52 protein-coding genes and 1 tRNA gene (2 of these 53 only partly in view) are annotated in these 57,042 nt (G+C 72.5%); 19 read left to right on the top strand and 34 right to left on the bottom strand.

Annotation, left to right across the window (positions count from 1 at the left end):
- The 4 genes from ASF37_RS15580 to ASF37_RS15565 all read right to left on the bottom strand — a co-directional run.
- On the bottom strand, positions 1-387 hold the beginning of the coding sequence (locus ASF37_RS15580; RefSeq protein WP_156368226.1) for a CDP-glycerol glycerophosphotransferase family protein. It extends 2,880 nt beyond the left edge of the window; 387 of the gene's 3,267 nt are visible here — the first part of the coding sequence; its start codon is at positions 385-387; the stop codon falls past the left edge of the window.
- 14 nt (positions 388-401) lie between these two features.
- Entirely contained in the window at positions 402-1,832 is a 1,431-nt protein-coding gene (gene purB, locus ASF37_RS15575; RefSeq protein WP_055969466.1) for an adenylosuccinate lyase, read from the bottom strand.
- A 66-nt stretch (positions 1,833-1,898) separates the two neighbouring features.
- Entirely contained in the window at positions 1,899-3,158 is a 1,260-nt protein-coding gene (gene purD / locus ASF37_RS15570; RefSeq protein ID WP_056581580.1) for a phosphoribosylamine--glycine ligase, read from the bottom strand.
- Positions 3,155-4,450 carry an adenylosuccinate synthase gene (locus ASF37_RS15565; RefSeq protein WP_056552695.1) on the bottom strand — a complete coding sequence of 432 codons (1,296 nt, stop codon included), beginning with the start codon at positions 4,448-4,450 and terminating at the stop codon, positions 3,155-3,157. Before ASF37_RS15565 ends, purD begins: the two co-directional genes overlap by 4 nt.
- A 209-nt stretch (positions 4,451-4,659) precedes the next feature.
- Between ASF37_RS15565 and ASF37_RS15560 the strand changes: the two genes are divergently transcribed.
- Positions 4,660-5,574: a diacylglycerol kinase family protein gene (locus tag ASF37_RS15560; RefSeq protein ID WP_055969477.1), complete on the top strand. Its 915-nt coding sequence runs from the start codon at positions 4,660-4,662 to the stop codon at positions 5,572-5,574.
- A gap of 31 nt (positions 5,575-5,605) precedes the next feature.
- On the opposite strand, the gene ASF37_RS15555 is transcribed toward ASF37_RS15560, so the two are convergent.
- The 6 genes from ASF37_RS15555 to ASF37_RS15530 all read right to left on the bottom strand — a co-directional run bounded on the left by ASF37_RS15555 (position 5,606) and on the right by ASF37_RS15530 (position 11,040).
- The gene (locus ASF37_RS15555) at positions 5,606-6,010 is read right to left on the bottom strand and encodes a DUF3151 domain-containing protein (RefSeq protein WP_056581577.1); all 405 of its coding nucleotides are present in this window, start codon (positions 6,008-6,010) and stop codon (positions 5,606-5,608) included.
- 505 nt (positions 6,011-6,515) lie between these two features.
- Complete coding sequence (fbaA, locus tag ASF37_RS15550) at positions 6,516-7,535, bottom strand: class II fructose-bisphosphate aldolase (RefSeq protein ID WP_055969482.1); 1,020 nt, start codon at positions 7,533-7,535, stop codon at positions 6,516-6,518.
- A 51-nt stretch (positions 7,536-7,586) separates the two neighbouring features.
- A complete protein-coding gene (locus tag ASF37_RS15545; RefSeq protein WP_055969485.1) occupies positions 7,587-8,963 on the bottom strand; it encodes an FAD-dependent oxidoreductase in 1,377 nt (458 codons plus the stop codon).
- Between the two features lie 54 nt (positions 8,964-9,017).
- Positions 9,018-9,668, bottom strand: coding sequence for a TrmH family RNA methyltransferase (locus ASF37_RS15540; protein WP_056552999.1), 651 nt, complete (start codon positions 9,666-9,668; stop codon positions 9,018-9,020).
- An 8-nt stretch (positions 9,669-9,676) separates the two neighbouring features.
- Positions 9,677-10,318, bottom strand: coding sequence for an orotate phosphoribosyltransferase (pyrE, locus tag ASF37_RS15535; RefSeq protein ID WP_055969488.1), 642 nt, complete (start codon positions 10,316-10,318; stop codon positions 9,677-9,679).
- Between the two features lie 14 nt (positions 10,319-10,332).
- The gene (locus ASF37_RS15530) at positions 10,333-11,040 is read right to left on the bottom strand and encodes a class E sortase (protein WP_056581575.1); all 708 of its coding nucleotides are present in this window, start codon (positions 11,038-11,040) and stop codon (positions 10,333-10,335) included.
- A 244-nt stretch (positions 11,041-11,284) separates the two neighbouring features.
- Between ASF37_RS15530 and ASF37_RS15525 the strand changes: the two genes are divergently transcribed.
- The 3 genes from ASF37_RS15525 to ASF37_RS15515 all read left to right on the top strand — a co-directional run bounded on the left by ASF37_RS15525 (position 11,285) and on the right by ASF37_RS15515 (position 14,190).
- Positions 11,285-12,448 (top strand): pyridoxal phosphate-dependent aminotransferase, encoded by a 1,164-nt coding sequence (locus tag ASF37_RS15525; protein ID WP_056573076.1) that lies wholly within the window; start codon positions 11,285-11,287, stop codon positions 12,446-12,448.
- A gap of 126 nt (positions 12,449-12,574) precedes the next feature.
- The gene (locus ASF37_RS15520) at positions 12,575-13,768 is read left to right on the top strand and encodes a molybdopterin-dependent oxidoreductase (RefSeq protein ID WP_082495550.1); all 1,194 of its coding nucleotides are present in this window, start codon (positions 12,575-12,577) and stop codon (positions 13,766-13,768) included.
- Entirely contained in the window at positions 13,765-14,190 is a 426-nt protein-coding gene (locus ASF37_RS15515) for a hypothetical protein (protein ID WP_055969498.1), read from the top strand. Before ASF37_RS15520 ends, ASF37_RS15515 begins: the two co-directional genes overlap by 4 nt.
- Before the next feature lie 13 nt (positions 14,191-14,203).
- On the opposite strand, the gene ASF37_RS15510 is transcribed toward ASF37_RS15515, so the two are convergent.
- On the bottom strand, positions 14,204-14,689 hold the full coding sequence (locus ASF37_RS15510) for an Lrp/AsnC family transcriptional regulator (RefSeq protein ID WP_056581572.1): 486 nt from the start codon (positions 14,687-14,689) through the stop codon (positions 14,204-14,206).
- Positions 14,690-14,808: 119 nt separating this feature from the next.
- Between ASF37_RS15510 and hppD the strand changes: the two genes are divergently transcribed.
- The 8 genes from hppD to ASF37_RS15470 all read left to right on the top strand — a co-directional run bounded on the left by hppD (position 14,809) and on the right by ASF37_RS15470 (position 22,062).
- A complete protein-coding gene (hppD, locus tag ASF37_RS15505; RefSeq protein WP_056581569.1) occupies positions 14,809-16,041 on the top strand; it encodes a 4-hydroxyphenylpyruvate dioxygenase in 1,233 nt (410 codons plus the stop codon).
- Positions 16,041-17,216 carry a homogentisate 1,2-dioxygenase gene (locus ASF37_RS15500; protein WP_055969513.1) on the top strand — a complete coding sequence of 392 codons (1,176 nt, stop codon included), beginning with the start codon at positions 16,041-16,043 and terminating at the stop codon, positions 17,214-17,216. Before hppD ends, ASF37_RS15500 begins: the two co-directional genes overlap by 1 nt.
- A 20-nt stretch (positions 17,217-17,236) precedes the next feature.
- Complete coding sequence (locus tag ASF37_RS15495) at positions 17,237-17,986, top strand: hypothetical protein (protein WP_056581568.1); 750 nt, start codon at positions 17,237-17,239, stop codon at positions 17,984-17,986.
- Complete coding sequence (fahA, locus tag ASF37_RS15490) at positions 17,983-19,143, top strand: fumarylacetoacetase (protein WP_056581567.1); 1,161 nt, start codon at positions 17,983-17,985, stop codon at positions 19,141-19,143. The genes ASF37_RS15495 and fahA overlap by 4 nt, the downstream gene beginning before the upstream one ends.
- Positions 19,144-19,219: 76 nt before the next feature.
- Positions 19,220-20,128, top strand: a complete 909-nt coding sequence (locus ASF37_RS15485; RefSeq protein WP_056581565.1) for a hypothetical protein — start codon at positions 19,220-19,222, stop codon at positions 20,126-20,128.
- The gene (locus ASF37_RS15480) at positions 20,125-20,835 is read left to right on the top strand and encodes a PIG-L deacetylase family protein (RefSeq protein ID WP_056581561.1); all 711 of its coding nucleotides are present in this window, start codon (positions 20,125-20,127) and stop codon (positions 20,833-20,835) included. Before ASF37_RS15485 ends, ASF37_RS15480 begins: the two co-directional genes overlap by 4 nt.
- Positions 20,832-21,386: a bifunctional 2-polyprenyl-6-hydroxyphenol methylase/3-demethylubiquinol 3-O-methyltransferase UbiG gene (locus ASF37_RS15475; protein ID WP_056581560.1), complete on the top strand. Its 555-nt coding sequence runs from the start codon at positions 20,832-20,834 to the stop codon at positions 21,384-21,386. The genes ASF37_RS15480 and ASF37_RS15475 overlap by 4 nt, the downstream gene beginning before the upstream one ends.
- Entirely contained in the window at positions 21,379-22,062 is a 684-nt protein-coding gene (locus ASF37_RS15470; RefSeq protein WP_056581557.1) for a glycosyltransferase family 2 protein, read from the top strand. The genes ASF37_RS15475 and ASF37_RS15470 overlap by 8 nt, the downstream gene beginning before the upstream one ends.
- A gap of 766 nt (positions 22,063-22,828) precedes the next feature.
- Here the strand turns inward: ASF37_RS15470 and ASF37_RS15465 are convergent.
- Genes ASF37_RS15465 through ASF37_RS15435 form a run of 7 tightly spaced genes read right to left on the bottom strand, consistent with a single transcriptional unit; the run spans position 22,829 to position 25,822 of the window.
- Positions 22,829-23,410 (bottom strand): hypothetical protein, encoded by a 582-nt coding sequence (locus ASF37_RS15465; RefSeq protein WP_055969533.1) that lies wholly within the window; start codon positions 23,408-23,410, stop codon positions 22,829-22,831.
- Between the two features lie 5 nt (positions 23,411-23,415).
- Positions 23,416-24,054, bottom strand: a complete 639-nt coding sequence (locus ASF37_RS15460) for a DUF6286 domain-containing protein (protein ID WP_056581554.1) — start codon at positions 24,052-24,054, stop codon at positions 23,416-23,418.
- A 32-nt stretch (positions 24,055-24,086) separates the two neighbouring features.
- Entirely contained in the window at positions 24,087-24,473 is a 387-nt protein-coding gene (locus ASF37_RS15455) for an Asp23/Gls24 family envelope stress response protein (RefSeq protein ID WP_055969540.1), read from the bottom strand.
- A complete protein-coding gene (locus tag ASF37_RS15450) occupies positions 24,466-24,645 on the bottom strand; it encodes a hypothetical protein (RefSeq protein ID WP_055969542.1) in 180 nt (59 codons plus the stop codon). Before ASF37_RS15450 ends, ASF37_RS15455 begins: the two co-directional genes overlap by 8 nt.
- 54 nt (positions 24,646-24,699) lie before the next feature.
- Positions 24,700-25,026, bottom strand: coding sequence for a hypothetical protein (locus tag ASF37_RS15445; RefSeq protein ID WP_056581552.1), 327 nt, complete (start codon positions 25,024-25,026; stop codon positions 24,700-24,702).
- Entirely contained in the window at positions 25,023-25,379 is a 357-nt protein-coding gene (locus ASF37_RS15440; protein ID WP_200931247.1) for a hypothetical protein, read from the bottom strand. Before ASF37_RS15440 ends, ASF37_RS15445 begins: the two co-directional genes overlap by 4 nt.
- Entirely contained in the window at positions 25,376-25,822 is a 447-nt protein-coding gene (locus ASF37_RS15435) for an Asp23/Gls24 family envelope stress response protein (RefSeq protein WP_235492876.1), read from the bottom strand. Before ASF37_RS15435 ends, ASF37_RS15440 begins: the two co-directional genes overlap by 4 nt.
- A 188-nt stretch (positions 25,823-26,010) precedes the next feature.
- On the opposite strand from ASF37_RS15435, the gene ASF37_RS15430 reads away from it, so the two are divergent.
- The 3 genes from ASF37_RS15430 to ASF37_RS15420 are packed head-to-tail and all read left to right on the top strand — an operon-like array spanning position 26,011 to position 27,559.
- Positions 26,011-26,664, top strand: a complete 654-nt coding sequence (locus tag ASF37_RS15430; protein WP_235500013.1) for an RNA polymerase sigma factor — start codon at positions 26,011-26,013, stop codon at positions 26,662-26,664.
- Positions 26,665-26,669: 5 nt separating this feature from the next.
- The gene (locus tag ASF37_RS15425) at positions 26,670-27,182 is read left to right on the top strand and encodes a hypothetical protein (protein WP_056573045.1); all 513 of its coding nucleotides are present in this window, start codon (positions 26,670-26,672) and stop codon (positions 27,180-27,182) included.
- A complete protein-coding gene (locus ASF37_RS15420) occupies positions 27,179-27,559 on the top strand; it encodes an SRPBCC family protein (protein WP_056581549.1) in 381 nt (126 codons plus the stop codon). The genes ASF37_RS15425 and ASF37_RS15420 overlap by 4 nt, the downstream gene beginning before the upstream one ends.
- Before the next feature lie 17 nt (positions 27,560-27,576).
- Here the strand turns inward: ASF37_RS15420 and ASF37_RS15415 are convergent, their stop codons facing one another.
- Both ASF37_RS15415 and ASF37_RS15410 read right to left on the bottom strand, forming a co-directional pair.
- On the bottom strand, positions 27,577-29,571 hold the full coding sequence (locus ASF37_RS15415; protein ID WP_056581548.1) for an NAD-binding protein: 1,995 nt from the start codon (positions 29,569-29,571) through the stop codon (positions 27,577-27,579).
- A gap of 87 nt (positions 29,572-29,658) precedes the next feature.
- Positions 29,659-30,261 (bottom strand): flavodoxin family protein, encoded by a 603-nt coding sequence (locus ASF37_RS15410; protein WP_056581545.1) that lies wholly within the window; start codon positions 30,259-30,261, stop codon positions 29,659-29,661.
- A gap of 176 nt (positions 30,262-30,437) precedes the next feature.
- Between ASF37_RS15410 and ASF37_RS15405 the strand changes: the two genes are divergently transcribed.
- Complete coding sequence (locus tag ASF37_RS15405) at positions 30,438-31,244, top strand: DUF1295 domain-containing protein (protein WP_056581536.1); 807 nt, start codon at positions 30,438-30,440, stop codon at positions 31,242-31,244.
- Here the strand turns inward: ASF37_RS15405 and ASF37_RS15400 are convergent, their stop codons facing one another.
- The 4 genes from ASF37_RS15400 to ASF37_RS15385 all read right to left on the bottom strand — a co-directional run bounded on the left by ASF37_RS15400 (position 31,245) and on the right by ASF37_RS15385 (position 35,535).
- Complete coding sequence (locus ASF37_RS15400; protein WP_162239198.1) at positions 31,245-32,732, bottom strand: Ig-like domain repeat protein; 1,488 nt, start codon at positions 32,730-32,732, stop codon at positions 31,245-31,247.
- 102 nt (positions 32,733-32,834) lie between these two features.
- Entirely contained in the window at positions 32,835-33,560 is a 726-nt protein-coding gene (locus ASF37_RS15395; protein WP_200931246.1) for a hemolysin III family protein, read from the bottom strand.
- An 85-nt stretch (positions 33,561-33,645) separates the two neighbouring features.
- Positions 33,646-34,704 (bottom strand): hypothetical protein, encoded by a 1,059-nt coding sequence (locus ASF37_RS15390; RefSeq protein WP_056581535.1) that lies wholly within the window; start codon positions 34,702-34,704, stop codon positions 33,646-33,648.
- A gap of 129 nt (positions 34,705-34,833) precedes the next feature.
- Complete coding sequence (locus ASF37_RS15385; RefSeq protein WP_056581534.1) at positions 34,834-35,535, bottom strand: GAF and ANTAR domain-containing protein; 702 nt, start codon at positions 35,533-35,535, stop codon at positions 34,834-34,836.
- A gap of 92 nt (positions 35,536-35,627) precedes the next feature.
- Here ASF37_RS15385 and ASF37_RS15380 point away from each other — a divergent pair, with 92 nt between their 5' ends.
- On the top strand, positions 35,628-38,087 hold the full coding sequence (locus tag ASF37_RS15380) for an excinuclease ABC subunit UvrA (protein ID WP_082506555.1): 2,460 nt from the start codon (positions 35,628-35,630) through the stop codon (positions 38,085-38,087).
- A 19-nt stretch (positions 38,088-38,106) separates the two neighbouring features.
- On the opposite strand, the gene ASF37_RS15375 is transcribed toward ASF37_RS15380, so the two are convergent.
- From ASF37_RS15375 to ASF37_RS15355, 5 genes are all read right to left on the bottom strand, one after another.
- Positions 38,107-38,823, bottom strand: coding sequence for a GAF and ANTAR domain-containing protein (locus tag ASF37_RS15375; RefSeq protein ID WP_055969567.1), 717 nt, complete (start codon positions 38,821-38,823; stop codon positions 38,107-38,109).
- Between the two features lie 217 nt (positions 38,824-39,040).
- A complete protein-coding gene (locus ASF37_RS15370) occupies positions 39,041-47,359 on the bottom strand; it encodes an isopeptide-forming domain-containing fimbrial protein (RefSeq protein ID WP_162239965.1) in 8,319 nt (2,772 codons plus the stop codon).
- Between the two features lie 221 nt (positions 47,360-47,580).
- Positions 47,581-48,345, bottom strand: a complete 765-nt coding sequence (locus ASF37_RS15365; protein WP_056581532.1) for a sulfite exporter TauE/SafE family protein — start codon at positions 48,343-48,345, stop codon at positions 47,581-47,583.
- 100 nt (positions 48,346-48,445) lie between these two features.
- Complete coding sequence (locus ASF37_RS15360; RefSeq protein WP_255353946.1) at positions 48,446-49,219, bottom strand: thioesterase family protein; 774 nt, start codon at positions 49,217-49,219, stop codon at positions 48,446-48,448.
- Positions 49,220-49,233: 14 nt separating this feature from the next.
- The gene (locus ASF37_RS15355) at positions 49,234-50,640 is read right to left on the bottom strand and encodes an MFS transporter (protein WP_056581526.1); all 1,407 of its coding nucleotides are present in this window, start codon (positions 50,638-50,640) and stop codon (positions 49,234-49,236) included.
- A 57-nt stretch (positions 50,641-50,697) separates the two neighbouring features.
- Here ASF37_RS15355 and ASF37_RS15350 point away from each other — a divergent pair, with 57 nt between their 5' ends.
- Positions 50,698-51,162: a helix-turn-helix domain-containing protein gene (locus ASF37_RS15350; RefSeq protein WP_055969582.1), complete on the top strand. Its 465-nt coding sequence runs from the start codon at positions 50,698-50,700 to the stop codon at positions 51,160-51,162.
- 67 nt (positions 51,163-51,229) lie between these two features.
- Here the strand turns inward: ASF37_RS15350 and ASF37_RS15345 are convergent.
- Positions 51,230-51,302 (bottom strand) — tRNA-Thr (locus ASF37_RS15345).
- An 87-nt stretch (positions 51,303-51,389) separates the two neighbouring features.
- Here ASF37_RS15345 and ASF37_RS15340 point away from each other — a divergent pair.
- A complete protein-coding gene (locus ASF37_RS15340) occupies positions 51,390-51,686 on the top strand; it encodes a chorismate mutase (RefSeq protein ID WP_055969595.1) in 297 nt (98 codons plus the stop codon).
- Between the two features lie 200 nt (positions 51,687-51,886).
- Here the strand turns inward: ASF37_RS15340 and ASF37_RS15335 are convergent, their stop codons facing one another.
- The 4 genes from ASF37_RS15335 to topA form a co-directional block, all read right to left on the bottom strand.
- On the bottom strand, positions 51,887-53,425 hold the full coding sequence (locus tag ASF37_RS15335) for an alpha/beta hydrolase (RefSeq protein ID WP_056581525.1): 1,539 nt from the start codon (positions 53,423-53,425) through the stop codon (positions 51,887-51,889).
- Complete coding sequence (locus tag ASF37_RS15330; protein WP_056552757.1) at positions 53,422-54,570, bottom strand: DNA polymerase III subunit delta'; 1,149 nt, start codon at positions 54,568-54,570, stop codon at positions 53,422-53,424. The genes ASF37_RS15335 and ASF37_RS15330 overlap by 4 nt, the downstream gene beginning before the upstream one ends.
- A complete protein-coding gene (tmk, locus tag ASF37_RS15325) occupies positions 54,567-55,223 on the bottom strand; it encodes a dTMP kinase (RefSeq protein ID WP_056581523.1) in 657 nt (218 codons plus the stop codon). Before tmk ends, ASF37_RS15330 begins: the two co-directional genes overlap by 4 nt.
- A gap of 448 nt (positions 55,224-55,671) precedes the next feature.
- Positions 55,672-57,042: the final stretch of a type I DNA topoisomerase gene (gene topA / locus ASF37_RS15320; protein WP_056581520.1), read on the bottom strand. The gene runs 1,383 nt beyond the window's last position; only the last 1,371 of its 2,754 coding nucleotides appear in the window; its start codon lies off the right edge, out of view; the stop codon is at positions 55,672-55,674.

Here is a 57,042-nt window from a genome sequence, read left to right as displayed (position 1 = left end):
GACGTCGGTGCCGCGACGGACGATCTGCGCCGCTCGCCCGAGGCGCAGCTCGCGCGACGGGTCGTCGGCGGTCCTCGTGTCGAGGAACAGCGCCACCGAGCGTGCGTCGGCGGGCACGAGGTCGGTCGACGCGAGGTCGAGCTCCACGTCGAAGTCACTGCTGGGTACGCACGCCACCCGGACCTGCGACTCGTCGCCGGCTGGACCCCAGCGGGCGACCAGCCCGGTGACCCGGTGCGTCTCGCGCAGCCGCCCCGTGATGCGCAGGACGGTGCCGTCGAGCTCGAGCTCGAGTCGCTGGCGCACCGGAACGCGCGGTGCCGTGGGAGGCGCGCCGCCACCACGTCGCGCGACGGCCCGGCGCAGACGACCGAGCTGCGCGCGCACGGAGGCGGCCTGCCTCACAGGATCGCGCCAGGCGCGTAGGCAGCCGCCTCCGGATCTGCCGAGACGACGGCGTCGACCTGCGCGACGACGGCGGCCACCTGGGCAGTGGCCGCACCGGTGAACTCCAGCGGCGCGGCGACGAGCATCGCGAGGTCGGGCTGGGTGAGCGCCAGGCGCTCGTCGGCGGCCAGGCGGTCGAAGAGCTCGTTGCGGGCCGCGCCCTTCTCGCGCATCTCGAGGGCGACGCCCACGGCGTGCTCCTTGATGACCTCGTGGGCGACCTCGCGGCCGACACCGGCCCGCACCGCCGCCATGAGCACCTTCGTCGTCGCGAGGAACGGCAGGTAGCGGTCGAGCTCGCGCTGGACGACGGCCGGGAAGACGCCGAACTCGTCGAGCACCGTCAGGAACGTCTCGAACAGGCCGTCGGCGGCGTAGAAAGCGTCGGGCAGCGCCACCCGGCGGACCACCGAGCACGACACGTCGCCCTCGTTCCACTGGTCACCGGCCAGCTCGCCCACCATCGAGACGTACCCGCGGACGATGACGGCCAGGCCGTTGACGCGCTCGCAGGAGCGGGTGTTCATCTTGTGCGGCATGGCGCTCGAGCCCACCTGGCCGGGCTTGAAGCCCTCCGTGACCAGCTCGTTGCCCGCCATCAGGCGGATCGTGGTGGCCAGGTTGGAGGGGGCCGCCACGAGCTGGGCCAGCGAGGTCACCACGTCGTAGTCGAGCGAGCGCGGGTACACCTGGCCGACGCTGGTGAGCACGCGGTCGAAGCCGAGGTGGGCGGCGATCCGTCCCTCGAGGTCGGCGAGCGCCTGCTGGTCCCCACCGAGGAGGTCGAGCTGGTCCTGGGCGGTGCCGACCGGACCCTTGATGCCTCGCAGCGGGTACCGGGCCAGCAGGTCGTCGAGCCGGCCCACGCCGGTGAGCAGCTCGTCGGCCGCGGTGGCGAAGCGCTTGCCGAGCGTGGTGGCCTGCGCGGCGACGTTGTGGCTGCGCCCGGCCATGACCAGCTCCGCGTGCTCGGCCGCGAGCCGCCCCAGGCGGGCCAGGGCCGCCACCGCGCGCGAGCGCAGCACCTGCAGCGAGGCACGCACCTGGAGCTGCTCGACGTTCTCGGTGAGGTCGCGCGACGTCATGCCCTTGTGGATGTGCTCGCTGCCGGCCAGCGCGGCGAACTCCTCGATGCGGGCCTTCACGTCGTGGCGGGTGACCTTCTCACGCTCGGCGATCGACGCGAGGTCGACCTGGTCGACCACGGCCTCGTACGCCTCGATCACGCCGTCGGGCGTCTCCACCCCGAGGTCGCGCTGTGCCTTCAGCACCGCGATCCACAGCTGCCGCTCGAGCACGATCTTGTGCTCGGGCGACCAGATGCGGGCGATCTCGGGCGAGGCGTAGCGGTGGGCCAGAACGTTGGGCGTCGTCACGGACGCCATCCTCCCACCGCGGCCTCCCGCGGCTCACCACGGTCCCGGAGCCCGACCAGGAGGCCGGGCCGACCGTCAGACCTCGATCTCGCCGCGCTGGGCGGCGAGGGCGATGTCGGAGCGGAACTGGGCGCCCTCGAAGGAGATCGCGTCGACCCCGGCGTAGGCGCGGTCGCGGGCGTGCTCGAGGTTCTCACCCACTCCGGTGACCGACAGCACGCGACCGCCTGCGGTGACCAGCCGACCGTCCTCGTCGAGCGCGGTGCCCGCGTGGATCACGTCGACACCGTCGATGGCGTCGGCCGCCCCGACGCCCAGGATCACGTCGCCCGAGCTCGAGGTGGCGGGGTAGCCGGCGGAGGCCATGACCACCGTGACGGCGGTGCCGTCGCGCCAGGACGGCAGGCCGACGGAGGCGAGCTCCCCGGTGGCGGCACCGTGCAGCAGCGACGACAGCGGCGTGCGCAGCAGCGCGAGGATGGCCTGGGTCTCGGGGTCGCCGAAGCGCGCGTTGAACTCCACGACCCGCACGCCGCGCGACGTGAGCGCCAGTCCCGCGTAGAGCAGACCCTGGAACGGGGTGCCACGACGAGCCATCTCCTGGACCGTGGGCACGAGCACGCGACGGGAGACCTCGGCCACGAGGTCCTCGGGCGTCCAGTCGAGCGGCGTGTAGGCGCCCATGCCACCGGTGTTCGGGCCGGCGTCGCCCTCGAGGGCACGCTTGAAGTCCTGGGCGGGGAGCAGCGGCAGCACCGTCTCCCCGTCGGTGATGGCGAAGAGCGAGACCTCCGGACCGTCGAGGAACTCCTCGATGACCACGCGGTCGCACCCCGCCGCGTGGGCGACGGCGGCCTGGCGGTCCTCGGTGACGACCACGCCCTTGCCGGCGGCGAGGGCGTCGTCCTTCACGACGTAGGGCGGGCCGAACGCGTCGAGCGCGGCCACGACCTCCTCGGGCGTCTCGCAGACGTGCGCCAGGGCGGTGGGCACCTCGGCGGCGGCCATGACCTGCTTGGCGAAGGCCTTCGAGCCCTCCAGCTGCGCCGCGGCACGCGACGGGCCGAAGCAGGCGATGCCGGCGTCGCGGACGGCGTCGGCGACCCCGGCCACCAGCGGCGCCTCGGGACCCACCACCACCAGGTCGGCACCCAGCGAGGTGGCCAGCGCCGCCACGGCCGCCCCGTCGAGCGGGTCGACGTCGTGCAGGCTCGCGACGTCGGCGATGCCGGGGTTCCCGGGGGCCGCGTGCACCTCGGTCACGCCCGGGTCACGGGACAGCGCGAGGGCGAGGGCGTGCTCGCGCCCGCCCGTGCCGACGACCAGCGTCCTCATGCCTCGTCCTCCAGGAGGTCGTGCAGCACCACGGTCTCCTCGCGGTCCGGGCCGACGCCGACGGCGGAGATGCGCGCCCCCGACATCGCCTCGACGGCGCGCACGTACCGCTGCGCCGCCTCGGGCAGGTCGTCCATGGTCCGGGCGCCGGAGATGTCCTCGGTCCAGCCGTCGAAGTACTCGTAGATCGGCTTGGCGTGGTGGAAGCCGGTCTGGGTCGTGGGCATCTCGTCCACCCGCTCGCCGTCGACGTCGTAGGCGACGCACACGGGGATGCGGTCCCACCCGGTGAGCACGTCGAGCTTCGTGAGCACGAAGTCGGTGACGCCGTTGATGCGTGCCGCGTAGCGCGCCACCGGGGCGTCGTACCAGCCGCAGCGTCGCGGACGGCCCGTCGTGGTGCCGAACTCGCCGCCGTTGGTGCGCAGGCGCTCGCCGTCCTCGTCGAAGAGCTCGGTGGGGAAGGGACCCTCCCCCACGCGGGTGGCGTACGCCTTGACGATGCCGATGACGCGGGTGATCCGGGTGGGCGCGATGCCCGAGCCGGTGCACGCGCCGCCGGTGGTGGCCGACGACGACGTGACGAAGGGGTACGTGCCGTGGTCGACGTCGAGGAGCGTGGCCTGGCCGGCCTCGAGCAGCACCGTCTCGCCGCGGTCCAGCGCCTCGTGCAGCACGAGCGCGGTGTCGGCGACCATCGGCCGCAGCCGCTCGGCGTGCACGAGCAGCTGGTCGACGATCTCGTCGACGCTCACCGCCCGACGGTTGTAGACCTTGGTGAGCATCTGGTTCTTCAGCTCGAGCGCGCCCTCGACCTTGGCGCGCAGGATCTTCTCGTCGAAGAGGTCCTGCACGCGCACGCCCAGCCGGTTCATCTTGTCGGCGTAGGTGGGGCCGATGCCACGCCCGGTGGTGCCGATCTTGCGGCTGCCGAGGAAGCGCTCCGTCACCTTGTCGAGGGTGCGGTTGTAGTCGGCGATGAGGTGGGCGTTCGCGCTCACGCGCAGGGCGCTCGTGTCGATGCCACGCGCCTCGAGGGCGTCGATCTCCTCGAACAGGACGTCGAGGTCGATCACGACGCCGTTGCCGATGATCGGCGTGCACCCGGGCGACAGGATGCCGCTCGGCAGCAGGTGGAGGGCGTACTTCTCGTCGCCGATGACGACGGTGTGGCCGGCGTTGTTGCCGCCGTTGAACTTGACGACGTAGTCGACGCGGCTGCCGAGCAGGTCGGTGGCCTTGCCCTTGCCCTCGTCACCCCACTGGGCTCCGACGATGACGACTGCGGGCATGCGATGCACCCCTCGAGGTTCGTAGTGACGCTGTGACGCGAGAGAAGCCCCGACGGTGCGGGGCTCTGACTGCCGCATCGTATCGGGACGAGCGTCCCAGCCGCGAATGCCGAGGTGGTCGACGCTGCGCCGGGTGCCGTCGGGGCATAGGCTCCGAGGGCGCCGGGAGGGGGCGTTTCGTACGACGACGCCAGCGCGGAGGGAGCGCCATGACCGGCACGGGACCCTGGGTCGCTGTGGTGAACGCCCAGGCAGGCAGCAGCGACGACCCGCGCCTCGAGGAGGCGCTCGAGACGTTGCGGGCGCGCGTGACCCTCGAGGTGCGCCGCACCGAGGACGCCGACGACCTGCGGGACGCGGTGCGTGCGGCGCGCGGCGGCGTGGTCGTGGCGGTCGGAGGGGACGGCAGCATCCACGCCGTGGTCACCGCGATCGACGACCTCGACCAGTTCGACGACGTCGAGCTCGCGATCGTCCCCCTCGGGACGGGCAACGACTTCGTGCGCACGCTGGGCATCAGCGACGACCCGGTCGAGGCGGCCCGTCAGGCCCTCGACTCCGAGCCCCGGCTCGCCGACCTGATCCGCGACGACGACGACCGGCTCGTCGTGAACGCCGCGCACATCGGGCTGGGCGCGGAGGCCAACATCAAGGCGGAGCCGTGGAAGAAGGCCTTCGGGCCCGTCGGCTACGCCATGGGCGCCGTCATCACGGGTGTCGTCGGCAAGGGCATCCGCGCGTCGGTGACGGTGGACGGGCAGCCCGTGCACTCACCGCGTCGGCTCATCCAGGTGGCGGTGGGCAACGGCCGGTACGTGGGGGGCGGCGCGCCGCTCCTGCCGGAGGCCGACCCCTTCGACGGGTCGCTCGACGTGGCCGTGGTGTGGGCGCACGCCCGCTGGAAGCGCCTCGCCTACGCGTGGCGACTGCGGCGCGGTCGGCACCCGATGCGCGACGACGTCGTGTACCTGAAGGTGCACGAGGTGACGGTGACCGGCGAGTCGACGCCGGCGAACCTGGACGGCGAGATCGCGTCGCCGAGCACGCGGCACGCATGGCGGGTCGAGCCCGGTCGCCTGCGCCTGCGCGCCCCGGCCGGCGCGCCTCCGGACCTCCCGGACTGACACGCACCCGCCCCCACGGGGGTCCGAGGGGTCAGCGCACGAGCTCGGCGTACGCCTCCGGGCTCGACTCGTGGAGGAACTCGCGGCAGCGATGCGCCTCGGCGTCGTCGCCGAGCCGCTCGGACCCCGTGGCGAGCACGGCGAGCGAGCGGAGGAAGCCCTGGTTGGGCTCGTACGACCACGGCACCGGTCCGTGACCCTTCCAGCCGTTGCGCCGCAAGGAGTCCAGCGAGCGGTGGTAGGCCGTGCGCGCGAAGGCGTAGCCCTCCAGGTCGCGTCCGTCGTCGAGCGCGTCCTGCGCCAGCAGGGCCCACGCGAGGACCGAGTCCGGGGTCGTCGAGGCCACGGCCTGCGGCGACGTGCCGGTCGCCAGCTCCGCGGCCCCGGGGTCGACGGGCAGGAACGTCTCGGGCGGCTCGCCCAGCAGGTTCGTCATGGTGTCGACCCTACGCACCGGGTCCCGCTCGCCGCCTCGCGCGTCCAGCGTGGGGTCGGGCCCGGCTTCGGCGTTGATGCTGCGCTGCTGCGGCTGGGTCTCGCGGCGGCCTCCGAAAGAGCCTCGACGGACAGGAGCGCCGGGCACGGCCGGGCGCCCCGGGCCCCCGATCCGCGTCTTGACGCCTTGACGTCGATCTCGCGGCCCGCAATCGACGCAATGGCGTCACAACGCTGGATTCGGACACTTCCGGGGCATTCCGACCCCTTCAACCGCCCCGGAAGTGTCCGAAACGCGAGCCGCGGCCCGGGAACCCCGCCGGCACGCCGGGTCCGCCCCGGTCGAGGCCCTTTCGGAGCCCACCTCGATGCCCGCGGCAACCGGCGCAGCCCCGAACCGGGCGCGACCGGCTTCCCCGGGCACCCGATCCGCGTTGTGACGCCTTCACGTCGATCCGGAGGCGGGAAACCGACGCGAAGGCGTCAAACCGCCCGAGACCGTGACCTCAGAGGGACGTGCCGGCCGACCGCAGGTTCTGGCAGGCCTCGACCACGCGGGCGGCCATGCCGGCCTCGGCGGCCTTGCCCCAGGCTCGGGGGTCGTAGGCCTTCTTGTTGCCGACCTCGCCGTCGATCTTCAGCACGCCGTCGTAGTTGCTGAACATGTGGCCGACCACCGGGCGGGTGAAGGCGTACTGGGTGTCGGTGTCGACGTTCATCTTCACGACGCCGTAGTCGACCGCCGCCGAGATCTCCTCGGGCAGCGAGCCCGAACCGCCGTGGAAGACGAAGTCGAACGGGGCGTCCTTGCCGTACTTCTGGCTGACCGCATCCTGCGCGGCCTTGAGCACCTCGGGCCGCAGCTTCACGTTGCCCGGCTTGTAGACGCCGTGCACGTTGCCGAACGTGAGGGCCGTCAGGTAGCGGCCCTTCTCGCCCAGACCGAGGGCCTCGGCGGTGGCCAGGGCGTCCTCGGGCGTCGTGTAGAGCTTGTCGTTGATCTCGGCCTCGACGCCGTCCTCCTCGCCACCGACGACGCCGATCTCGACCTCGAGGATGATGTGCGCGGCGGCAGCCTTCTCGAGCAGCTCCTGCGCGATCACCAGGTTCTCGTCGAGCGGCACGGCCGAGCCGTCCCACATGTGCGACTGGAAGTACGGCAGCCCGCCGCCGGCGACCCGCTCGGCCGACGCGGCCAGCAGGGGCCGGACGAAGCCGTCGAGCTTGTCCTTCGGGCAGTGGTCGGTGTGCAGCGCGACGTTGACCGGGTACTTCTTGGCCACCTCCTGCGCGAAGGCGGCGAACGCCAGCGAGCCGGACACCATGTCCTTGACGGTGGGGCCGGAGAAGTACTCCGCGCCGCCGGTGGAGACCTGGATGATGCCGTCGGACCCTGCCTCGGCGAATCCCGCGAGTGCGGCGTTCAGCGTCTGCGACGACGAGACGTTGATCGCCGGGTACGCGAACGACTCGGCCTTGGCCTTGTCGAGCATCGCGGCGTAGATCTCGGGAGTGGCGACGGGCATGGAGGTCTCCTGGAGGTCGGCTGGTCGACCGGACGAGCGGTCACGTCAACCCTACTGGTCCAGGCGCTTCACGAGAGCCCGGGCGAGCACCTGCACCGGGCTCCACACCGACGAGAACGGCGGCGCGTACGACAGGTCGGTCATGACCAGCTCGTCGACGGACATCTGCGACCACAGCGCCATGGCCGCCACGTCGATCCGGGCGCCCGCGCCGCGCCCGCCCGCGACCTGCACGCCGAGCAGGCGCCGCGTCCCACGCTCGGCCAGCCCCCACAACGTCATGGGCTCCGCACCCGGGTAGTAGCCGGCGACGGTGGTGGACTCCACCGAGGCGCTCACGACGTCGAGCCCGGCGTCGTCGGCCTGGGCACGGCCGAGTCCGGCGCGCGCGATCTCGAGGTCGCAGAACTTGGTGATGGCGGTCTGCACGGCGCCGGGGAAGACCCGTCCCGACCAGTCGGCGCCGAGCGAGGCCGCCAGGGACTCCCCCGCCACCATGCCCTGCTTGTTGGCGTGGGTCCCGAGCGGCAGGTGGATCGGTGTCCCCGTGAGGCGGTCGAGGGTGACCACGCAGTCACCCGCGGCCCAGACGTCGGCCAGGACCGACCCGTCCGGACGGAGCACCCGCTGCTGGTCGTCGGTGACGATGCCGTCCTTCGGCCCAGTGGCAGCGGTCGTGAGCAGGTCGCCACGCGGCGCGACTCCGAAGGCCGCGACGACCAGGTCGGCCGGGTAGTCGTCCTCGTCGGTGCGCACGGAGGTGACGGCGCCGTCCGCTCCCACGCCGAAGCCGGTGACCGCGGCACCGGTGACCACCTGGGCACCCTTCTCGCGCATGGCGTCGGCGACGAGCTCACCGATCTCGTCCTCGACGATCGGCAGCGGGGTGCTCTCGCGCTCGACCACGGTGACCTCGAGCCCCTGGGCCAGGCACGCCTCGGCCATCTCGATGCCGATGTAGCCGCTGCCGACGACGGCCACCCGGCGCGCGCCGGCGCGGATGCGGTCGAGCACCTGCTGGCCGTCGACGAGGTCCTTGACGGTCTGCACGTTCCCGGCGTCGATGCCCGGCAGCTCGGGCAGGATCGAACGCGCTCCGGTGGCGACGACGAGGCGGTCGTAGGTGACGACCTGCTCGCCTGCGAGGTCGCGGTAGGTCACGGTGCGCGCGTCGGTGTCGACCGCGGTCGCCTCGCTGCCGAGGCGCACGTCGATGCCCCGTTCGCGGTGCTCCTCGGGGGTCCTGGCCACGAGGGCGTCGGGGCCGTCGACCTCGCCCGCGACCCAGTACGGCACCCCGCAGGCGGAGTAGGAGGTGTGGTGCCCGCGCTCGAGCACCACCACCTCCACGTCGGGCACGAGACGGTTGAGGGACGACGCGGCCGTCATGCCCGCCGCGTCACCCCCGATGACGACGACGCGGCTCATGCTCCCGAGCCTAGGGCGACGCACCGACGCACGCCCGCCCAGACGGCCCGGCCGTCAGCCGGCGTGCTCGCGCACCCAGGCGTGCATGGCGATGGCGGCGGCGGCTCCGGCGTTGATGGACCGGGTCGAGCCGAACTGGGCGATCGACAGGGTCGTCGCGCACGCCGCACGGGCCGCGTGGCTCAGGCCCGGGCCCTCCTGGCCGAACAGCAGCACGCAGGCACGGGGCAGCGTGGTGGTCTCGAGCGGCACCGCGCCGGGCAGGTTGTCGATGCCGAGCAGCGGCAGGTCCTGCTCGTCGGCCCAGGCCGCCAGCGCCTCGACGTCGGCGTGGTGGTGGACGTGCAGGTAGCGGTCGGTCACCATCGCGCCGCGCCGGTTCCACCGGCGCCGGCCGACGACGTGCACGGCCGCGACGTTGAACGCGTTGGCGGTGCGCACCACGGAGCCGATGTTGAAGTCGTGCTGCCAGTTCTCGACCGCCACGTGCAGCGGGTGCCGGCGCGTGTCCAGGTCGGCGACGATCGCCTCGACGCTCCAGTACCGGTAGCGGTCGACGACGTTGCGCCGGTCCCCCTCGGCGAGGAGCGTCGGGTCGAGCCGGGGGTCGTCGGGCACGGGCCCCTCCCACGGGCCCACACCCACCTCGACGCCGTCACCCTCGACACCGTCACCCTCGGCCCCGCCCCTCGTGCCCGGGTCCAGCGAGGGGGTCACGCGCCGTACTGGTCGCGGTAGGCGCGTGCCGCGTCGAGGTGCTCGGCGTGGCGGCCGGACTCCTCGAGGAACTCGATGACGTGGTCGAACGTCACGATCGCCTCCACCGGGACGCCGAGGTCGCGGCGCACCTCGTCGACGGCCGAGAGGTCGCCCGCGCCACGCTCCTGCCGGTCGACGGCCACGACGATGCCGGCCAGCTCGGCGCCGGCGTCCTCCACCAGCGGCACGACCTCCCGGATCGCCTTGCCCGAGGTGATCACGTCGTCGACGAGCAGGACCCGTCCCTGGAGGGGTGCGCCGACGATCATCCCGCCCTCGCCGTGGTCCTTGGCCTCCTTGCGGTTGAAGCTCCACGGCACGTCGCGCCCGTGGTGCTCGGCCAGCTGCACCGCGGTGGCCGCGGCGATGGGGATGCCCTTGTAGGCGGGGCCCAGGAGCACGTCGAAGTCGGGCGCGCGCTCGGCGATCGCCGCGGCGTAGAAGCGGCCCAGCCCGGCGAGCCGTGCGCCGGTGTCGAAGCCGCCGGCGTTGAAGAAGTACGGCGACGTCCGGCCCGACTTCAGCGTGAAGGAGCCGAACCGGAGCACGTCGTGGCCGATCGCGAACTCCACGAAGGATCGCTGGTAGTCCTGCATGGTCGCGGGGGCTCCTAGGCGCCGGGGAGCGGGATCTTCCGCTCGGGGTCGGACTTGTCGACGATCTTGACCAGGTCGCCGAAGACGACGTTGCGGTTGCGCGTGTGGAAGAGCTCCGAGCAGGTGAGCATCGTGAGCACGTTGGCGGTCGGCGGCTCGCCCCGCATGTCAGGGTCCGGAACCTGCTGCAGCGGCCAGCCGACGGTGAAGTCGAGCGTGAGCGAGTCACCGTCGTTGCGCAGCTGGTAGGTGAACACCGCCGTGCGCGTCTCGATGTGGACGAGGTCGCCCTTCTTCAGCTTCAGGAAGTCGCGGAAGGGCTCGCCGTGGGTGACGCGGTGCCCGGCGATCGCGAAGTTGCCGAGCTCTCCCGGCAGGGCCGCCTCCTCGTACATGCCGACGCCCTTGGAGAGCGACTCCTGGTCGAAGCCCTTGACGATGGGGACCTCGTACTCCGTGCCGAAGCGCGGCACGCGCAGGAGCCCGATGTTCTTCCCGTCGGTGCCGTTCTTCCAGTCGTCGGAGATGATCTGGCGGATCTCGGCCTGCTGCTGCTTGGCCACGACGTTGGTGCCCCAGTACTGCCAGGCGACGTACCCGAGCACGCCGAGACCCGACAGGATCAGCACCACGCCGAGGAGCCGGACGAGGGAGAAACGACGCTGCCGCGGAGCACGACGTCCACCCCCGGCGGGCGGGGAGGGCGCGGTCGCGGTGGTCATGGGGCCGATTCTCTCACCCTCGTCCAGGCGGCCACCCCGCGTCGACTGTGACCCACATCTCATCGGTCGCGCGGCCTTCTGGCTCGAATCCGCCCAGCGCTGACCCGCCGGGCCACTAGGATCAGGACCGTTGCCCCGCCGTTTCACCCCCCGAGAACGGCGGGGCAGCGCTCTGTCCGGGCTCGGGACGCACGCGTCCAGGTCGACCACCGGGGCGGGCCCGCGGTGCGTAGAGTCGCGAGGGATGAGGACGCAGAGCAGCCGGATCGACGGACTGGGCACCACGATCTTCGCGCGGATGAGTGCCCTCGCGGCCTCGACCGGTGCCGTGAACCTCGGCCAGGGGTTCCCCGACACCGACGGCCCCGACGCGGTGATCGACGCCGCCGTGGCCGCGCTGCGCGGGGGCGCCAACCAGTACGCACCCGGCCCGGGCGTGCCTGACCTCCGGCTCGCCGTGGCCGAGCACCAACGCCGCTGGTACGGCCTCGAGGTCGACCCCGAGACCGAGGTCGCGGTCACGACCGGCGCCACCGAGGCCATCGCGGCCGCGGTGCTCGGCATCGTGGAGGCCGGCGACGAGGTGATCGTGCTGGAGCCCTACTACGACTCCTACGTGGCGGTGCTGCAGATGGCCGGTGCCGTCCGCCGCCCGGTCACGCTGCGCGCACCGGACTTCCGCCTCCCCGTCGACGAGCTGCGCGCCGCCGTGACGCCGCGCACCACCGCGATCCTGCTCAACACCCCGCACAACCCCACCGGCACGGTGCTCACGCCCGACGAGCTGGCCGCCGTGGCCCAGGTGGCCCGCGACCACGACCTCGTGGTGATCAGCGACGAGGTGTACGAGCACCTGACCTTCGACGTGACCCACGTGCCGATCGCCACGCTGCCCGGCATGCGCGAGCGCACGCTCACCATCTCCAGCGGCGGCAAGACCTTCTCGTTCACGGGGTGGAAGGTCGGGTGGGCCACCGGCCCCGAGTCGCTGGTGCGGTCGCTCCTGGGCGCCAAGCAGTTCCTCACCTTCACGTCGGGCGCACCGCTGCAGCCGGCCATCGCCGCCGCGCTGCGCCTGGACGACGACTACTTCGCCTCCTTCACCGACGGCATGAGGGCCCGTCGCGACCAGCTGTGCGCAGGGCTGGCCGACGTCGGCTTCGACGTCGTGGTGCCCGACGGGACCTACTTCGCGACCACCGACATCCGCCCTCTCGGCTTCGAGGACGGGCTCGAGTTCTGCCTCGCGCTGCCCGAGCGGGTCGGCGTCGTGGCCGTGCCGCACCAGGTGTTCCACGACCCCGACACCCCACTCGAGGACAACCCCGGCAGGCCGCTCGTGAGGTGGGCGTTCTGCAAGAGGCCGGACGTCATCGACGAGGCCGTCCGACGTCTCGCGGCGCTGTGACGCGCTGCGTGGCCGCGACTACGTCGGACACGGACCGGTCAGGTGCGAGAGGATCGGTCACACCAGGGTCGAGCACACGAGAGCGGGACGCATGGCAGCAGGACGCATGACGTCGCGGGACACGCGATGAGGCTGCCGACCGTCCAGGACGTCGAGCGGCTGCTCCCCCGTCCCGACGCCTTCACGAGCCGCTCGCGCGGCACGGGGCTGAGCGCGCGCGTGGGCGTCGCGCTCGGCGTCGCGTTCGGGCTGTGCTTCGTCACCGGGATCTGGAGCCACCTGCAGCAGGACCCGCAGGACTGGGTGCCGCTCGGGCCGTCGCCCGCCTGGCTCTACCGCGTGACCCAGGGGGTCCACGTCGTGGCCGGCACGGCCGCGGTGCCGCTGCTGCTGGTCAAGCTGTGGTCGGTCTTCCCGCGGCTGTTCGTGCGCCCGCCGTCGGGTCGCCGCGCCCTGGTGGTCGAGGCGTTGGAGCGCGCGTCGATCGCCGCACTGGTCGCCTCGGCGGTGTTCATGCTCGCGAGCGGGCTGCTCAACATCGCCCAGTGGTACCCCTGGGACTTCAGCTTCCGACGCACCCACAACGCCGTGGCCTGGGTGGCGATCGGGGCACTGATCGTGCACGTGGCCGTGAAGCTGCCGGTGATCCGCACCGCCCTCGGCGCCCCGATCGACGACGATCCCGTCGACGACGACCACGAGGACGGGCCCCCCGATGCCGGCGACGGTCCCACGCGCCGTGCCGTCCTGCTCGGCGCGGTCTCGGCGTCCGGGCTGACGGTCCTGCTCACCGCCGGACAGTCGGTCCCGTGGCTGCGCGACGTCTCGGTGTTCGCGGTCCGCAACGGCGACGGCCCGCAGGGTCTGTCGATCAACCGCACCGCGAGGGCGGCCGGTGCGGTCGACGGCGCCAGCTCACCCGACTACGTGCTCGAGGTCGTCGCGGGTGGGCGCACCGTCTCGCTCACGCGCGAGCAGCTGGCGAAGCTGCCGCAGAGGACGCACCGCCTGCCCATGGCCTGCGTCGAGGGGTGGAGCAAGGACGCCGTGTGGACCGGCGTGGCCGTCCGCGACGTCCTCGCCCTGGTCGACGCACCTCCGGGGTCCGACGTGCGAGTCTCCTCGATGCAGACCCGCGGGGCGTTCGCGAACACCGACCTGCCGGCCGCGTTCACGCAGGACGAGCGCACGCTGCTCGCCCTCGAGCTCAACGGCGAGACGCTGTCGCTCGACCACGGGTACCCGTGCCGCATCATCGCGCCGAACCGGCCCGGGGTGCTGCAGACCAAGTGGGTCCGTCGGCTCGAGGTGACCGCATGAGGGCCGCCCGCGCGATCCTCGTGCTCGTCGGTGTGGGCTGCGGGCTGTGGGGGCTGTGGCTCATGCGCGAGTTCACGTCCGAGCAGCTGGTCTCGCTCGTCGTCTGGCTGGTCGCCGGCGTGCTGGTCCACGACGCGGTGCTCGCGCCCGTCACGGTCGCGCTCGGGGTCGGGGCGTCCCGACTGCTTCCTCGCCACGCGGCCCTCGGCATCGCGTTCCTGGTCTGGGCGACCCTCACCGTGACCTTCCTGCCCGTGCTGAGCGGGCAGGGCGGCAAGCCCGACAACGACACGATCCTCAACCAGCCGTACGGCACGAGCTGGGTGGTGATGACGGCGCTGCTCGCGGTCGGCGGGGCGTTGGCCGCCTGGGCGAGCCGACACGGGTCACCCGCCACCACGGCCGCGGATCGCGACGCGTGATCCAGGCCCTCGGTCAGCGGTAGCGGGGCGCCCTGCCACCGCCCTGCACGTCGCGCGCCAGGACGGGCAGCACGCGCGGGGCCACCAGCTCGCTGAGCACGACGATGCTCGTCGACCGCACGATCGAGCCCGACGTGCTCATGTGCAGCAGCACGTCCTGCAGGTCCGCGTGGGAGGACGCGGCGATCTTGCACACGACGTCGGCCGTCCCGCTCGTCACGTAGGCCTCGAGCACGTTGGGCAACGAGTCGAGCTCGGCGCGCACGTCCTCGAGCCGGCCCTGGGCGATCTCGAGGGTGGCGAAGGCCAGGACGGGGAGGCCGGCCGCCGTGAGGTCGACGTCGGGGCCGTAGCCGGTGATGACGCCGGCCGCCTCCATCTTGGCCAGGCGCGACTGCACCGTGGCGCGCGCGACCTTGACCACGCGCGAGAGCTCGAGGTCCCCGGCGCGGGGGTGCTCGCGCAGTGCGGCGACGAGGGCGAGGTCGAGAGCATCCATGGGTGATTCCTCTGCAGATTGACCAGTCTCAGGGGACTCTACTCGGCAGGAACGCCTTATCTGTCTACCTCGGACCAGGCAGGTTGCCAAGCACACGAGAAGGCGGTGACCTGGACCACATGACGACGACTCCAGACACGATCCTCACCGACGCCGAGCGGCTCGCCGACCTCGACCTCGAGCAGCTGCGCAGGCTCGTCGGTCTCGTCGAGCACGACGACTCGGCCGACCCCTTCCCCGTCACCGGCTGGGACGCCCTGGTGTGGGCGGTCGGCAACGCCACCCAGGCCGCCGCCTACTACGAGAACGTCTACGGGATGCAGGTCGTGGCCTACTCCGGCCCCGAGACCGGCAACCGCGACCACCACGCGTACGTGCTGCAGAGCGGCGCGGTGCGGTTCGTGCTGAAGGGCGCGGTCGACCCCGACTCGACGGTCGCCGACCACCACCGCCGTCACGGCGACGGCGTCGTCGACATCGCGCTCGAGGTGCCCGACGTGGACCGCTGCATCGAGCACGCCCGCGCCCAGGGTGCGACGGTGCTGGAGGAGCCCCACGACGTGAGCGACGAGCACGGCACCGTGCGGGTCGCGGCCATCGCGACCTACGGCGACACCCGGCACTCGCTCGTGGACCGCAGCCGGTACGCCGGCCCCTACCTCCCCGGCTTCATCGAGCGCCGCACCACCGTGCACCGCGACCCGGCGGGGGTGCCGGGCCGTGGGCGGCAGAGTGGCCTCGTCTTCCAGGCACTGGACCACGTGGTCGGCAACGTCGAGCTGGGCCACATGGACGAGTGGGTCGACTTCTACGGCCGCGTCATGGGCTTCACCAACATGGCCGAGTTCATCGGCGACGACATCGCCACCGACTACTCCGCCCTCATGAGCAAGGTGGTGGCCAGCGGCAACCACCGGGTCAAGTTCCCGCTCAACGAGCCGGCGATCGCGAAGAAGAAGTCGCAGATCGACGAGTACCTCGAGTTCTACCGCGGTCCCGGCGCCCAGCACCTCGCCCTGGCCACCGAGGACATCCTGGCGACGGTCGACCACCTGCGTGAGCGCGGCGTGCAGTTCCTCGCCACGCCCGAGAGCTACTACACCGACCCGGCGCTGCGGGCCCGGATCGGTGAGGTGCGCGTGCCGATCGAGGAGCTGCAGAGCCGCGGCATCCTCGTGGACCGCGACGAGGACGGCTACCTGCTGCAGATCTTCACCAAGCCGATCGGCGACCGGCCGACGGTGTTCTTCGAGCTGATCGAGCGGCACGGGTCCCTCGGCTTCGGCAAGGGGAACTTCCAGGCGCTGTTCGAGGCCATCGAGCGTGAGCAGGCCAAGCGCGGGAACTTCTGATGGCGCACTACCGTCGCGCCGGATCGATCCCGCCCAAGCGGCACACCCAGCACCGCTCCCCCGACGGGACGCTGTACCGCGAGGAGCTGATGGGCGAGGAGGGGTTCAGCTCGGACTCCTCGCTGCTCTACCACGTGGGCGTGCCGTCGGCGGTGCTCGAGGCGCGACGGTGGGAGCTGCCGGACCAGACCACGACGCCGAACGAGCCGCTGCTCCCGCGGCACCTGCGCCTGCACGACCTGTTCGACGAGGGCGGTACCGACGTCGTCCAGGGACGACGACTCGTGCTCGGGAACGCCGACGTGCGGATCTCCTACGTCGTGGCGGACGCGACGTCGCCGCTGTACCGCAACGCCACGGGCGACGAGATCGTGTTCGTCGAGGCCGGCACGGGCGTGCTCGAGACCGTGCTCGGCCACCTCACCTACGGCCCCGGCGACTACCTGGTGGTCCCCCGCGCCACCACCCATCGCTACGTGGTCGAGACCACGACCCGCGCCTACTGCATCGAGGCGAACGGCCACGTGGCCCCGCCCAAGCGCTACCTGTCGCGCTACGGCCAGCTGCTCGAGCACGCGCCCTACTGCGAGCGTGACCTGCGCGGACCCGGCGAGCCCGAGGTGCGTGAGGAGGGACCGGTCGAGGTGTTCATCAAGCACCGCGGCTCCGGCCCGGGCGGCCTGGCGGGCACGGTGCACGTGGTCCCGGACCACCCGTTCGACGTCGTCGGCTGGGACGGCTGCCTCTACCCCTACGCGCTGAGCGTGCACGACTTCGAGCCGATCACGGGGCGCATCCACCAGCCGCCGCCGGTGCACCAGGTGTTCGAGGGCAGCAACTTCGTGGTCTGCAACTTCGTGCCGCGCAAGGTCGACTACCACCCGCTCGCGATCCCGGTGCCGTACTTCCACGCCAACGTCGACAGCGACGAGATCATGTTCTACGTCGACGGCGACTACGAGGCGCGCAAGGGCTCCGGCATCGCCAAGGGCTCGGTCACGGTCCACCCGGGCGGCCACTCGCACGGCCCCCAGCCGGCGGCCATCGAGGCGAGCCTGGGCGCCGAGTCCTTCGACGAGCTCGCGGTCATGGTCGACACGTTCCGTCCGTTGGAGCTGGGCGAGGGCGGTCGGGCCGTCGACGACGGCGTCTACCACCGCTCGTGGTCGCAGTGAGTGGTCCCCGCGACGTACTCGTGGGACCGTTCGACGCGTTCCTCGACGACGCGGCCGTGTTCCCGCCCGGGGACCTCCCGCTCGACGAGGCAGTCGCCGCGCACCTGGCACGGCACGGGCACCACGTCGCCGCGCTGGTCGGTCCACTCGTGCTCCCGGCCTCCGCGCTCCCCCGCGCGGCCGAGCTCGCCCGTGGCGCCACCCTCCGCGTGGCCGTGGTGGCCGACGCCCCGTTCGACGTCCCGGCCGGGCTCGACGTGGCGGCGGTGGAGACGCGCGACCCGGCGTCGGTGACCGTGCCCGCCGGCGCCTGCCTCGTGGTCGAGACGGACGCGGACCGCGTGCTCGACGTCCCGGCCGGCGCCCTCGTGAAGCTGCGCACCGGTGGCCCCGACGCCCACGCGTTTCCGACGCCCGAGCGGCTGGGACGTGCACTCTCGTCGCTCGTGCGCGCAGAGCGACCCTTCAAGCTCACCGCCGGCCTGCATCGCGCCGTCCGCTCGACCGACCCCGACGACGGCCTCGTGCACCACGGGTTCGCCAACGTGCTGCTGGCGGTCGACACCCTGCTGTCGGGCTCCGGCGACGATGCCGCGGTGGCGGTGCTCCGTCGCGAGGACGAGCGCGTCGGCCCCGACCTGGCCGCGCTCGGCGAGGACCGTGTCCGGCAGGCACGTCGCCTCTTCACCTCGTTCGGCACGTGCTCGGTCGACGACCCCGCAGCCGACCTGGCCCACCTCGGCCTGCTTCCCGGAAGGATGACCGCATGAGCGATCCCGTCGACTGGGGCACCACGACGCTGCCGTGGTGCTCCTTCAGCACGGCCGGAGCGGCGCCGCACGTGGGAGTCGGCGTGGGCACGCACGTGCTCGACGTCGCCGCGGCGCTACCGGACCTGGCCGAGGAGCTGGCCGACGGCACGATCGACGGCGTCCTGTCCTACCCGTCCGAACGTCGCGCCGAGGTGCGCGACCGACTGCTGGAGCTCGTCGCGTCCGGCGCCGAGGAGCACCTGGTGCCCCAGGCCGCCGTCACGCTGCACCTGCCGTGGACGGTCCGCGACTACGTGGACTTCTACGCCTCGGAGCACCACGCGTCGAACCTCGGTCGCCTGTTCCGGCCCGACTCCGAGCCACTCACCCCGAACTGGAAGCACCTGCCCATCGGGTACCACGGCCGAGCCGGCACGGTGGTGGTCTCCGGCACCGACGTGGTGCGCCCCAGCGGCCAGCGCCGCGCGCCGGACGGCGAGATCGTCTTCGGACCCTCGACCCGGCTCGACATCGAGGCCGAGGTGGGGTTCGTCGTCGGCGGCCCGTCGGTGCGCGGCCCGCTCACCCTGGCCGAGGCCGAGGACCGCCTGTTCGGCATCTGCCTGGTCAACGACTGGTCCGCACGCGACCTGCAGGCCTGGGAGTACGTGCCGCTCGGACCGTTCCTCGGCAAGTCGTTCGCCACCTCGGTCTCCCCGTGGGTGGTGCCGATGGAGGCCCTGGCCGGGGCCCGCGTGGCTCCGCCGGCCCGCGACGTCGCCCTGTTGCCGTACCTCGACGACGACGACGCACCGGCCGGAGGCCTCGATCTTGCGCTCGAGGTGCGCCTCGACGGCGAGGTGGTCTCCCGCCCGCCGTACGCGGCGATGTACTGGACTCCCGCGCAGATGCTCGCCCACCAGTGCGCCAACGGCGCGTCGGTGCGGCCGGGCGACCTGTTCGCGTCGGGGACGGTCAGCGGCCCGGCCCGCGAGGAGCGCGGCGCCCTGATCGAGCTCACCTGGAACGGCACCGAGCCGATCGTGCTCCCCGACGGGACCACCCGCAGCTTCCTGGAGGACGGCGACACCGTGACGATCACCGCCACCGCTCCCGGTGCCGACGGATCGAGGATCGCACTCGGTGCCGTGACGGGGCGGATCGCCGGATCCTGAGATCTCGGCGTTTCGGACGGCTCGCAACGGGTACGCAGCACGGGCGGCCCTGCGGTCGCCCGGACGAGGGAGCTGCATGGGACTGACGGCAGAGCTGCTGCGTGAACGCACGCGCACCCCCCTTCCCCTTCCCGGCAGCGGTGCCACGCATGACCGGCTCGACGCACTCGTCGCCCTCGGGCACGAGGACCTGTCGCTCGCGAAGCTGGCCGAGCCGCACCACGACGCCGTGGCGATCGGCGCCGAGCTGGACCACCCCATCGACACCGACGGGGTGTGGGCCGTCTGGGCGGCGGCACCGCCGTTCGCGGTCGTCCGTGCGACGCGGACCGGGGACCGGTGGCACCTCGACGGCACGAAGGCCTTCTGCTCGGGAGCGGACCTGGTGACCCACGCGCTCGTGACCGCCGAGGACGACGGCCACGACCGGTTGTTCGCCGTGGACCTCGACCAGCCGGGGGTCGCGGTCGACGAGCAGGCTCCGACGTGGGTGGGGCCGGGCATGGCCGACGCCCGCACGGTCACGCTGCGTCTCGACGCCGTGGACGCGGTGGACGTCGGGGCGCCCGGTGCCTACGTGCAGCGGCCCGGGTTCTGGCACGGCGCGATCGGCATCGCCGCCGTGTGGACCGGCGGCGCCCGGGCCGTCGCGGACGTGCTCGAGAGATCAGCCCGGCTGGACGAGCACGGGCTGGCGCACCGCGGCGCCGTCCGCGCGGCGCTGCACACCGCCGGCGCCCTGCTGGACGACGCGGCCCGCAGGATCGACACCGAGCCCGACACCGAGGTGGAGGCACTCGCGCTCGCGGTGCGCGCTGGGGTGGCCGACGCGGTCGACACCGTCCTGCACCACGTCGGACGCGCCACCGGGCCGGGGCCGCTGGCGTTCGACGCCGAGCACGCCCGACGGGTGGCCGACCTGCAGGTCTTCGTGCGGCAGCACCACGCGGAGCGTGACCTCGCCCGGCTCGGAGGACTCCCATGAGGCAGCACCCGGCGGCGCCCTGGTCCGAGGTCCTGCGCGGCGCGAGCCTGCCCCGGGCCGCCGCGCCGTCCGGCCAGGTGGTGGTGCTCTCGGCCCATCCCGACGACGAGGTGCTGGGGGTGGGGGCGTGGCTCGCCGGACGTGCCGGGCACCCGGTGCGGTTCGTCGTGGCGACGGACGGCGAGCGCTCGCACCCCGACAGCCCGACCCTCACGCCCGGCCAGCTGCGCACCGTGCGCCGGGCCGAGCTCGCCGAGGCGCTCGCCGTCCTCGGGCACGAGCGGCCGGACGTGACCCACCTCGGCCTGCGCGACGCGGCCCTGCCCCAGGACGAGGCACCGCTGCGCGACCGCCTGACGACCCTGCTCGCGGACGCGGCGCTCGTCGTCGCGCCGTTCGAGGACGACGGCCACGCCGACCACGACGTGGTCGGCCGTGTGGCCCGGGAGGTCGCGCCCGCGGGAGCCACCCTCTGGCGCTACCCCGTGTGGCGATGGACGGTGACCACCCCGTCCGCGCAGGCCTCGTGGCTGCGCGGGGCGGCCCTGCTCCCCTACGGCGCTGCGGCGCACGCCCGCAAGGCGACGGCGCTGCGCTGCTTCCGCAGCCAGCTGCAGCCGCTCTCGCCGCATCCCGCCGACGCGCCCGTGGTGACCGAGGCGCTGCTGGCCCACGCCCTGCACGCGCCCGAGGTGGTCCTCACGTGACCGACCCGGCGTACTTCGAGCACCTGTACCGCACCGACCCGGACCCGTGGCTCCTCGACAGCGCCCCGTACGAGGAGCGCAAGCGGGAGCTGACCCTGGCGAGCCTGCCCCGCCCGCAGTACAGGCGCGCCTTCGAGCCCGCGTGCGCAGCCGGGCAGATCACCCAGCTGCTGGTCCGACGCTGCGACGAGGTGGTGGCCATGGACCTCGTGGACCTCGCGCTCGAGCGGCTCGGGCAGCGCGCGTTGGACCGCGTCGACGCCCGCCGCGGGTCCATCCCGCAGGACTGGCCGGAGGGCGCCTTCGACCTGGTGGTGCTGTCGGAGGTGCTGTACTTCCTGTCCCCCGCGGACCGGGCGCTGACCGCGCGGAGGACCGTCGAGAGCCTGACCGACGACGGCCAGGTGCTGGCCGTGCACTGGCGCCACGACTTCGACGAGGCGGCGTCGCGCCCCGACGACGCGCACGCCGACCTGCACTCCGCCGGCCTGCGCGGCGTCGTGACGCACGAGGAGCGCGACTTCCGGCTCGAGGTGCTGGAACGTGCCTGAGGTCGATCGCATCGGCGTCGTGGTGCCGGCCCGCGACGAGGCCGACCACGTCGAGGCGTGCCTTGCGGCCCTGGCCGAGGCGGCCCGGCGCGTGACCGTCCCGGTCGAGGTGGTCGTGGTCGTGAACGCCACCGTCGACGCCACCGCCGCGATCGCGCGGCGACACGGTGCACGCGTGCTGGAGCGGTCCGAGCCCGGGGTCGGCGCCGCCCGCGCGGCAGGTGTGGCCACCTTGCTGGAGGGCCACGACCCGACCCGCACCTGGATCGCGACGACCGACGCCGACTCGCGCGTCCCCCCGGCCTGGCTGGAGCACCACCTCCATCTCGCCGCGGCGGGTGCCGATGCGGTGGTCGGCACCATCGTGCTCCCGCCCGATGCGACCCCGGGACACGCAGCGTGGTGGCGCCACTACCAGCGGGGCGTCGACGGCGGGAGCCACCGACACGTGCACGGCGCCAACCTCGGGGTGCACGCCTCCGCCTACCGCTCCGTGGGTGGGTTCGCGACCCTCCCCGTGCACGAGGACGCCGACCTGGTCCACCGCGTGGTGGCGGCGGGCCACCGAGTCGTGTGGACGACGGAACACTCCGTGGTCACTTCGCCACGCCTGGTCGGGCGCGCACCGTCGGGCGTCGCGGCCGACCTGCGCGCCTGGTCGGCGCCGGCGGGCTGAGCTCGACCGGTACGGGGTTACTGGCTGTTCCCTGCTGGTGCGTCAGTCGGGTGGGACCTTCACTGCTACTGCGCCGCTCGGGTGGGTCGTCGCCCGCTGCGGCGTCCCTGTGGTGGGCCTCGGTCCTGCTGGGTCTGCGGGGCGCGGCCGAGCTCTCGCTCGATGCTGCGTCGCTGTGGCTACGAGGCGGGTCGGTCTCCGAAAGGGCCTCGACCGGAACGGTGGGTCTCGACTGGCTGGGTCTGCGGGGCGCGGCCACGATTCTTCATCTGTGCGGGATCCACGCAGGATCCTTCCTTCGCGTGGACCGTGCCTCACGAAGGAAGAAGCGTGGCGACGACATGGCGCCCTGAAGGGCAGGGATTCTCCTTCTGCGTGGAACGGTCCACGAGAAGGGAGAATCCCTGCCCACCCGCCGCGCGAGTCGCCCCGGCGGACGCAAGATTCTGCGTTCGCGTGCAGAAACCCGAACGATGCTGCGTTCACGACGGGATCCGAACACGAACGCAGCATCCTTCGCCCCCTCACGCACGAACGCAGAATCCTGCGTCCCCCCGAGCTACGCTCCGAGTGCCCGACCGAGCGCAGACCCGTCCGCCGGTCGAGGCCCTTTCGGAGAACAGGTTCACTCGTAGCCACAGCGACGCAGCCGCAGGTCGACGCCCACCCGAGCGACGCAGCAGCAAGCGAAGGCCCAGCCGAAGCCGCGCAGCCGCACGCAGAGACCCGCTCACGCCGACGGAGCCGACTGGCCAGCTTCTCCCGCTCAGTGCACGCGCGAGAGCGCGCGACCTCGCGCCGCGACCCGCAGCCGGACGGCGGCGCGCAGGTCCTCACGACCCAGGACGTCGTTGAGCTGGGCCGAGACCTCGTCGGCGCGCCGGGCCAGGTGGGCCAGGTCCGCCTCAGGCTCGATGGTCGCGTCGACGCGGGCCACGAGCTGGCCGCGGTCCTTCACGACCGTGCCACGAGCCGACCGAACACCGTCGGTGGTGGCGTAGGCGTCGGCAGCGGCGCCGAGCGCCTTGCCGGCGAGGGCCTCGTTGCGGCCGTCGGGGCCGCTCCCGCTGAGGCGCAGTCGCGAGACCGTGTTGCGGCGCAGGTGGGCAAGGATCCAGCGCAGGCCGACGAGCGCCACGACGACGCCGCCGACGGCGACCGCCCAGGCCACCCAGGAGGTGCCGAGGGCGTCCGACGCTGCGGAGGTGCTGCTCGTGTCGGGCAGCGTGGTGCCCGAGATCGAGCGTCCGGACCACCACCACAGGCCCGCCAGGCCGCCGGCGAGCAGCAGCAGCGAGAGCACGAGGGTTGCGATGCGGTCGAGCAGGAGGACGGTACGACTGATCATGGGACTCAGCTCTTCTCGTGACGGATGGTGACGTCGACGCGGGGCGACGGGTCGACGGCGGCGCAGACCTTCTCGACCTGCTCGCGGACGGTGGACTCGAGTGCGGCGTCGCGGTCGGTGGTGGCCACGGACCGGGCGACGACCTTGACCTTGCGACGGCCGACCGAGACGTCGGCGTCGGTGACGCCGTCCGTGCCGTCGATGGCGGCCTCCACGACGCGGACGAGGTCCTTGCGACGCAGGTGAACGCCGCTGTCGGCCATGAGCGCGAGGGTGCGTCGCGGCCGGGGCTTCAGGGCGATCGGCAGCAGCAGCACGCCGACCACCAGCGCCACGATCGCGGCGGCGAGCACGGCGGGCGAGTCGCCGGCGACCCCGTCGGCGGCCTGCACGACGGTGTCGAGCCACGAGTCGCCCGAGACCGCACCGAGCTGCACGAGCAGGTGCTGGACCGCGACGACGCCGAGCGCCACGAGGGCGAGGGCGAGCAGCTGCGCCACGAGGGGCGTGGCGCCGGTCCCGGCCGGGGACTTCGCCGCCGGCAGGGGTGCAGCGTGCTGCGTGGTCGCGTGCCGGGCCGTGGTGGCGGCGCGGTCGCCGCCGGCGCGGTCGCTGGTCGCGGGACTGGTGGTCTCGGAAGACATGGGAGGTCCTTCTACGGGGGGATGGGGTGGGATCAGAGGACGCGGCGGGCGGGCTCGTCGAGGTGCACCACGTCGGCCACGGTCACGTCGACCCGGCTGACGGTGACGCCGACGAGGGTGTCGACCCGCTCGGTCACGTGCTCACGGACCCGGTCGGCGAGGGGCGCCAGCGGCGTGGGCCAGACGGCGGCCACCTCGACCTTGATGCGCGACGTCTCGCCGGCCACGACGGCGTCGGCGTGCGGCAGGCCCTTGCGGACCAGCTTCGTCCAGCCCTTGCGGGTGTCGACGACGGCCTCGATCTCCGAGGCCGCGATCGACGCCACGCGACTGACGACGCCGTCGGCGATCGTGGTGCGGCCGCGCTCGGCCGGTGCGGGCAGGTCGTCGCGCCCGACGGGCGCCTGCACGTCAGCCACGGTCCCGGCGTCCGAGGATGCCGGACAGGTCGACCTCGCCGTCGACGTGGCCGCCGACGAGGTAGCCCGCCGTTCCGAGCACGAGGGCGAACAGGAAGCCGGCGAAGCCGCCCGCGGCGGCAGCGATGGCGAGCAGGAGGCCGGCGATGAGGCCGACGGTGGAGGTGGTCATGTCAGGTACTCCTTCGTGGGGCCCGCCGAGGCGGGCGATGGGGGGAGGTAGGGGTCAGATGTCGAAGTAGCGGCGGCGTCGGGGGGTGGGCACCCGGGCCGAGACGGCACCGGAGACCTGCCGCAGCGCGCGCCGCACGGTCGTCCAAGGCCGGTGCATCGACTCGGGGAGGAAGTCCGGGACGGCCCGCAACGCGTCCTCGCGGACGCCGAAGCGGTGGTCGAGCGCGGCGAGCCGGGCCTGGAGGACCTCGGGGTCTCCCCCGACGTCCGGGTGGTGGCGGCGCACCAGGGCGCGGCGCTCGCGGCGCCACTGCTCGCGCAGCGAGGAGTCGACCGGCCCCTGGTACGGCCTCTCCTGCGCCCCGGCGCCGCCGCTCACGGTTCGGTCGTCCGTGCGGGGACGACGTCCTCGACGACGACCTGCACCGGTGTCCCGACGACTGGGGTCACGGCCGAGCGGACGGCGTCGGCCAGCTCGCGCAGGGGCGAGCCCATGGCGGCCACCACGTGCACCTCGGTGAGGTCGTCGCGGATGCGGATGCCGGTCACCCGGCGGCCCGGGAGGTACGTGCCGACCTCGCCGAAGGACCCGGCGTGCAGGTCCGCGACACCGGGCACCGCGAGGGCAGCCTCGGCCGCCCGCTCCGCCGGGGTGGACGCTCCGTCGTTCGTGGAGGCGTCCTCCCCGACGCGCGCGGCGTCGGCGTGACCGGTCGGGTCGGGGGCGCTCACTGGACCCGCGGCTCGCTGCTGGTGCTGTCGTCGGCGGACTCGTCGGCCTCGATGTGGATGTCCTGCACCTCGATGTTGACCTCGACGACGCTCAGGCCGACCATGCGCTCGACGGCGTTGATGACGTTCGTGCGGATGCCCTTGGCCAGGTCGGCGATGGAGACGCCGTACTCGGCGACGAGCTGGATGTCGATCGCGGCCTCCTTCTCGCCCACCTCGACGGAGATGCCCTGCGAGTGGTTGGTGGAGGAGCCGGGGATCCGCTCGCGGAGCGCGCCGACGGCGCGGGCGGTGCCGCCACCGAGCGCGTACACGCCGGTGACCTCACGGGTCGCGATGCCGGCGATCTTGGAGACGACCGTGTCGGCGATGGTCGTACGGCCCTGCGTGCTCTCGAGCTCGCTGGAGGTCGTGGTGGTCTTGGCGATGGCCTTCTCGCTCACGTCATCATTCCTGTTCTGGAGTTCGTCGTTGATCGGACACAGGTGAGACGGGGTGACTCCGCCGATCGTCACGCCTCTGTGAGGCACGTCACCCGGGACGCGACGTTTCGGCGGGCGGGACCCGCGGGCCGGTGCCACCATCGACGAGGCGACACCACCGTCGCCACGTCGAGACGCAGGAGCCAGCGGTGCACGGAAGCCAGGCGTCGACGTCGGGACCGTCCGGTCCCGACGCTCCCGACGGCTCCGCCGGGTCCGGCGGGAGCGACCTGGAGGCCGTCACCGACAACGCCCTCGCCCGCCGTGCGGGGCTGGGCGACCGGGCGGCCTTCGAGGAGCTGTTCGACCGACTTTTCCCGGGCACCTTGCGCTATGCCACGCGTCTGCTCGACGGCGACGAGCGGGCCGCCGAGGACGCGGTGCAGGAGGCGTGGGTCAAGGCCTGGCGCGCCCTGCCCGACTTCCAGGGTCGCTCGAAGGTGCAGACGTGGCTGTTCACGATCGTCCAGCGCGAGGCCTACGAGCGTCGGCGCCGGACCCGGCCTCTCGCGGTGGACGACCAGATCCTCGAGCCCCTCGCCCGCGGCGGGGACGCGGCGCTGGGGGCGGCGCGGCGCACCGACCCCGAGGGCGAGGCGATGCTGCACGAGCTGTGGGAGACGTTGACGCTCGCTCTCGGTGAACTACCGTGGACGCAGCGGGCGGCGTGGACCCTGCGCGAGATCGAAGGATTCTCGTACGCGGAGATCGCGCACGTGCTCGACACGACCCCGACCGTGGTGCGCGGACAGCTGCACCGCGCTCGACGCACCCTGGCGATCCGGATGGAGCAGTGGCGATGAGCGGGATGGAGGCAGTACCCGACGGCATCGACCTCGCCCAGGGCGAGGCCGCCCTGGCCCTCGCCGCGGCCCAGCTGCGCACCCTCCCACCACCGACGCGGGTCGTGGCGGTCGCCGATCGCGTGCTCGAGCGGGCGCTGGCCGCACCCCGCCGCGCCGTCCTGGTGGACACCGTCCACGACGACCTGCGCGTCTCGTCGGTCGCGATCGTCGCCCTGCTGCGCGAAGCCCTCGACACGGGCCTGACCGACGCCGCCGTGCGCCGAGTGACGCTCGACATCGGCCCGGACGCCGTGCTCGCGGGCGTCCGCGTCGAGCTCGTCGTCCGCTACCTCTCGTCGGTCCCCGACATCGCGGACCGGGCCACGGCGCTGACCCGGGCCACGCTGACGGACGTGCTCGGCGACGGTCCAGCGCCCGGTGCGGCCGACCTCGTGCCGCACGTGCACGTGGGCGACGTGACCCTCGGCGACCCGCGCCTCGTCGACCCCCTCGACGAGGGGCTCGACCCCGCGTGAGGCAGCTGACCGTCCACCGCCACGTCGACGTCGCTCCCGACGCGGTGTGGTCCTTGCTCGTCGACCTCGACGCCTGGCCGCGCTGGGGCCCGTCGGTGCGTCGCGCCGCGCTGGACGACGGTGGCGAGCTGGGTCTCGGTGCCCGGGGGCACGTGTGGACGGCGGTCGGCGTGCGCCTCCCGTTCGAGGTCACCTCGTTCGACCCCGGTCGTTCCTGGGCCTGGCGGGTCGCCGGCGTCCCGGCCACCACCCACGCCGTGCGACCCGACGGCGACGGGTGCCGCGCGAGCATGGGCGCTCCGCTGTGGGCGCCGGCCTACCTCCCCGTGCTGGCTGCCGCGCTCGTGCGCATCGACCACCTGGCCCGTCCGGCCTGAGGGCGGACCCCGGGCCGTCAGTCGTCCGCGAGCACGACCACGCGGTCGTCGGCGGCGACCGGGAACGCCGTGGACTTGGCCGGGTTGACGTGCACCCCGTACCCGGCGGCGGGATCGTGGGCGTCGGCGGCCACGCGGTACCCGAGGGCGGTCTCACCCCGGCGGGCCGCCGCCTCCACGAGCGTCGCGTAGCCCACCGGCTCCCCCGGCGTGACGTACGCGCCGACCGGCCGCAGGTAGATCTCCGCACCGTCGGCGTCGAGCAGGTCGGCGAAGACGGCCTCCAGGCGCCGGTCCTCCGAGAGCTGGGTGAGGATGAGGCTCAGGATCTCGTCGCTCACGATCACGTCGTCGACATCGGCCACCTGGGCCAGGGCCCGGTTCCGGTCGTCGAGCATCTCGCTGACGACGGACGGCCGGTCCGCGACGGGCACGTCGGCGAGCAGGTCGCGCAGGTGCAGCAGGGTCACGAGCGTGCGGGCGTCGGCCCGCTGGACGGGCAGGTCGTCGGAGTAGCAGAGCACGACGACCTGGTGGTACGACGCCACGTCGAGGGCAGCGAGGGTGCCGCGGTCGGAGGTGCGGCCGTGGCTCACCATCACGGCGAGGTTGGAGACCTCGGGCACGTCGGGGCTGCCCAGGTCGCACACGACGTCGAGGCTCGACCCGGGCTGGGCGTACTGGTCGAGCTCGCGGACCACCACGGCAGCACGCTCGTTCCAGCCCAGCACCAGGATCCGGCTCGCCGCCTCGGGTGCGACGGGATCGGTCACGATGCGTGCGGTCTCGACCTCGGTCGTCGTCCGGTGCAGACCGGCGAGCACGGAGTCGTCCTCGGCCACCACCACGAGCTCGCGGTCCCCGACCGGCTCGTCCTGGCCGGGGTTGAGCCGGACCGATCCGTCGGGCGAGGCCAGTCCGATGACCGACACCGTCTCGTAGGCGCGCACGGCGTCGCGGTACGTCGCCCCCGCCAGGGAGGGATCGCGGTGGAGGTAGATCTCGTCGCCGTCGAAGTCGAACAGCTCGGTGTACACCGCCGCAGCACCCGACTGGCGCGACGTCTGCACGATGAGGCGGGCGACCGTCTCGCGCTTGTCGACGACCACGGCCCGTTCCCCCGCCACCAGCCGTGCCGCCTCCAGGTTCTGCGGGTCCTGGATCTCCGCCACCACGTGCGGGCCGTCGCCGCCGTGCGTCAGGGCGAGCAGCGTCTTGACCACCTCGCTGTCGGGGTCGTCGGTCTCCGGTGACAGGACGATCACCGAGCGCGCGGCCGTGTGGTGGGTGAGCGCGAGGTCGCCCAGGTCGAGCGGTGAGCCCGTGCGGCACACCACACGTGTCCCCCGCAGGTCGGGCACCTTCTCCCGGATGGACTCCTCCATCTCGACCTTGTCGCGCTCGGCCAGCACGACGACAGCGGGCCTCCGGCGGCTCTCGTTGGCCACCGACAGCTCCCGCACGATGGCGAAGACCGCGTCGGACCAGCCGAGGACCACGGTGTGGTCGGTCTCGACGACCAGCGACCGGCCGCGGCGCAGCTGGGCGAGTCGGTCGTCGATGCCCGTGGCGATCACACCGATGAGCGCGCTCACCACGAACAGCCCGGCGACGGTGAGCAGCAGCATCGTGACGATGAACGGCCAGCTGCCGGAGTCACCGGCGACCGTCCCGGGGTCGAGCGCGTGGAAGAACGAGGCGAGCAGCTGCCCCACGAACCCGCCCTTGGCGTTCTCGGTGCCCGGCTGCATGCCGGTGACGGTCACGACGATCGAGAAGACGACGATCAGCAGCACCGTCACGACGGCGAGCCAGCCCACCAGCGCCGAGGTGCCGCGGGCCATCGTCCCGTCGAACCAGTAGCGCAGACGCGCGCGGCGCGAGACCGAGGTGGAGCGTCCCCGGCCGCGGTGCCGATCTCGCGGCACCACGCCGTCCGCCCCGTCACCGGTCGTCCTGGTGCTCATCGCCTTGGCGGTGCGCTGACGCATCTGCTGCCCGGTGCGGCCCATGGGTCCTCCTGCTCGTCACGACCCCCTGGGCATGGTGGCGGATCAGGACCGACCGCGTGGGCGTTTTCGGGCAGATCGGGCCCTTGGTCAGGCGGGGTACGGCTCGGCCGTGAGCACCCTCGCCAGGTGGGCGCCGTTGGCCGCCGCCGTCCTCAACGTCTGCAGCGGTGCCTCGGGCGTCTCGTCGAGGTCGTTGTAGTCCACGGTGTGCATCGCCTCGCCGTTCCAGTAGGTGCCGCCCTGGGCCGGGATCGTGCAGCCCACGTCGTCGAGGGCCTGGTAGAGGTCGGCCGTGATCTTGTGCGCGCCGTCCTCGTTGCCGACGACGCCGACGAGCGCGACCGTGCCGTAGAGGATCGGGTTGCCGTCCTCCCGCGTCTCGGACAGCTCGGCGTCCAGCCGCTCGAGGACCCGGTTTGCGACGCTCGACATCTGGCCCACCCACGTCGGCGTGACGACCACGAGGACGTCGGCGTCGAGCACCTGCCGCCGGATGGTGGGCCACTGGTCACCGTCACCCATGTCGGTCTCGACACCGGGTCGGACGTCGTGGTCCACGACGCGGACCATGCTCCCGGTCACGTCGTGCTCGGCGAGGGCGTCGAGGAACTGCTGCGCCATCAGCGCGCTGCTCGAGGGCGCGTCGCCGGGCTTGAGCGTGCAGTTGAGGGCCAGGGCGGTGAGGGTCATCGGTGGTTCTCCCGTCGGGGTTCGATCGCGACGCGGTCGTGTCGACGACGTCGCCGGAGGCGTACCCCGCTGGTCGGACGCCATGCGCGTCGCCGGAGGTGCGGTCGGGCAGGCGGCACCGCAGCATGGAGGCAGGGGGCCTCGACCGGACGTGCGCCTCGCACCGAGGAGGAACCGTGGACCGACAGAACCTCGCACGCGTGGCGGGCGCGTCCGCCGTCGTCACGACGCTGGTGCAGGCGGGCACCGCGGCCGTCGCCCTGCCCCGGGGACGTCGCGACTACGCCGACGGTGCATGGGGGCCGGGCCTCGCGGCCATCGCGCTCACGAGTGCCGTGGTCGGGAACGGCGACCGACGTCGGCGCTGGGCCCTGGCCGCCGCCACCACCGCGTGGGCGGTGCGGCTCGAGTCGCTCATGCTGCCGCGGCTGGTCGGCGGCGACGAGGAGGACCCCCGCTACACCGAGTTCCTCGAGGGCGACTCCACCGCGACGGCCGGGCTCAAGGTGTTCGTGACGCAGGGGCTGGCGCAGCTGGTCGTCTCGGCGCCGCTGCAGGTGGCCGCGGCGAGCACCCTCCCCCGGACCTCGCGCCGGTACCTCCTGCCGGTCGGCCTCGCCGTCATGGCGATCGGGACGGTCGTCGAGGCGCTCGCTGACCGGCAGAAGGACGCGTTCAAGCAGCGCGACGACGACGAGAAGCCCGACGTGCTCGACACCGGGCTGTGGGGCGTCTCGCGCCACCCCAACTACCTGGGCGACTCCGTGACGTGGGACGGCGCGTGGCTCGCCGCGGCCGCGTCGGCGCCCGCAGGGTGGACCTGGCCCGCACCGGTCGCCATGTCCTACTTCCTCATGTACGCGACGGGCGCCAAGCGCACGGAGCAGCGCATGGAGGACCGCCCCGGCTACCGCGACTACCAGGACCGGGTGCCGTTCTTCTTCCCCGACCCGCGACGGCTGCTCGCCCGCCTGCGCGGGTGACTACCGGACGACGACCTCGCGCGTCCGGCTCGCCGGCACGACCAGGCTGTTGCCCGAGTACTCCAGCGTGTACCGGTGCGTGCCGGGCTCACGACCACTGACCGTCAGCGAGCCGACCCCGTTCGTCAACGACGCGATCGTGCCGATCTTCACGTCGTCCTCCAGCACGGCGACACTGCCGGACGGACGCGACGTCCCGACCACCACCACCTTCGCGGTCAGCTTCACCTTCCCGCCACCCAGCACCGTCGTGGTGTTCGACATCGACGGAGCGCGCTTGACCACCACGGACTCGGTCCGCTCCGCCTGGGTCCGGTAGCCCGTCCGCGAGGCCTTGACGACGAGGAAGACCTTCTTGCCCCAGTCCGCCGAACGGAGGAGGTAGGTGGACCCACGCTGACCGGAGATGGCGGACCCGTTCCGGTACCACTGATGGCTCCACGTCAGGCCGGACGGCTTCCAGTAGCCGAGGTCACGACCGATCCGATCGCCCACCACCGGGTACCGAGCTGCAGCCAGCGTCGGCCGCCGCACGACCTCGATGGTCCCGATCAGCACCGCCTTGGTGGCCACAGACGTGGCGGTCGCGATCGCCTCTCCCCCACGGACAGCCGTGACCTTAACGGTGAGCTTCTTGCCGAGCGTGCCGGGGCTGGGCGTGTAGGTGGCCTGCTTGCCGGCATCGATCGCGACGCCGTTCATGTACCACTGGTACCTCAGCGAGACGCCCTCGTCGGACTCCCAACCGTCCAGCGACGCCTCCAGCGGTCGGCCCACCTGCGGGTTCGCGCTGCTGATGGTCGGACGAGGAACGGTGGTGGGCGGTCCGTCGAGATCGATGGTGCCGACGTCGTAGGACGAGTCGGAGGAGACCTTCACCTCGAAGCGGGCTGCGTCGGGCTGGTCCACGAGGGTCCCGTTGCGCAGTCCCACCCGGTAGCTTCCCGAGGGCACGTTCGACGTCGCGCCCAGCGTGAACCGCGGTGACGACGCGGTGAGGGTCTGCTGGTCGATGGCGTTGCCCTGCGCGTCGTAGAGCGTGGCCACCAGACCGTTGATCCGCGAGGGACTCTCGCTCGTGACGGTCCCCTGGACGAAGCCACCACCCCAGAGCGGCAGGTCGACGTCGCTCGCCGTGCCATCGGCCGCGACGGTGACCGCCGTCGCCTGGTCGACGCGGTCGGCGTCCTTCCAGTAGGAGTCCAGGACCTTGAAGGCCGGGTCGCTCCCGTGCAGCGTGACGAGGTAGTCGCCCGCCGGGACGTCCAACGTGTATCGCCCGAACTCGTCGGTCGTCGCCGTGTCGACGACCTCCGCACCGCCCGCGAACGACTTCGCCGTCACCCTCGCCTGCGGCGTCGGCACACCGCCGCCCTCGGTGACACGACCCGTGATGGTGCCGGTGGCGACGTCGCCCTCCGCGCGCACCGGCGCTGCGGTGGACGGACCGGCCAGCAGCGCCAGCCCCGTGAACGTCGCGACCGTCACGGCCACAAGTGATCGGACCTGCATCATGCTCCCCCCTCGGGCGCAGGCACGGCGCCCACGTCTGGGGCGATCCTACAAGTTCCAGGCGTCGCCGTCAGCGTCTCAGCGCAGGGAGTAGGTGACCACCGAGACGGCCGTGTACTGCGCGACGAAGGCCAGGACCGTGCACAGGTGGAAGACCTCGTGGAAGCCGAACGTCTCCGGCACCGGGTTCGGTCGCTTGGTCGCGTAGACCACGCCACCCACCGTGTAGACGAGCCCGCCGAAGGCGATGAGGCTGATGGCCGTCACGTTGACGCCGGTGCTGAAGCGCGAGGCTCCGTCCACGAACGTGGGCAGGAACGGCACGATGATCCACCCGAGCGCGATGTAGAGGGCCGTGAACACCCACCGCGGGGCCTCCGTGAACAGGATCCGCAGCACCGAGCTCACGACCGCGACGGACCAGACGACGCCGAGCAGCCACGCCCGCGCCCCGCCCTCCAGGTAGAGGATCGCGAAGGGCGTGTAGGTCCCGGCGATCAGCACGTAGATGTTGGCGTGGTCGAAGCGACGCCAGAACGCCCAGATGCCGACCTCCCAGGTGCCCCGGTGGTAGATCGAGGAGACCGTGAACAGCAGCAGGGCGCTCGCGACGTAGATCGCGGACCCCCACCGGGTCTCGGTGGTCGGCGACAGCACGATCAGCACCACGCCCGCCGCCAGCAGGAGGGGCACGAACCCCGCGTGCATCCACCCGCGCAAGGAGGGCTTGAGCTCGGCCAGCTTGTCGGCCATGCCTCGCGTGCGCCGGTCCACGGGAAGTGCGTCGTCGTCGGTGCTGCTCACGGAAGCTCCTCCTGGTCGAGACAGCGCGACACGTCGTCACGCACCGTGGACAGCGACGGTGGGACCACCGTAGGCCACCAGCGCGTCAGGGCTGGTCGGCGCTGGAGCAGGCGCTGTCCGTCGTCACCGTCAGGATCCCGTCGCTGACGTCGACCTGCAGCGAGGCGAGCGTCTCCGCATCGAGGTAGCGCAGTCCGGTCACGGCATCGCCTTCCTGCTCGACGTCGCGCTCGACCAGGCCGGCCCGACGGGCCGCCTCGGCGACGTCCTGCCGGTCGTCCTGGGTGTAGCGCTCGCGGGGCGCGTCGTTGGTCCAGGTGAGGATCCGTTGGTAGCTGCCGTCGGCGCAGTCCCGGATGGTCGGGTCCTGCGAGCTCCAGTCGTCGTCCTCGCCCAGGAGCCGCTGCACGTCGGCCTGCAGCCGGTTCTGCCGACCATCCGCCTCGCGCGACAGATCGGGCCGGACCGACGGCGTGACGGTGGCGACCGGCTCGTACTCCTCGTCGTCGTCGCGCTCGGCGGTGACGGCGGTGACGACCACGCCCACGGCGATGACGACGGCGACGGTCGCGGCGACGAACGCGACCGCGAACCGGTTGGGGTGCCGCGTGCTGAAGGGCAGCAGGCCGGGGAACTCGCGCTCGACCGTCGCGGCGTCGAGCGGCTCGGACGCCGAGGCGTGGTTCGGGAGGTGCCTGATGATCGCCTCGAGGTCGTCCTCCGACCACATCTCGACGTTGAGGCGGAAGGGCCGCCCCGTCCCGTCGACGACGAGGTACGGGACCTCGAACCCGTGCTGGTAGGTCAGCACGAGCAGGCTGCCGCGCAGGTGCTCGTCCACCGCCAGGACCCGCGTCCGCCCGTAGCTGCGGAACGTGACGTGCGTCCGCGAGACGGTGACCGTGTGCTGCGACGGGAGCGTCAGCCGCCAGACCACCACCCCGAGGAGCGTGACGGCGGCGGTGACGCCGACCACCCACAGACCCGCCTCCAGGCCGATGCCCCTCAGGCCGACGAGGCCCACCGGGAGGACCACGGCGACGGCCGCGAGGGAGCTGCGCCGACGTGCCTTCGTCGTCGGGGCGCGGTGCCCCCGGTCCGGCGCGTACCGGATGCTCCCGTCGGGGAGGGTCGTGCGGCTCATCCTCGTCCTCTTCCGCTGCTTCCAGAGCACTCCGCGCGGTGCCGGGATCACGCTCCCACGGCACCGTCCTCCGCGCAGCGCGCCCCGCCGATCGTCCACGCGGCCTGGCCCGAGGACCGAAGCAGAAGATCAGTCGTCGTCGGTCCAGTGGCCCTCGATGACGCCGTTGCGGACGATGTCGTCCGCCACGTCCCTCAAGCGTCGGCCGCTCGCGTGCGCCTCGCGTGCCAGCACGGCGAAGGCCCGCTCGGGCGCCAGTCGGTAGCGCTGCATGAGCATCCCCTGGGCCTGGCCCAGCGCGATGCGCGAGGCCACCACGCTCTGCACGGACTCGAGCTCCTCGGCGGCGGTGAGCGCCACCGCGACCTGCGCGGCCACCGCCAGGGCCGTCGCCTCGTCGTCGACGTCGAACGCATCGGGCTGCGATGCGTAGAGGTTCATCGCCCCGAGGGTGTCCTGCGTGACGAACAGCTGGACGCACAGCATGCTGCGGAACCCGAGCTCCTCGCTCGCGCGACGCGACCACTCCGGCCAGCGCTCCTCGGTGCGCAGGTCCCTGCTGCGCACCGTCTCCTGCTGATGGATGGCCTGCAGGCAGGGACCCTGGCCGAGCTCGTACTGCAGTGCGTCGCCGCGGCGGCAGCGTTCGTCGGTGGCAGCCGGCGTGTCGATGCTTCGCCCGTGGTGGACCATCGAGATCCCCGCCGCCTCGGCCCCCGCGACGAGCGCCGTCGCCCCCTCCACCGCGACGCCCAGGGTGCTCGCGAGGTCGGGCGACTGGCTCATGTCGCGCGCCAGGTACGAGAAGCGGTCCCACAGGTCGTCGGGCATCCTCCACCATCGCACCGACGGAGCAGATCACCTACTCGCCGACGTCGGCACCACGACGCGCGCGCCCCGTCTCGGCCCCCTACGTTGGACCGATGGCCTCACGCAGCGACACCGACCTGCACGGCCCGGATCTCCACGGCACCGATCTCCCCTCCGGGTCGTCGGGCTGGATCCGCGTCCGCGGGGCACGCGAGCACAACCTGCGCGACGTCGACGTCGACCTGCCGCGCGACTGCTTCGTCACGTTCACGGGCGTCTCCGGGTCGGGCAAGTCGTCCCTGGCGTTCGGCACGGTGTTCGCTGAGTCGCAACGTCGCTACTTCGAGTCCGTCGCCCCGTACGCGCGACGGCTCATGGCCCAGGTGGGCGCCCCGGAGATCGACACCATCGAGGGACTGCCGCCCGCCGTGGCGCTGCAACAGGCACGCGGTGGGACCAGCTCCCGGTCGACGCTGGGCACGCTGAGCTCCCTGTCGGACGTGCTGCGCCTGCTCTACAGCCGCGCGGGCTCCTACCCCGAGGGCGCCGAGCACCTCCCGGCGTCGGCGTTCTCGCCGAACACGGCGGTCGGCGCGTGCCCCACGTGCCAGGGCAGCGGCGTCTCGAGACGCACCACCGAGCAGCTGCTCGTGCCCAACCCGTCGCTCTCCATCGACGAGGGCGCGATCGGCGTCTGGGCCAGCCGCGCGTGGGTCGGCCAGAACGTGCGGCGGATGGTCACCAAGCTCGGCATCGACGTCCACGCGCCGTGGCACACGCTCCCCCAGAGCGACCGTGACTGGATCCTCTTCACCGACGAGGAGCCGCGCATGCTCCTGCAGGGCAACAAGCAGGGCGAGGCCAGCGCCTACCACGGCCACTGGTCGTCGGCGGAGAAGTACCTCATGCGCAACCTCGCCAAGACCCAGTCCCCCGCGCAGCGCGAGAAGCTGGAGGCGTTCGTCGCCGACGGCCCGTGCCCCACCTGCAACGGCAAGCGACTACGTCCCGCCGCCCTCGCCGTCACCTTCGCCGGGATCGACATCGCGGACATGGCCGCGCTCCCGCTGTCTCAGGTGTGCGCCCTGCTCGACGGCGGGCTGGCCGACCAGGCACGCGGCACCGACCGCCACGGAGCAGCCGCGGCGTCGGCGGCACGCTCGCTCGTCAAGGACTTCGGTGCACGCGTGGAGTCGATCATCTCCCTCGGCCTCGGCTACCTGTCCATGGACCGCTCGAGCACCGCGCTGTCCCCGGGCGAGCTGCAACGCGTGCGGCTCGCCGGACAGCTGCGGGCCGGCCTCTTCGGCGTGCTCTACGTGCTCGACGAGCCGTCGGCCGGGTTGCACCCCGCGGACTCCGCCGCGCTCTACGACGCGCTGCGCGACCTCGTCGCCGCGGGCAACTCGCTCTTCGTGGTGGAGCACGACCTGTCGATCGCACGCCACGCCGACTGGGTGGTCGACGTCGGCCCGAGCGCCGGGGTGCTGGGCGGCCACGTCGTGCACAGCGGACCGCCCGCGGCGCTGGCCGACGTGGCGGACTCGAGCACGGCGGACTTCATGTTCGACCGCACGGAGCCGCCGGCCCTGAGCGCGCGGACGCCAGCCGACTGGATCGACTTCGATCCCATCTCGCTGCACAACCTGCGCGACGTCGAGGTCCGACTGCCGACGGGTGTGCTCACGGCAGTCACCGGGGTGTCGGGGTCGGGCAAGTCGTCGCTGCTCACGGCCATGGTCGAGCAGCTGGAGGCCGCTGCGGCCGATCCTTCGGCAGAGGGCCCGCGACGCATCGTCGTCATCGACCAGAAGCCCATCGGTCGGTCGCCACGCTCCAACCTGGCCACCTACACCGGTCTGTTCGACCCGGTCCGACGCCTCTTCGCGGCCACCCCCGAGGCCAGGGAACACGGATGGACGGCGGGGCGGTTCTCCTTCAACGTCGACGCAGGCCGGTGCCCGACGTGCGAGGGCGAGGGCTTCGTGGCGATCGAGCTCGTGTTCCTGCCGACCAGCTACTCCACCTGCCCGACGTGCGGCGGGTCCCGGTACGACCCCGAGACGCTCGAGGTGCTCTACCGCGAGCGCGACATCGGGCAGGTGCTGGCCATGACCGTGCAGGAGGCGGCGGACTTCTTCGACGACGTGCCCGCCGTGCACCGCGCGCTCACGACGCTGCTCGACGTGGGCCTGGGCTACCTGACGCTCGGCCAGCCCGCCACGGAGCTGTCCGGGGGCGAGGCACAGCGCATCAAGCTGGCCACCGAGCTCCAGCGACCGCGTCGCGAGGGCACGGTCTTCGTGCTCGACGAACCCACCGGCGGCCTGCACCCCGTGAACGTGCGCGACCTGGTGCGCGTGCTGAACCGCCTGGTCGAAGGCGGTGACACCGTCGTGGCGGTGGAGCACGACATGCAGGTCGTCGCCGCTGCCGACTGGGTCGTCGAGCTCGGCCCCGGCGGTGGCGACCGAGGCGGCACGGTGGTGGCCGCGAGCACGCCCGCCGAGCTGCTCGACGTGGCCGACAGCGTGACGGCGCCGTACCTGCGCGCAGCGGTGGAACGAGGCTGAGCGGCTGCGCCGAGCGGGCTCACGTGTCGAGGGGGTCCTCGGGGATCAACCGACGGGCGACGATCGTCTCGGCGACGTCGCGGAGCTTCTCGTTGCGGTGCTGGGACAGACGGGTCAGCAGCGCGAACGCCTCCTCCTCCTGGATGCCGTGCCGCTCCATCACGATCCCCTCGGCCTGACCGATCCGGGTCCGCGAGACGAGAGCCTCCCTCAGCTGCTCGACCTGCCGGGCCGCGGCGATCGCCGCGGCGGCGTGGGCCGCGAAGAACGGGATCTGCGCGACGTCGCGCTCGGTGAAGGCGTCCGCCCGCCGGGCGTAGACGTTGAGCGCTCCCACCCGCCGCTGCTGGGTGGTCATGTGAGCCGACAGGATCGAGCGGAACCCCAGCTGCTCGGACACGGGCTTGGCCCAGCGGGGCCAGCGCTGGTCGACCCGGAGGTCCTGCACGTGCACGACCTCCGTCTCGCGGAAGCTCTCCAGGCACGGCCCTTCGCCCAGCTCGTTCTGAAACCGGTCGGCAGCGTCGAGGTCGGGGTCGGTCGCGCCGACCGTGACGATGTGCCCGTCGCCGAGGTTCAGCGACACCGCGCAGCCGTCGGCACCGTCCACCGCCGATGCGACGTGCTCGGAGAGCTTCGCGATGACCTCGTGGGAGCTCCCGCTGCCGGAGGCGTCGGCGGCGATCGCCGCGAGGGTCCGGTTGAGGTCGTAGTGGTCGTTCTCGTTCTCGTTCACGTGCTGCTCCAGCGATCGTGCGGTCCGCGCCCGCCTCTGTGCCGAAGCGCGCTCGGGACACAATCTAGCGAGAAGCGTCTCGGCCCGTGCCGCGTGTCCGGACGAGGGCACCGGTCCGCTCGCCCGGACGGAGTCGGGGCCGTCCAGGCAAGCGGTCGGATCCGGAGCCACCCCGCCCCCGCCGAGGCCGCGCCCGCCAGGGCGCGGCCCCGCCCGGTCAGCCCTCGCGTCGGCGCAGGACGCCCGTGCCCACGGCCAGACCGAGCATGCCGAGCAGCAGGAGCCACCAGGCCGGCCCACCCGTGCTGGGCAGCAGTCCGCCGGGCAGCAGACCGCCGTCCTCCGCCGGCACCGTCACGGTCGCGTCGTCCACGCTGGCGTCGCCGCCGAGCCCGCCGGAGGACACCGACGCGACGTTCGTGACCGTCTCGCCCGCGGCCGCCGTGAGCGTCGTGCGCAGCTCGATCTCGCTCGTCTGGTCGACGCCCAGCCGCCCGTCGTAGGTGCAGGTGGCCCGGCGGCTGGTCGTCTCGCACGTCCAGTCCCGGCCCGCAGCCGACACGAGGGTCAGGCCCTTCGGCAGGGCGTCCGTGACCACGACGTCGGCCGTGGTCTCGGTCGGTCCGGCGTTGTGCACCTCCAGCGTCCAGACGGCTGTCCGGTCGTCCTGCTCGGCGAGGGACTTTTCGATCGACACGAGCGCGGACCCTGCGACGGGCGCCTCGACCGTCGACGTGTCGTCGTCGGTGTCGGTCTGCTCGCTCGGCGTCGCGACCCGCGCCGTGTTGACCACGGTCGGGTAGGCCGCGGCGCCGACGTCGACCGTGAGCAGCACCGAGCTGGACTCGTCGAGCACGAGACCGTCCTCGTCGACGCAGGTGACCGTCCCCGCATCCTCCGCGCAGCGCCAGCCCTCACCCTCGGCGGACACGTAGGTCAGGCCGGCCGGCAGCGTGTCGGTCACCGTGACCGGGCCCGGGTCGGCGGTCGGACCGTCGTTGCGGACGGTCAGCGTGTAGGTCCCCTGACGGCCCACGGTCAGCTCGCCCTCGACCTGCTTGTCGATCGAGAGGTCCACCAGTGCAGGCACCGTCACCTCGTCGACGTCGCGGTCGTTGCCGCTCTCCGGGTCGGGTGTGGAGGACGAGACCGTGGCCACGTTCCCGACCGCCGGGTACGCCCCGGGCTCGACGGTGGCGACCACCGTGATCGGGTCGGCGTCGGTGTCGACCGCGAGCGGCTCGTCGAGCGTGCAGGACGCGGCGTCGTCGTCACAGGTCCACCCCTCCCCCGAGATCGACTCGAGGGTGAGTCCGTCGGGGAGCAGGTCCGCCACCTCGACGTCACGCGCCTCCGACGGTCCGTCGTTGCGGACCTGGAGGGTGAACTCCAGCGGCGAGCCGACCGTGGCCTCGCCCCGGTGCGACTTCGTGATCGACAGGTCGGCCGATCCCGTCGGCGTCACCGTGTCGCGCGCCTCGTCGTTGCCCGACTCCGGGTCGTCCGTGTCGCTCTCGACCGTGACGACGTTGACCAGCTCGTCGCCCGAGGCGTCGGACGCCACGTCGACCGTCATGACCAGGTCCGGCGTCGACGCTCCCGCGGCGAGCCCGGCGGTGGGAGCGAGCTCGCACTCCACCGTCTGGCCCGCGGTGGCGACCGGCCCCGCCACACAGGTCCAGGGGCCGGGCGTGCCGACGTACGTCATGCCGGGCGGCAGCTCGTCGGTGAGCGTGATCGGCGACCGCGCGTCCGAGGGTCCCTCGTTCTCGACGCCGATCGTGAACGCGAACGGGCGGCCCGCCACGGGGGTGCCCGTGTGGGTCTTGGACACCGCGAGGTCGGCGTGCGTGGTCACCGAGACGTCGTCGGCATCGGTGTTGTCCTCGTCGTCGTCACCCGGCGTCGTGGTGGTGACGGTCGCGGTGTTCGTGATCACCGTGCTCGCGTCCACACCGCTGCCGACCTTCGTGACGAGGGTCAGCGACGGGGCGGCGCCCGGGGCCAGGGTCGGCCGCGAGCAGCTGAACGCGGCGTCGGACGTCTCGCACGTCCAACCGTCTCCGGCGACGGACGTGACCGTGAGGCCTGCCGGCATCGTGTCGGAGACCGTCACCGCGTCCGCGTCGGACGGGCCGGCGTTCTCGACCCCGAGGGTCCAGGACAGCTCGGCTCCGGCGTCGACCGTGTCGACGGCGGCGGTCTTGGTGAGGGACACGTCGGCCTCGTCGACGACGACCGTCGGGTCGCTGTCGGTGTTGTTCGAGACGTCCGTCTCCTGCGGTCCGCTCACGGCGACGCTGTTGACGAGCGTGGCGGGACCGGCGTCGGCGGCGACGTCGACCGTGAGCGTGAACGACGTGGAGGCGTCGTCGGCGAGGCCACCGGTGCGTGAGCACGCGACGTCCTGGCCCGTCTCGTCGGCCTGCCCGGCCTCGCACGTCCAGCCTCCGCCGGAGACGTCGGCGAAGGTCATGCCGGCGGGGAGCCGGTCCTCCACCGCGAGCGGGCCGGGTGAGTCCGACGGGCCGCGGTTCGTGACCTCGATGGTGTAGTCCAGCGACGTCCCGGCCGTCGCGTCGCCCGTGTGGCTCTTCTCGACGGTGTAGTCGGAGTCCTGGTCCGGCACGTTGCCGTCGACGGCCTCGGAGCCGTCGGGGTCCTCCTCGGCGACGGCCTTGGCCGTGTTGACGATCTCACCGGTCTGGTCGGATCCGACCTCGACGTCGATCTCCACGCTGGCACTGCCCTTCGGGGCGATCGAGCCGCTCAGCGTGCACGTGACGGTGCTGGCGTCCTCGTCGCAGGACCACCCCGTGCCCCGGGCACCGCGGTAGGTCAGGCCCTCCGGCAGCGTGTCCGTCACCGTGACGTCGGTGGCCGTGGACGGCCCGGCGTTGGCGACACCGATGACGTAGGTGCCGGTGGCACCCGCGACCAGCTGGGTGTCGCCCTCGACCACCTTCGACGTGGTGAGCAGCGCGGTCCGCGTGGGCGTGTCCTCGGCGGAGTCGCGGTCGTTGGCCGAGGCCGTGGGGGTGACGGGCTCCGGCGTGGCGCTCTTGACCGAGGCGACGTTCTCGACGGCGGCCGTGCGGTCGGCGGGGACGTCGACGGCCACGACCAGCTGCGGCGCGGCGGCGTCCCGCGCGAGGTCCTCCTCGGACGTGCAGGTCACGACGCCCTCGGCCTCGTCGCACGTCCAGCCGTCACCCTCGGCGGAGACGAAGGTGGTGCCGGACGGCAGCGTGTCCTTCACCGTCAGGGGGCCGCGAGCCGTCGACGGACCGAGGTTGGTCACGTCGAGCGTCCACGTGGCGGTCTGGCCGGCCACCAGGGACCCGCTCAGCTTCTTGGCGACGGCCACGTCGGCGAGGGCGGTGACCGGAACCGTCGACGTCGCGGTGTTGTTCGTCGTGACGGACTCGAAGACCGAGCCCTCGACCTCGGCGCTGTTGGTGATCGACGCCGTCGTCCCGAGGTCGCTCGGGACCTGGCCGGTGACGGTCACGACGGGCAGCGTGCCCCCGACGGGGACCGGACCGGCGTGGCGGCACGTGACGTCCGTGGTGCCCACGGAGCAGCTCCAGCCGGTGCCGGAGGCCGTGTAGCCGGTCAGCTCGTCGGGCAGCTCGTCGGTCAGCACGATCTCACCCGTGGCGGCGTCCGGACCGGCGTTGCCGACCGTGAGCTTCCAGGAGTAGGGACGACCCGCGACGAGCGTCCCGTCACCCTTCTTCTCGAGGGTGAGGTCGGCCCGGTTGATCTGGGCCTCGGCCGTGGCATCGGGACCGGCGTACGAACCGGTCTTGCTGCCCGTGGCCCCGGTGGCGTCCTTGACCACGATGGCGGCCGTGTTGACGTGCGGGACGCTGCTCCCCGACCCCGGCGAGGTCGTGGCGTCGGCGGTCGGCCGCGCGGTGTAGGTGATCACGACGTCCTGGCCGGGCGCCACGGGGCCGAGGGCCGGCCACGTGAGCACCCGAGGGTCGTCGTCGCCGACCTGCGGTGGCGTCGGCTGCGCCGTCGCCGAGCCGATGCCCACGGTGGCCGAGCTGCCGAGGACCCAGTTCGTCGGGAGCGTGTCGGTCACGTCGACGGTGGCGGTCGCGGCGCCGGTGTTGCGGACGACCACCCGGAAGGTCTTGTCCTTGCCGACCTCGGCGGTGGGGCCGCCGACGACGCTCTTCTGCACGGTGCCCTTGGGCAGCTGCGGCGTGACGCTTCGGGTCGTGGACGGTCCGGTGTAGGTGCGACCACCCGTCGCGCGGCTCTCGTAGCCGGCGATGGTGGCCGTGTTGACGAGGGCGCTCCCGTCGAGGGTCCCGCTCGCCGCGAGTCGCGCGTCGTACGTCAGGCGCCGGCTGTTGCCGGGCGCGCCGACGGTCAGCTGCGGGAGCCGCCACGTGATGGTGCGGGTGGCGTCGTCGTAGCTGCCGTCGTCGGAGATGGTGTCGGTGTCGACCACGACACCCTGGGGCACGCGGTCGGTGACGACGACCTCGAACGCGTCGCTGACATTGGTCCCACCGGGGTTGGTGGCGGTGACGGCGTACGTGAAGACCTGGCCGGGCTCGGGCGTCGCGTCGTCGACCGTCTTGGCCACGGCGACGGTCGGCTGCCGGATGGTCACCGCGGCGGTCCGCTGGGTGCCCGAGCGGGTCCAGGTGTGGCCGGCGCTCGTCGGGTCGGTGCCGTTGACCGAGCTCCAGCGCACGTTGGCGGCGTTGGTCGGCGTGGCGCCGGTGGTGTTGCCGGCGACGTCGGCGACCTTCAGCCGGTAGGTGATCGTGTAGACGCGCGAGGCGGTGTCCGGCGCCAGGTCACCGAGGCCCCAGCCCACGGTGCGGCCCGACGCGGTCAGGGGCGTGGCGTCCGCAGGGCAGGTGGTGGGTGCGGTGCTGCGGGCGCAGGTGACCGTGACGTCGCTGAGCGACGAGAGGTCCAGCCCCGTGGGGACGGTGTCGGTGACGGCGGCGTCGAAGTAGTTCAGGTTCGGCGCGAACGTCGCCCGGACGGTGTAGGTGACCGTGTCCCCGATGGTCGGCGTCAGGGGCAGCACAGACTTGGTGAGCGAGGCGGACGTCGTGGTGACGGTCTTGTTCGCGGTGGTCGAGACCGTGGTCTCGGTGCTGTTGTCGTTGCGTCCGTCGTCGAGCGTGCTGCCGACGAGGCGTGCGTCGTTGCGGTACGACGCGCCACCGGCGGCGTCGACCGCGACCTTCGCGGTGTAGGTGAACGACCGGGACTCGGCCGGCTCGAGCGAGCCGACCGGCACGGTGATGTAGGTGAACGACGTCGAGGTGCACTGGCTGCCGGTCGCCTGGGCCGAGGTCGCGCCTGACGGCAGCGTCCCTGCGTCGAGCGTCAGCGCCAGCGGCAGGCAGTCGGTCAGCACCGCGTCGTGCAGCGGCACCGGACCGGTGTTCTCGGCCTTGAGCGTGTACGTCACGTCCTGGCCCGCACCCACCACGGAGGTCGGGTTCGAGGTCTTCGTCAGCTTGGGGACGGGCAGCTTGACCTGGACGTCCGAGGTGTCCTGCACGGACTCGGTGCCGGTGGCGTCGGCCGGTCCGGCGGTCGAGGTGAACGTGGCCGTGTTGGTCCGCGTCCCGGTCGCCGTCGTGCCGGGAGCCACCCGGGCGGCGATCTGGAGCACCACCACTTGGTCGGTCTCCGTGGCGTTCGTGTAGGTGGCCGGGAACCGCACGCCGTGGTTGCCGTCTGACTCGATCGAGGCGGGCAGGGGTGCCGTGGTGGCGCTGCCCGCGTCGGGACGGAACACGATGGTCGAGCCGGTGACCTGCAGGTTCGCGGGCAGCACGTCCTTCAAGGTCGCCCGGTACACCGTGGTGCGCGCGGGGATGGTCGCCGTGATCGTGTAGTCGATCCCCTCGCCGCTCACGGCGTCGTGGTCGCCGTTTCCGGTCTCGGAGTCGACGTCGGTGACGTTGGTCTTCTCCACCTCGACCGCCGGGAGCCGCACGCTGGCGGTGTCCTTCGCGGGCGGGGCGTCCATCTGCGTTGCGGTGACGGCGGGGTCGATGTTCTCGCGCGGGTAGTGGGTGGTGCGGCCGTCGGTCCCGACGTTGGTGGCGGCGGCGAACGAGCGGACGCCCGCCGTGTTCACGTAGCTGCGGCCGGCGGCGGTGGTAGTGGGCGTGGTCGCGCGGTACGTGAGGGTGGTGGAGTCGCCGGGCGCGAGCGCCGTCGTGACGGTCCACGAGACGACCGCGACACCGTCGACGGTCGCGCACGCGCCGCCGTCGGAGATGGCGCTCACGTCGCCGCACGTGTACTGCGGGGGCAGGAGGTCGCGCACCTGCACGTCGTCGACGGCGCGCTCGTTGCCCTCCACGTCATCGGTGTCGCTGGCGTTGGTGACCTTCACCGAGAAGGTCGACACGTCGCCGTGGCGGACCTCGGCGTCGTCCACGGACTTCTCGATGGCGACGGTCGGCGGCGGCGCGACGTAGAAGGTCACCTGGTCGCGCAGCGACTGCGAACGGCCCTGCTGGTCCAGGTAGCGGAACTTCGCCAGGTTGCCCTTCACGTCCACGTCGGCGTCGCCGGGGGTCGAGACGATGCCGCTCAGGACCACCTCGAACACGGCACCGGGCTCGACGAAGCGCTGGCCGGCGATCACGTCCCCGATCGTGAAGACCGGGTTGCCGGTGGCCTCGTCGGTGGAGATCGTGACGTCGTTCGCCGCGGTGGGCGTGGCCGAGCCTGCCTCGTACACGACGCCGTCGGGCAGGAAGTCCGAGACGCGGGGGGCGCGGGTGGCCGTCGCGTCGGAGAAGTCGACCCGGATCTTGAAGCAGACCCGATCGCCCTTGCGGTACGACAGCACGGACTCGTCGCCGGCACGGTTGTCGATGTAGCTGGTGGCGGCGCAGCTCATCGGGGTGGCCTGCGTGCCCACCGTCTTGTCGAGACGGGGGCCCTCGGTGCCGATCGAGGCCTGGGACTCGTCGTTGACGGTCACCGGGTCGGTCCCGCTCTCGGACGCGGGCACCTTGGTGGTGCGGCCCTGCAGCGCCACCGTGTTGACGAAGCTGTCGCCGGAGCTGGTGGGCTCGGTGCTGCCCTCGTAGGCGCTGCGCATCCGCGCCTTGTAGGTGATCGTGCGGACCTGGCTCCGCTCGAGCTCGAACGGCGTGAACGTGATGCGGAAGCCGTCGGCGTCCAGGTCCTCGACGTCGGCGTAGGAGGCGCCACCCGTGGGCGCGAAGGAGCCGCCTCGCGCGCACTCGGCGGCCGAGGTGTTCTCGTGGTTCGTCTCGTCGTCGAGCGGGCACAGGCCGTTGGGCATGTCGTCGGTGAGGACCACGTCGGACGCGGTCGTGTACTCGCTGCCCTGGACGGACAGCGTGTACGTGGCGACCTGACCCTGGACGAAGGTGCGCGGCGCGACGGACTTCTGGACGGCGACGTCCTCGGACGTCACGGTCACGCGCGCGCTCGCGCTCACCGTCTTGTCGGCGGGGTCGCCCTCGATCGTCCCGGTGTACGTGCCGCTGGCGATCGCGCGGTTCGTGTAGGCCTTCTCGGTGGCGCCCTCGCGCGTCGGGGCACCCGTGTTGTTCGTCAGGTTCGCGGTCGCGGTGAACGCACCCTGCGGCATGACGTTCTCACGCATCGGGATGCCCGCGGCGTACGTCAGGGTGCGGCTGCCGCCTCCGGCCAGCGTGCCGACGTCCCAGGTGACCTTCGTGTAGACCCCGGCCGGGTACCCGGCGGGCAGGTCGGAGTCGACCGTCTCGACGGAGACCGGCGTCGCGCAGTCCGCGCCCGCGGCGGGCGTGCCGGTGAGCCGCCCGGAGCCGGGGTACTCCTCGAAGCCGGCCGGGGCGTTGTCGACACCGCCGCAGCCGAGGAACTCCAGGCCGGCGGGCAGGTAGTCGACGACCTCGACGTCGTCGGTGGGCGTCGAGCCGTTGTTGCGGACGCGCAGCGTGAACGTCGTGGGGTGGTCGTGCACACCGCGCAGGAGCTCGTGCTCCGGGCTCGGCTCGGACTTCGAGAGCGCGATCGCGCTCACCGCGGTGGTGCTCGTGGTCGTCGCCGACGCGGTCGAGCGATCCAGCAACGTGCCGGCCGGGGTGAACCGGGGCACGAGCCGCGGGTCGCTGTTGGCGTACACGTCCAGGTCGACCGGCACGGTGGACCCGACGGGGTACACGTCGGTGTCCGGCTCGGCGTCGAAGGCGAGGGAGACGCTGCCGGACCGCGCGGCGTCGTCGACGTTGCGCCACACGAGGGTCTGCTCGCCCTCGGCAGAGGTCCACACCACGGGGTCGCCGACGCTGTCCGGACGGGTCGACCCGGGCACGTAGGTGATGCCGGCGGGCAGCACGGCCCGGAACGTGACGTTGTACAGGTCCTCGTCGCCGGTGTTGGTGGCGCGCAGCGAGTACGACACGTCCTCACCCACCAGCACGGGGTCGCTCGACGCGCTGAGCGTCATCGACTGGGCGGCCACCGCCGGCGCGACCGGGACGACGGCGACGAAGGCCGCGACCAGCGCGACCACGACGGCAGGGTGGACGAGCCGCGTACGCGGCATGGTGCGACGACGCACTGGCAGAGCTCCCTCAAGCACCCGCCGACTCCCCGACGGTACACAAACATGAACGACTTCCTCAGGTCCACATCCTGGCAGAAGTCACAGGTTCTCCGTGCCACTTTGCGCCAACCGAGCGGCCGTCGGGAGTGAGGTGCGTCATACGGTCCGGCGGCGCCACCGGAGGTGGTTCACCCGCGCAGGAACGTGACGAGGGCGACCACGCCGACCCCGACCACGAGCACGCGCAGCGCCGACGCCGGGAGACGTCGCCCGACGGTCGACCCGACCTGCCCGCCGACGGCCGAGCCGATCGCGATGAGCAGCACCACGAGCCAGTCGACGTCGGCCACGGCGATGAAGACGAGACCCGAGACGCCGTTGGCCACGGCCGCCAGCACGTTCTTCAACGCGTTCAGCCGCTGCAGCTCGTCGTCGATCCCGATGCCCATGACGGCGAGCAGGATGATGCCCTGCGCGGCACCGAAGTAGCCGCCGTAGACGCCGGTCAGCGCGACCAGCGGTCGCGTCCACCAGGCACCGTCCTCGGACAGCCCGCCGCGCTCGGCGTGCCGTCGGGCGACGGCGGCCGAGATCCGCGGCCCGAGCACCACGAGCACGCAGCCCAGACCGATGAGCACCGGCACGATCGCCGAGAACGCCGACGCCGGGAGCACGAGCAGCAGGACCGCACCGGCGACAGCGCCGACGGCGGACGCGGGCACGAGCCGCATGGCTCGCCGACGCTGGCCACGCAGCTCGCGCCGGTACCCGATGGCCCCCGAGACCGAGCCGGGGACGAGCCCGATGCCGTTCGACACGTTCGCGGTGACCGGTGGGACGCCGAGCGCCAGCAGCGTCGGGAAGGAGATGAGGGTGCCGGACCCGACGACGGTGTTGATCGTCCCCGCCGCCAGTCCCGCGAGCAGGATCACCGTGATCTCGACCGGACCCATCTCGACCTCCCCCGGGGCGCAGGTGCGCCGTCCCGACCGTCGAGGCTACGTCAGCGCGTCGAGCGGGACTGATGCCGCCGGCCCCTCCGCGCGACCGATGTCACGAGAGCGGGCCCAGCAGCCGGCGCGACTGGCGGGACTGCACGAGGAGCGCACCGTCGTCGGACCACACGTCGCAGTCGTCGACGGCCCAGGCACGGTCGAGGTGGCGCGCCCTCATCCTGACCAGCACGAACCCGGACGTCGGCGGGTGCTGGCCGAGCACCAGCGAAAGGTCGGCGGTGGGCATCAGCACCGGGGTGGAGGCGATCCCGAACAGCGCGGGCGGCATCGCGTCGCTGATGACCGCCAGCTCACCAGGACCGTAGCGACCCTCCGTCCGCAGCCGAACCCACGCGACCAGCTCGGCGATGTCACCGCCGACGGTCGGCCGCGCCTCGGTGGCGAAGCGGAACTCCAGCTGTGCACTCACCGGGACCAGGTCGCGCGGGAGCTCCACCTCCTCGCACCGGCCGGGCGCGGGGACGTCGGGCATCGCGACGTCGGTGAACGAGCCCTGCTCCTCGTCGACGGGAGCCGAGAGGACGGTCGCCAGCAACGCCGGACGGCCCGCGCTCGCCGCCTCGACGGAGCTCACCACCGAGCTCCGTCCCTGGTGGACGGTCCGGACCGCGATCTCGAGCGGGTCGTCGCGCACGCCAGCCAGGTACTGGAACGTGGCCGTCCGGACGTGCCAGTCCGGTGGCACCTCGGCGGCGACGGCGTCGAGGACGGCACCCGCGGTCACACCCCCCATGACGCCCGCGAAGGACCACCAGTCGCGGGTGAACGACGCACCGTAGGAAGGGTGCCCCGACCCTTCGACGGGATGCACCGACGGCCGGGCCGTCACGACCGGGCCGCCGTGACCGGCTGAGCAACGCGGTTCGTCATGCCGAGGGCAAGCACCGCCGCCACCACCAGAGCCCCGGCACAGACCCACCACGTGGCAACGAAGCCGTCGCGAGCGGCGACACCCTGGGCGCTGCCGACGATGGCGAACAGCACGCTCACCCCGACGACGAAGCCGATCTGGCGCGACATGGTGACCACGGCGCTGCCGGTAGCGGACTGGTCTGGCGCAAGGTCACGGGTGCCGCCGGCGATGAGGTTCGGCAGGGCCAGCCCGACGCCGATGCCGCCCAGCAGCCACCCCGGCAGGTAGGCCGACACGAACGCCGGCTCGACGCCCATGACCGACACCATCCACACGTTGCCCACCGCGCACACGATGGAGCCCGCGGCGACGAGTCGGGCGGGCGCGACGTGGGGCAGGAAGCGGTGCGAGAGGGCGGCCGTCACGGGGACCATGATCGGGCCGACGGCCACCGCGAAGCCGGTCCGGAGCGAGGAGTAGCCCCAGATCTGCTGCAGCCAGAGGATCCCGACCAGCAGCTGTGCGGCGAAGGCGACGTTGAAGACCAGCATGGCCAGGTTGGCGTAGCGGAACGAGCGAACACGCAGCAGCGCTGGATGGATGACCGGCGAAGGGTGACGACGCGACTGTGCCCAGAACACCGTGCCGAGCACGACCGCGCCGGCGAGCGACCCGGCGGTTCGCGGGTCCGCCCATCCCCAGTCGTTGCTCTTGGTCAGGCCGAGAGCGAGCAGGCCGACCGCTGCCGCGAAGACGACCGCGCCGGCCAGGTCCGGGCGGACCGCGTCGTCGTCGGTGCGCGCGTCGCGCACGACCGTGACCGCGAGCCACAGCAGGCCGAGCCCGATGGGCAGGTTGATGAGGAACACCCAGTGCCACGACAGCTGGGTGAGCACGCCTCCGACGGTCGGCCCGAACGCTGCCGCCAGCGCGCCGGTCGCCGCCCACAGCCGCACCGCGCCCACGCGCCGCTCGGGCGGCAGGGCACCCATGAGGATGCCGAGGCTGGTCGGCGTCATGGCGGCGGCGCCCGCGGCCTGCAGGACCCGGCAGGCCACCAGCATCCAGACGCCCGTGCTGAGGGCGCAGGCCACGCTCGCCGCGACGAACAGCGCGAGCCCACCGACGAACATCTGCTTGCGCCCGTAGCGGTCCGCGAGCCGTCCGAACGGGACGAGCAGGGCCGCGAAGGTGACCGCGTAGGCGTTGAGCACCCAGCTCAGGTCCGCGGCAGTGGGGCCGCCAGGCGTGCCCACGCCCAGGTCGCGCCCGATGTCGTCGAACGCGACATTCACCACGAACAGGTCGAGGCTGGACATGAAGGCGGCACCGATGGTGACGAGCACGACCGCTCGCGCACCCTGGCTAGGATGAGGCATAGCCAGCAACCTAGTGCCTGGCTATGGTCCTGCCAAGCCAGGGCGTAGGGTCGACCCATGCCCGCTCGACTCGAAGGACGTCTCGCGTCGCCGGACCGCAGGTCCCCCGGCGACCACTGCCCCATCGACCGTGCGCTGCACGTGGTCGGCACCCGTTCGGCACTTCTGCTCATGCGCGAGGTGTCGTACGGAACCAGCCGCTTCGACGACCTCGCCACTCGCGTGGGCATCAGCGACGCCGTGGCCTCGGCCCGCCTCCGCGAGCTGCTGGAGGCCGGTCTGCTCGAACGTCGCCCCTACCGCGAGCCGGGCCAGCGCACGCGGCACGAGTACGTGCTCACCGAGAGCGGCGAGGAGCTGCTGCCGGTCCTCCTCGCCCTGGCCGCGTGGGGGCGCCGGCACACCGGGGCCCGGACCTCCCCCCGCTTCGTCCACGCCGACTGCGGGGCCGACGTCGAGGCCGAGGTGCGCTGCACGGAGGGGCATGTCGTCGCGCTCGACGAGCTGGTCGTCAGCAGCTGAGGGGCGCAGCGACGCGGATGCGAACGACGACCGTCGTCCAGCACGCGCCTGCTCCGAGACCTTTCGGAGCCGCCTGTCGGAATCGAACCGACGACCTTTTCATTACGAGTGAAACGCTCTACCGACTGAGCTAAGGCGGCGAAGGCTCAGCGAGGATCGCCCGCCGAACCTCGACGAGTCTATCCGGGCCCTTCGGGGGCCACAAACCGGGCCCCTACACTCGACGCGTGGACGGAACAGAGGACGTGCGGGCCGAGCTGGACGACATGCGATCCAGCATCGACAACATCGACGCGGCCCTGGTGCACCTGCTCGCCGAGCGGTTCAAGTGCACGCAGCGGGTGGGGCGCCTCAAGGCCGCGCACGAGCTGCCGCCCTCGGACCCCGAGCGCGAGTCGCGCCAGATCGAGCGGCTCCGCACGCTCGCCGTGGAGTCGGACCTCGACCCCGCCTTCGCCGAGAAGTTCCTGACCTTCATCATCGACGAGGTCATCCGCCACCACGAGGCCATCCGCTCGGCCTGATCACTCCCCGACCGACCCACGGCGACGCTCCGCGGCCGTCGGAGGTAGGTGGCGCGCGGAACCTGGGCGGTAGGAGGTCGGTCCTCCGCGATTAGCAGGTGCGTATCTGCGGCGGTCCTACCGCCGGGTGCCCCCGTAGCGCGGCGCACCTACCTCGCGCGCGCCGAAGCGGCGTGACGGTCGAGAGCCGAGAGCGTGCGTCAGCCCTCGTCCTCGCAGGTGAGGCCGTCCTTCGGGACCGTGCCGTCGACCAGGTAGGCGTCGACGGCCTTCTTGATGCACTGGTTGCCCGACCCGTAGGCGGTGTGGCCGTCGCCGTCGCGCGTGAGCAGCACGCCCTCGGAGTCGCCGAGCTGGTCGGCGAGCGCCTTCGCGTTCTCGTACGGGGTGGCCGGGTCGCGGGTGGTGCCGATGACGACGATCGGCGCGGAGCCCTCGGCGTCGATCTCGACCTGCGGACGCTCGGCCGGCTCCGGCCAGTCGCTGCAGCCCAGCACGCCCCAGCCCAGCGCCTCTCCGAAGACCGGCGACGCCTTCTCGAACGTCGGGAGCTCGGCCTCGACCTCGTCGACGCTCGGGCGCTCACGGTTGTCGAGGCAGTTGACCGCGATGTTGGCCCAGCCGATGTTGCCGTCGTACTCGCCGTTGCCCTTGCGCGAGAAGTAGGCGTCGTTCAGCTGCAGCAGGACCGAGCCGTCGCCGCGCAGCGCCGCCGTGAGGCCCTGCGAGAGGGCGATCCAGCTGGCCTTGTCGTACAGCGTGACCGCGATGCCGTAGAACGCACGCCCCTTGGTGAGCTCGCGATCGGTGCCGGTGGGCAGCGGCTCGTCCTCGAGCTGGCTCATCAGGGTCTCGATCGCGCGCTGCGCGGCGTCGGCGTCCTGCCCCAGCGGGCACGACTCGAGCTTCACGCACGACGCGATGTAGGCGTCGAGCGCACGCTGGAACCCGGTGGCCTGGCCCAGGGACGAGCCGAACACGTCCTTGGACGGGTCGACCGCGCCGTCGAGGACCATCGCGCCGACCTTGGCGGGGAACAACGTGGCGTAGGTGGCACCCAGCTGCGTGCCGTAGGAGGCGCCGAACCAGTCCAGCTTCTTCTGACCGAGCAGGGCTCGCGCGACGTCCATGTCGCGGGCCGCCTCCTCGGTGGAGACGTGGCCGGCGAGGTCACCGGAGTTCTTCCGGCACGCCTCGCCGAGCTCCTTGACCGCGTCGCGGAACTCCTGGACCTCGGCGTCGCTCGAGGGGTCCGGGTCGCTCGCGGCGTACTCGTCGAACTGCTCGTCGGGCAGGCACTCCAGCGGCGAGCTCTCGCCGACGCCGCGCGGGTCGACCCCGACGATGGTGAACGCATCGCGGACCTCGTCGCCCATGCTCCCGGCGAGCGATCCCGCGTAGTCGATGGCCGAGCCACCCGGGCCGCCCGGGTTGACGAACAGCACGCGGGTGCCGTCGCCCTCCGCCAGGTAGCGCGCCGCCTTCAGCTTTGTGGTCTCGCCGTCGGGCTCGTCGTAGTCGACGGGCACCTCGATCGTGGCGCACTCGCGCTCGCCGCCGCAGTCCTCCCAGGTCAGCTTCTGGTCGTAGAAGCGCTGCAGACCGTCGGGGGCCTTCTCGCCCGTGGGCTCGAGCTGGGCCGTGGGAGCGGAGTCGTCACCGCGCGTGGCGACCAGCACACCGACCACGACGGCGGCCACGGCGGCAAGGACGATCAGGACGAGGAGAGGGCGCTTCATCGGGTCCGGAATCCCATCATCATGCGTTCGAGGGTGAGCAGCGGTGCAGCGTTGGCGGTGAGCGCCTCGCGTGCCTCGACGATCGCATCGATCCTGCGGAGCGTCGAGTCGGGGGTCCACACGTCGGCGGCCGAACGGACCGCGTCGGCGACGTCGGCGTTGACGAGCGGCGCACCGGGTGCCGTCTGCGCGACCACGACGTCGCGGCAGAACGAGAGGAGGTCGAGCAGGACGCCGTCGATCGAGTCACGCGCGAGCCGGGTGCGACGCCGCTTCTGGTCCTTCTCGAGCGAGGAGACCGCACCGGCGTAGCCGGCGGGCCTGCGGCCACGGTCCTCCACGCCCCACGACTGCTTGAGGTCGGAGGTCTCGCGCTCGTCGGCCACGTCGGCGACCGCGGCGGCTCGGGCGGTGGCCTCGTCGTTGATGCGCTGGGCGGCCACCAGGCAGTCGCCGAGGGAGCGCAACGACGTGGGCAGCGACAGGATGTCGCGACGACGCTCCCGTGCCTGCGGGTCGCGGGCCAGACCGCGCGCGCGACCGATGTGTCCCTGCGACGCCGCCGCGACCGCCTGCGCGAGCTGGGGCTCCACCCCGTCGCGCTCCACCAGCAGGCGGGCGATCGCGTCGGCGGGCGGGGTGCGCAGCAGCACGGCCCGGCAGCGCGACCGGATGGTGACGATGACGTCCTCGGTGGCGGGCGCGCACAGCATCCACACGGTGTACTGCGACGGCTCCTCCACCGCCTTGAGCAGGGCGTTGGCCGCCTGCTCGGTGAGTCGGTCGGCGTCCTCGACGATGAGCACCTGCCAGCGACCGAGCGCCGGCCGCAGGGCCGACTTGCGCACGTACTCGCGCGCGACGTCGGTGCCGATGGACAGCCCGTCGGTGCGGATGACGGTGATGTCGGGATGGCTGCCGGCCGCCGCCGTGGTGCACGAGTGGCACTGGCCGCAGCCACCCAGCTCGCACTGCAGCGCCGCCGCGAACGCCTTGGCCGCGTTGGAGCGCCCCGACCCGGGCGGACCGGTGAGCAGCCACGCGTGCGTCATGGAGCGACCGTCGCCGCCGGCGGACCGGACCGCGGCGGACAACGTGTCGACGACTGGTCCCTGGCCGACGAGCTCGTCCCACACGCTCGTCACAGGTCACCGCCGTCTCGGCGGGCCTGCCCGAGCCACGGCTCGACCGCAGCCCGGATGGCGGCGTGCACGACCTCGGGCGGCTGGTCGGCGTCGAGGACGAGGTAGTGGGCCGGGTCGGCGGCCGCGAGGGTCAGGAAGTGCTCACGGACGCGCTGGTGGAAGTCGAGCGGCTCGGCCTCGATGCGGTCGGGCTCACCGGCGCGCGACAGTCCGACCGTGGGATCGAGGTCGAGCACCACGGTCAGGTGGGGCCGCAGGTCGGCCGTGGCCCACCGGGCGACGTGCTCCAGCTCGGCGGCGTCGATGGCGCGGCCCGCCCCCTGGTAGGCGAGCGTGGAGTCGACGTAGCGGTCGGTGACCACGACCTCGCCGCGCTCGAGCGCCGGGAGCACCACGGCGTCGACGTGCTCGGCCTTGTCGGCGGCGTAGACGAGGGCCTCGGTGCGCGGCGACAGGTCGCCGGTGGCCGGGTCGAGCACGATGCTGCGCAGCCGGGCGCCGACCTCGGTGCCACCGGGCTCGCGCGTGAGCAGCACGGGCGTTCCCTGGGCCGTGAGCCAGTCGCGCAGCAGGCGGGACTGGGTGGACTTGCCGCCCCCCTCGCCACCCTCGAGGGCGACGAAGACGCCCGAGTCGGTGTAGCGAGGCTGCATGTCGCCGATCCTAGGGGGCGGGTGCGACGGGGTGGGGTGGTGTGTCGTCGCGTCTGCTGCTGCGCTGGTTGCGGCAGTGCCGTCGTGCTGCTGCGCTGCCTGCGGTCGTCACGACTCACTGACGCACTGCCCGCGGTCACGACTCACCGATGCGCTGCCTCGGTCTTCGCTGGAGGCGGCCCCCGAAAGGCCTCGACCGGGGACCTGGGCGGGCGCTGGTCCGGGGGCGCGGGACTCATCTGGTGCCGGGGGTGGACCCACGATTCTTCCTTTGCGCGTGACCGGCGCAGCATTCTCCCTTCGCGCGTGCCCGCGGTGGATCCTCCACCGCACGAGCGCCCGGACGGTGGAATCCACACCGCTCGGCGCCTGCGGTCGTCAGGGATTCTCCCTTCGCGTGGAACGGTCCACGAGAAGGGAGAAGCCCTGACCGCCCGAGGACTCAGCTCTACTTGGCCGTCGTCTTCTTCGCGGTGGTCTTCTTGGCCGCGGACTTCTTCGCGGTGGTCTTCTTCGCCGCCGTCTTCTTGGCCGCCGTCTTCTTCGCCGGGGCCTTCTTGGTCGCCTTCTTCGCGCCCTGCTTGGCCGTCTTCTTGGCCGGGCCGCGGGCCCGGCGCTCGGCGAGCAGCTCCTGCGCACGCTCGGCGGTGAGGGTCTCCAGGGAGTCGTCCTTGCGCAGCGTGGCGTTGTACTCACCGTCGGTGACGTATACGCCGAAGCGACCCTCCTTCACGACGATCGGGCTGCCGCTGACCGGGTCGTCGCCCAGCTCCTTGAGCGGCGGCTTGGCCGCACCACGGCGGCCGTACGTCTTCGGCTGGGCGTAGATCGCCAGCGCCTGCTCCTCGGTGAGGGTGAACAGCTGCTCCTCGGACTCCAGCGAGCGCGAGTCGGTGCCCTTCTTCAGGTAGGGCCCGTAGCGGCCGTTCTGCGCGGTGATCTCGACACCCTCGGCGTCCTTGCCGACCACGCGCGGCAGCGTGAGCAGCTTGACGGCGTCGTCGATCCCGATCGAGTCCATGCTCATGGACTGGAACAGGCTGGCCGTGCGCGGCTTCTCGCTCTTCTTGGCGCCCTCGGGCAGCAGCTCGGTGACGTAGGGGCCGAACCGACCGTTCTTGACCACCAGGTCGAGGCCGGTCTCGGGGTGCGTGCCGAGCATCTTCTCGGCGCCGGCCGGGTTGGCCAGCAGCTCCTTGGCCTTCTCGAGGGTCAGCTCGTCCGGCGGCAGGTCCTCGGGCACGTTGGCCCGAGTGGGGACGTCGGCACCGTCCTTGCCGGGCACCATCGGCGGGCCCTCGACGTACGGGCCGTACCGACCGACGCGGACCGCGATGTCGTCGCCCAGCTCGAACGTGGCCAGTCCGCGCGCGTCGATGTCGGGCAGGTTCTCGATCAGCCACTTGAGGCCGGTGTCCTTCTCGCCGCTGCCGGCCCAGAAGCTCTCGAGCACGCGCTGGCGGGCGTCGCGGCCGTGCGAGACCTCGTCGAGCACGTCCTCCAGCTCGGCCGTGAACGAGTAGTCGACCAGACGCGGGAAGTGCTGCTCCATCAGCCGCACGACGCTGAACGCGATCCAGGCCGGCACCAGCGCCGTGCCCTTCTTGAACACGTAGCCGCGGTTCTGGATGGTGCCGATGATCGACGCGTACGTGGACGGCCGGCCGATCTCGCGCTCCTCCAGCTCCTTGATGAGCGAGGCCTCGGTGTAGCGGGCCGGCGGCTTGGTCTCGTGGCCGGCCGGGGTCAGCTCGTGCGCCGCGACCGTGTCGCCCTGCGCCAGGGCCGGCAGCTTGGTCTGCTGGTCGTCGCCCTGGCC

Origin of the sequence: Aeromicrobium sp. Leaf289 (assembly GCF_001423335.1) — a bacterium.
Taxonomy (GTDB): domain Bacteria; phylum Actinomycetota; class Actinomycetes; order Propionibacteriales; family Nocardioidaceae; genus Aeromicrobium.
The sequence above is the reverse complement of the archived record's forward strand: the minus strand, read 5'-3'. Positions and strand labels throughout refer to the sequence as shown.

Bases quoted from the DNA above. Each gene is read 5' to 3' on its own strand.
- ASF37_RS15385 (WP_056581534.1), bottom strand. From the start codon at position 35,535: ATGCCCGACGACCTGTGGGACCGCTTCTCGTACCTGGCGCGCGACATG.
- ASF37_RS15525 (WP_056573076.1), top strand. From the start codon at position 11,285: ATGAGGACGCAGAGCAGCCGGATCGACGGACTGGGCACCACGATCTTC.
- ASF37_RS15365 (WP_056581532.1), bottom strand. From the start codon at position 48,345: ATGGGTCCGGTCGAGATCACGGTGATCCTGCTCGCGGGACTGGCGGCG.
- purD (WP_056581580.1), bottom strand. From the start codon at position 3,158: ATGAGGACGCTGGTCGTCGGCACGGGCGGGCGCGAGCACGCCCTCGCC.
- ASF37_RS15500 (WP_055969513.1), top strand. From the start codon at position 16,041: ATGGCGCACTACCGTCGCGCCGGATCGATCCCGCCCAAGCGGCACACC.
- ASF37_RS15560 (WP_055969477.1), top strand. From the start codon at position 4,660: ATGACCGGCACGGGACCCTGGGTCGCTGTGGTGAACGCCCAGGCAGGC.
- ASF37_RS15485 (WP_056581565.1), top strand. From the start codon at position 19,220: ATGGGACTGACGGCAGAGCTGCTGCGTGAACGCACGCGCACCCCCCTT.
- ASF37_RS15520 (WP_082495550.1), top strand. From the start codon at position 12,575: ATGAGGCTGCCGACCGTCCAGGACGTCGAGCGGCTGCTCCCCCGTCCC.
- ASF37_RS15565 (WP_056552695.1), bottom strand. From the start codon at position 4,450: ATGCCCGCAGTCGTCATCGTCGGAGCCCAGTGGGGTGACGAGGGCAAG.
- ASF37_RS15380 (WP_082506555.1), top strand. From the start codon at position 35,628: ATGGCCTCACGCAGCGACACCGACCTGCACGGCCCGGATCTCCACGGC.
- ASF37_RS15460 (WP_056581554.1), bottom strand. From the start codon at position 24,054: ATGTCTTCCGAGACCACCAGTCCCGCGACCAGCGACCGCGCCGGCGGC.
- tmk (WP_056581523.1), bottom strand. From the start codon at position 55,223: ATGCAGCCTCGCTACACCGACTCGGGCGTCTTCGTCGCCCTCGAGGGT.
- ASF37_RS15355 (WP_056581526.1), bottom strand. From the start codon at position 50,640: ATGCCTCATCCTAGCCAGGGTGCGCGAGCGGTCGTGCTCGTCACCATC.
- ASF37_RS15510 (WP_056581572.1), bottom strand. From the start codon at position 14,689: ATGGATGCTCTCGACCTCGCCCTCGTCGCCGCACTGCGCGAGCACCCC.
- ASF37_RS15350 (WP_055969582.1), top strand. From the start codon at position 50,698: ATGCCCGCTCGACTCGAAGGACGTCTCGCGTCGCCGGACCGCAGGTCC.
- ASF37_RS15450 (WP_055969542.1), bottom strand. From the start codon at position 24,645: ATGACCACCTCCACCGTCGGCCTCATCGCCGGCCTCCTGCTCGCCATC.
- ASF37_RS15390 (WP_056581535.1), bottom strand. From the start codon at position 34,704: ATGAGCCGCACGACCCTCCCCGACGGGAGCATCCGGTACGCGCCGGAC.
- fahA (WP_056581567.1), top strand. From the start codon at position 17,983: ATGAGCGATCCCGTCGACTGGGGCACCACGACGCTGCCGTGGTGCTCC.
- ASF37_RS15530 (WP_056581575.1), bottom strand. From the start codon at position 11,040: ATGACCACCGCGACCGCGCCCTCCCCGCCCGCCGGGGGTGGACGTCGT.
- pyrE (WP_055969488.1), bottom strand. From the start codon at position 10,318: ATGCAGGACTACCAGCGATCCTTCGTGGAGTTCGCGATCGGCCACGAC.
- ASF37_RS15425 (WP_056573045.1), top strand. From the start codon at position 26,670: ATGGAGGCAGTACCCGACGGCATCGACCTCGCCCAGGGCGAGGCCGCC.
- ASF37_RS15410 (WP_056581545.1), bottom strand. From the start codon at position 30,261: ATGACCCTCACCGCCCTGGCCCTCAACTGCACGCTCAAGCCCGGCGAC.
- ASF37_RS15465 (WP_055969533.1), bottom strand. From the start codon at position 23,410: ATGATCAGTCGTACCGTCCTCCTGCTCGACCGCATCGCAACCCTCGTG.
- ASF37_RS15480 (WP_056581561.1), top strand. From the start codon at position 20,125: ATGAGGCAGCACCCGGCGGCGCCCTGGTCCGAGGTCCTGCGCGGCGCG.
- ASF37_RS15515 (WP_055969498.1), top strand. From the start codon at position 13,765: ATGAGGGCCGCCCGCGCGATCCTCGTGCTCGTCGGTGTGGGCTGCGGG.
- ASF37_RS15335 (WP_056581525.1), bottom strand. From the start codon at position 53,425: ATGAAGCGCCCTCTCCTCGTCCTGATCGTCCTTGCCGCCGTGGCCGCC.
- ASF37_RS15555 (WP_056581577.1), bottom strand. From the start codon at position 6,010: ATGACGAACCTGCTGGGCGAGCCGCCCGAGACGTTCCTGCCCGTCGAC.
- hppD (WP_056581569.1), top strand. From the start codon at position 14,809: ATGACGACGACTCCAGACACGATCCTCACCGACGCCGAGCGGCTCGCC.
- ASF37_RS15415 (WP_056581548.1), bottom strand. From the start codon at position 29,571: ATGGGCCGCACCGGGCAGCAGATGCGTCAGCGCACCGCCAAGGCGATG.
- fbaA (WP_055969482.1), bottom strand. From the start codon at position 7,535: ATGCCCGTCGCCACTCCCGAGATCTACGCCGCGATGCTCGACAAGGCC.
- ASF37_RS15545 (WP_055969485.1), bottom strand. From the start codon at position 8,963: ATGAGCCGCGTCGTCGTCATCGGGGGTGACGCGGCGGGCATGACGGCC.
- purB (WP_055969466.1), bottom strand. From the start codon at position 1,832: ATGGCGTCCGTGACGACGCCCAACGTTCTGGCCCACCGCTACGCCTCG.